A 54,433-nucleotide genomic window follows, 5' to 3' on the forward strand; every position below is an offset into this window, starting at 1 on the left:
AACCGACAGCACCGGTACCATCATCCTGTCGACCGAACCGCAGTGGCGCGGGCTGGAAGAAACCGCAGCCTTGCTGCGTCAGCCGCCAGAAGGGGCAATTCAACGGGCGATTCGGGCCACGACCGACTGGACCGCGCTGCCCCCCGACGCCTATCTGCAGGGCGAGGCCGTGATGCGGATGGAAACGCGCATCCCGTTCCGAGGCTGGCAGATGACCTCGTTCACGACCTATTCGTCGATCCGCGAAAGGGTGAACAGCGTTATTGCGCTCGAGATCATGGGTTTTGCGATTCTGCTGGCGCTGGCCTTCTACGCGCTCAGCCGCCGGGCAACGCTGAGGATGGCGCTGTTCCAGCGCGAATCGGCAGAGCTTCGCGCATTGAACGCAAGGCTACAGCGGGAAATCGCTGAGCGGGAACGGGTTGAAAAGACGCTGGATTTGGCCGAGCAGACCCTTGCCCAAAGCTCGAAACTGGCCGCGTTGGGCGAGATGTCAGCCGCTGTCAGCCACGAGCTAAATCAACCGCTGGCTGCAATGAAAACCTATTTGGCCGGGGCCCGCCTTTTGCTGCGCCGAAACCGCCCCGAAGAGGCGCTGGCCAGCTTTGGCCGGATCGATGGATTGATCGAGCGGATGGGGGCGATCACGCGGCAGCTGAAATCCTATGCGCGCAAGGGGGCGGATGCGTTTTCGCCTGTAAACCTTGGGGAAGCGCTGGCCTCGTCCCTGTCCATGATGGAACCGCAATTGCGGCAGCGGCATGTGAAGATCACTCAGATCCTGCCCGAAGAGCCGGTGATGGTGATGGGGGACCGGATGCGGATCGAGCAGGTGATGGTCAACCTCTTGCGAAATGCGCTGGACGCCACCAAATCAGTGACAGAGCCGGATGTGGAGATCATTCTGGCCGCAGGCGACATGGCGGTACTGACCGTGCGCGATAACGGGTATGGTATTGAAGATATCGAAAACCTGTTCGAACCCTTTTATACCACCAAACAGCCCGGCGATGGCGTTGGACTGGGGCTTGCCATCTCGTCCGGGATCGTGAACGACCATGGCGGACGGCTGACCGCGCGCAACGGCCAACACGGCGGCGCGGTGTTCGAGATGCAACTGCCGATACTGGGAAGCGACGGCCTTCAGGCCGCGGAATAACGAGGAATGATTATGGCACAGGCCATGAAGATAGCCATTGTGGATGACGAGCAGGACATGCGCCAGTCGATCAGCCAATGGCTGGCATTGTCCGGGTATGACACCGAAACCTTTTCCAGCGCCGAGGATGCGTTGAAAGTGCTGGGGCCGGACTATCCGGGCATCGTGATCTCGGACATCAAGATGCCGGGGATGGATGGTATCCAGCTGCTGAAAAAGCTGATGGGGGCCGACAGCACTCTGCCGGTTATCATGATCACCGGTCATGGCGACGTGCCCATGGCGGTTGAGGCGATGCGGGTCGGCGCGTTCGATTTCCTTGAAAAACCGTTCAACCCGGACCGCATGTCGGAACTGGCCAAACGCGCCAGCAATGCGCGGCGGCTGACCCTGGATAACCGGGCGTTGCGGCGGGAACTGTCCGGCGGCACGCAGATCATGAACAAGCTGATCGGGGCCAGCCCGGTGATGGAACGGCTGCGCGAGGATATTTTGGACCTCGGGCAGGCCGATGGCCACGTGCTGATCGACGGCGAGACCGGCACCGGCAAGACGCTTGTGGCACACGCGCTGCATGCGGTTGGCAGCCGGGCGGGCAAGAAATTCGTTCTGGTGTCCTGCGCGGCGCTGGAAGAAGAGGCTCTGTCCAAGCGTCTGTTCGGCCCGATGATGCCCGAAGACACGCAACTACCCGCCGTCGAAGAGGCGCGGGGTGGCACACTGGTTCTGGAAGATGTCGAGGCGTTGAGTGACACGTTGCAGGCGCGCCTGCTAAGCGTGATGAACGAACAGGGTACGCCGGCTGAAACCCGCATCGTTGCGATTTCCAACTTGCAGGAAGCGGGCAAGACCAGCGAGGACGTTCTGCGCCCCGACCTGTTCTACCGCCTGGCCGCTTTGCGCATCACCATGCCGCCCCTGCGTCAGCGGGGCGAAGACATTCTGAGCCTGTTCACCCGCCTGAGCGAGCAATTCGCCGAGGAATACGGCTGCGACGCCCCGCAGGTCAGCGCGCAGGAAGCGGCTCAACTGCTGCAGGCCCCGTGGCCGGGCAATGTGCGGCAACTGATCAATATTGCCGAACGCGCGGTGCTGCAGTCGCGGCGCGGGTCGGGCACGATTGCGTCACTGCTGATGTCGGATCACGAGGAAATGCAGCCGGTGATGACGACCGAAGGGAAACCTCTGAAAGAGTATGTCGAAGCGTTCGAACGGATGCTGATCGACAACACGATGCGCCGCCACAAAGGCTCGATCGCGTCGGTAATGGATGAATTGTGCCTGCCGCGCCGGACGCTGAACGAGAAAATGGCCAAGTACGGCTTGCAGCGGTCGGATTACCTGTAGCGGAGGGGGGCCAGCCCCCCTCTTGGCCCTGCAGGCCAATTCACCCCACGAGATATTTTTGGCCAGATGAAGCGATCCCGCGCCTTGTTCCCGGCGCGTGATGCAGTTTGCCCATTGTCTTTTCCACAGGACTGCTTTTATTGTATGCGGACGGGCCGGGCTTTTTGCGCCCACAAGTCCCGATTTTGAGTTTCGCTGTTTCGCTGCTGATGGTGATAAATCCCGCGTGGCAAAACAGGCCGATTGTGCCTCGACAGAGGCAGTTGAATGCCTGAGCCCGGAAAACGGGCGAAAGGAATAAATGGGCAGGCAGCGGCACACCGCGCCTGTCGGAGAAGAACCGCGATGACGCGCGCGCAACGATTGAACATACGGGCAGGGGGCCACAGCGCCAGACCCTGCCGCGCGCCGTTTGAAATCGCCCGTACAAGACACCTCTCCAAAAGCGCCTGTCCGCCTGGACGGGTCAGGACAACGCGTTTGGCGCGGTGCACCAAGGACACATGGCTAAGAAAATGCTTATCGATGCCACCCACGCGGAGGAAACCCGCGTCGTGGTGGTCGACGGAAACAAGGTTGAGGAGTTCGACTTTGAATCCGAAAACAAACGCCAGCTTGCCGGCAATATCTATCTAGCAAAAGTAACCCGGGTCGAACCGTCGCTGCAGGCGGCCTTTGTCGATTACGGCGGGAACCGTCATGGTTTCCTGGCGTTTTCGGAAATTCATCCGGATTACTACCAGATCCCCGTCGCCGACCGTGAGGCGCTGATGGAGGAAGAACGCGCCTATGCCGAAGCCATGAGAGCGCGGGATGAGGCCGAGGAATCCAAACCCAAGAAACGCCGCTCGCGGTCGCGGACCAAGGCGGCGGACGTGAAATCTGACGATGCCGTCGAGTCGATCGAGGTATCCTCGGAACCGACGGGGATGGAGACCATCGATCTGGAGGATGGCGAAGAAACCAACGATCTGGACGTGCCCGAGGGGACATCTCCGGTAGAGCTGGTCGCGGATACGCCGGTTGAAGAACCGGTGGACGAAGCCGTTGAGGACGATGCGCAGGAGGCAACCGCTTCGGACGCGCCGGATGAGGCCGAGGTTGCGGTGGAAGATCAGGCGGATGCTGCCGACGCTCAGGAACAGGGCGACGCGGAACCGCAGGATGCGCCGGAGGCCGAGGCAGAGGACAGTGCCCAAGCCGAAGCGACCGCGGATGACGCGCCGACAGAAACCGCTGACGCAGATGCACCGACAGAAGCCGCTGACGCAGACGAGAACGACGCTGAAGCCGAAAAAGCGGATGCCGAGGAGGCTGGCGAAAGCGACGCACGCTCGGACGCCACCGCAAAGGACGACTCGATTGAGTCGGTCGCGGATGAGGACGACAGCGAGGATATTCGCCCGCCGCGCAAACCGCGCCCGCGTCGGTACAAGATTCAGGAAGTCATCAAGGTCCGTCAGGTACTGCTGGTGCAGGTTGTCAAAGAAGAACGCGGCAACAAGGGTGCAGCGTTGACGACCTATCTGTCGCTGGCGGGCCGGTACTGCGTGTTGATGCCGAACACCGCGCGGGGCGGCGGGATCAGCCGCAAGATCACCAACGCGCCGGACCGCAAGAAACTGAAAGAGATCGCGTCTGAGATTGATGTCCCAACCGGCGCCGGTCTGATCATTCGGACTGCGGGTGCCAAGCGCACGAAATCGGAAATCAAGCGCGATTACGAATATCTGCAGCGCCTGTGGGAGCAGATTCGTGAACTGACGCTGCAATCCATCGCGCCCGCGAAAATCTATGAAGAAGGCGATCTGGTCAAACGCTCGATCCGCGACCTGTATAACCGCGATATCGATGAGGTTCTGGTCGAAGGCGAGTGCGGCTACCGAATCGCCAAGGACTTCATGAAGATGATCATGCCGTCCCACGCCAAGAACGTGAAACGGTATGAGGACGCGCTGCCTCTGTTCGCGCGCTATCAGGTGGAAAGCTACCTGGGCGGCATGTTCAACCCGACCGTTCAGCTGAAATCCGGCGGCTACATCGTGATTGGTGTGACCGAGGCGCTGGTGGCGATCGATGTGAACTCGGGCCGGGCGACCAAAGAAGGCTCGATCGAGGAAACGGCGCTGAAAACCAACCTTGAAGCCGCGGAAGAGGTTGCGCGCCAGTTGCGCCTGCGCGATCTGGCCGGGCTGATCGTGATCGATTTCATCGACATGGACGAGCGCAAGAATAATGCAGCCGTCGAGAAGCGCCTGAAAGAAAAGCTGAAAACCGACCGGGCGCGCATTCAGGTGGGCCGGATTTCAGGCTTTGGCCTGCTCGAGATGAGCCGCCAGCGCCTGCGCCCGGGCATGCTTGAGGCGACGACGCAGCCATGTCCGTCCTGCCACGGCACCGGGCTGATCCGTTCGGATGACAACATGGCCCTTTCGATCCTGCGTCAGATCGAGGAAGAAGGCACCCGCCGCCGCTCGCGCGAGGTACTGGTGCGCTGCCCGGTCAGCATCGCCAATTTCCTGATGAACCAGAAGCGCGAACATATCGCTCAGATCGAAGCGCGCTATGGTCTGTCTGTGCGGGTCGAGGGCGATCTTCATCTGGTCAGCCCCGATTTCTCGATGGAGAAGTTCAAAACCGCCAGCCGGATCGTGCCCGAAGCCACCGCGCCGGTCGTCTCTGTGGATGCATCGCTGATGGATCTGGTTGACGCCACCGATGAGGAAGAGGTCGAGGACGAAACGGTTCAGGCCGAAGAAGAGGCCAAGCCCAAACGCAAGCGTCGCCGCCGTCGCCGGAAGAAAGGTGGCGGTTCCGCCGAGGCCAATGACGCCGATGCCAAAGAGACCGAAGCACCATCGGAGGACGGCGAAACTGCGGCGGAAGAACCTGCGCAGGACGCGGCCTCTGTGGTGAGTGATGAAGGCGAAGTGGCCGAAGAAAAGCCCGCCAAGCCCAAGAAGAAACGCGCCCCGCGTCGCAGGAAAAAGGACGCAGAGCCTGTTGCTGAGGAAGCCCAGACTGAACAGGCCGAGGTCGCCGACGCCAGTGACGCGCCCGAGGTTGACCAACCTGCGGAAGCGGTGGAAGCGGCACCGGTTGTAGAAGAGGTCGCTGTGGAAACAGCTGAGCCGACAGTGGAAGCGGATGAACCTACCGCCGAAACCGAAGACACTCAGGAACCGGAAGTTGTGGCTGAAATCGTTGCCACTCAGGACGTGGTAGAAGTTTCGACCGAAGAACCCGTTCAGGAAACGCCTGCTGAGCCGGTTCTGGAATCCGTCACGCCTGAACCCGAGCAACCCAGCGAACCGCCCAAGCCGAAGCGGCGCGGGTGGTGGTCACTTGGTAATTAAAGAACAGAAAGGCGGGTCCGGTGCCCGCCTTTTGCTTTGCCCGGATCAGCCGGATTTCTGGATCAGATAGATTTGGTGACCGTCGGTTTCTTCCTGCGAAAGAAGGCGATGACCGCTTTCGGCACAGAAATGCGGGACATCGATGACAGCGGCCGGATCGTCTGCCAGCAGACGCAGCACCGCGCCTGCGGGCAAAGATTTCAGGCGTTTTCGCGCTTTCAGAACGGGCAGGGGGCACAACAGGCCCAGTGCGTCCAGTGTTTCGGTCGGATTTGACATAAGGCTCAGATATTTCCACTTTGACGTGGTGTCCAGCGTGCAACCACGAGGATGTGACCGAATGGCCCGGTGACGCCGGGCCTTTCATACCATATGTGCTGATCTATGTTCGGAATTGATATCATCGACGCAGGCCTGTTGCCTGCAATGCTCATCGCCATGATGGGCGGGCTGATCAGTTTCCTGTCGCCCTGCGTCCTGCCCATCGTGCCGCCTTATCTGGCCTATATGAGCGGCGTGACGATCAATGAGATGCAGGACGAAGCACAGGCCCGGCGCAAGGCGACCTTGTCGGCGTTGTTCTTCGTTCTGGGCCTTTCGACCGTGTTCCTGCTGCTGGGCTTTACGGCCTCGGCCTTTGGGGCGTTTGTGCTGAAAAATCAGATACTTTTCGCCAAAATCTCAGGCGCTGTGGTTATCGTTTTCGGCCTGCATTTTCTGGGCGTGTTCCGCATTCCGCTGCTGGACCGCGAAGCACGGGTTGAGACGGGCGATTCCGGTGGATCGGTGTTTGGTGCCTATATTCTTGGCCTTGCCTTCGCCTTTGGTTGGACGCCCTGCATTGGCCCTCAGTTGGGTGCGATCTTGTCCTTGGCGGCGTCCGAGGCGTCGGTGGCGCGTGGAACCTTCCTGCTGGGGATTTATGCCGCGGGTCTGGGAATTCCGTTCCTGCTGGCGGCGATGTTCCTGAACCGCTCGATGGCCGTGATGAACCGGATCAAGCCGCATATGGGCACGATCGAGAAAGTGATGGGCGGGCTGCTGCTGTTTGTCGGCATCATGCTGATTACCGGCCTGTTCACCGAATTCAGCTGGTGGCTGCTGGAAACTTTCCCCGCGCTGGCGGTTCTGGGCTGATCCGTCTTACCTTGACCTCAATGCTGCGTTAACCTGCGCGGCAGAAGGTAAGGCAATGAGCAGTCAAACAATTCAGCCTCAGGTGCGCAGACGCCGGGTGTTTTATGTACCCGGCTATGACCCGTTCCCTCCCCGGCGATATCGTGAGTTGTACCGCACGGAATCGCAGGCTCAGGCCGATATTTCCGGCTACCAGATCACCGTTTCCGCCAAACCGGGCGAGGAGGGGCCATTTGGCTGGCATGTGGTGTCGCATCAGGACGGCACCGAGGTTGAAACAGATGTCGAGGTGCTTGTCTGGTCCGATATCGTGCGCGACAGCATGTCGGGGTCGATCCCGGCGACGTATATGGAACTGGCGCGTACGGCTTGGATTTACATGTCAACCGGTGCGCTGTGGCGGCTGATGCGGCTGCGCAAGGGGCCGGTGATTGCGGCGCTCTACCCGGTTGGGATGCTTGTGCTGCAGCTTCTGGCGTCTATCGGGGTCGCGATTGGAATAACCGCCTTGCTGCAACCGTTTGTCGGTTGGCTGGGCCTCGTTCCGGCGCTGGCAGCGGCTTATGGCTTGCTGCATTGGTTTCGGAAGATCGATAACCGCCTGTTCGCCTATTACCTGATGCACGATTACGCCTATTCCGCGCGATTTCGGGGGGAAATTTCCGCCGAATTGCAGGCCCGTCTGGACAGGTTCCGTGACCTCATCACTCAGGCGCTTAACGAGGATGTGGATGAGGTGCTGATCGTCGGCCATAGCTCTGGCGCGCATCTTGGGGTCTCGGTGCTGGCCGATGTCATGCGGGCTCGCGGGGCAAGGAATGGCGGCCCGTCTCTGTCGTTTCTGTCTCTGGGCCAGGTGGTGCCTATGGTGTCGTTCCTGCCGAAAGCCTATCGCCTGCGCGACGATCTGCGGTTTCTGTCCACGCAACCGGATTTGACATGGGTCGATGTTTCGGCGCCGGGTGACGGCTGTGCCTTTGCATTATGCGATCCGGTGGCGGTCAGCGGCGTTGCCGGGCCGGACAAACGGTGGCCGTTGGTCCTGTCGGCGGCCTTTACCCAAACCCTTTCGCCAGACCGGTGGCAGGCCCTGAGGTGGCGCTTTTTTCGGCTACATTTTCAATATCTCTGCGCCTTCGATCAGCCGGGCCGGTACGATTACTTCCGCATCACCGCCGGCCCCCGGACATTGCGCAGCCGCTTTGCGGGTAGCGCCCCGTCCCGGTCTCGCATTGAAAAGCCCGTTTCCCGATACACCTCGGTTTGCGCATGACGCCGCCCAAACCCGATCCGCGCCCCGACAAGGTCTCGCTGTGGCGATACATGAAACTGTTCCGGCAGGATCTGCTGTCGGCCCAACCGCAGCGCCTGTACCGCGCGTGGATGGCCGAGTTTCGAACGCCGTTCTTCCGATCTTTCCTGATCAACCAGCCCGACTTGATAGACACGGTGCTGAAACAACGCCCGGACAACTTTCCAAAATCCAGCCGTATCAGCGAGGGTCTGCGCCCATTGCTGGGCGAGTCGGTCTTTCTGACCAATGGCGAGACGTGGAAACGCCAGCGGCGGATCATCGACCCCGCGTTTGAGGGCGGACGGCTGAAGGATACCTTTCCGGCGATGCTGGCGGCCTCTCTGGCTTGCGCGGATCGATTGAGACCGCACGCCGGAACTGAGGTCGAGTGTGAGGAGGTGACCTCTCACGCCGCCGCTGACGTGATTTTCCGCACGTTGTTTTCCGTTCCCATCGAACACGAAATCGCCGCTCAGGTGTTTCAGAAATTCAAGGCCTATCAGCGCGAGCAACCGCTTTTGAACCTCGCAGCTTTTGTGCCATTGCCGCGTTGGTTGCCCCGGTTTCATTCGCGTGCCACCCGACGGAACGCCCGCGATATTCGGGACCTGATTGGCCGCCTGACCAGTGAACGCGCCGCCGCCATCGCAGCGGGCAAAGCGCCGGACGATCTGGCGACCAAAATCATGACCACGCCCGATCCGGTCTCGGGTCAGTGTTTCGAGACGCACGAGATGGTCGATCAGGTCGCGATTTTCTTCCTCGCGGGTCACGAAACCAGTGCTTCCGCTCTGGCCTGGACCCTGTACCTGATGGCGCTTTACCCAGATTGGCAGGAACGGGTCGCGGAAGAGGCGCGGGCGCTGGACGATCCGTCCTTCGCGGTGGTGTCAAAGCTCCGTATCAGCCGCGATGTGTTCCGCGAGGCGCTGCGGCTCTACCCTCCGGTCCCGATGATGGTGCGCGAGGCCACTTGCCCGGAACGGTTTCGCAACCGGGACGTGCCGACACGATCCCAGATCGTGATCAGCCCTTGGCATCTGCACCGGCAAGAGCGGCTGTGGAACAACCCCGACGCTTTCGACCCGTCCAGATGGTCAACGGAAAATGGCAAGACCTGTCAGCGACAGGCGTATATTCCGTTCTCAGCCGGTCCCCGCGTTTGCACAGGTGCCGGGTTCGCCATGGTCGAAGGGCCCCTGATCCTGTCGATGCTGCTGCGCCATTTCAAATTCGAAACAATCAAGGGCAAAACCCCGGTTCCGGTCGCGCATCTGACGGTTCGATCGAAGGATGGGATTTGGTTGCGACTGGTTGAGCGCTAACAAACTACCATCCCCGACCCACCTGCGGTATGCGGGGAATGAAACCGGAATCAATATTGAATGGGAACGTATTATGTCCAAAGCAGAACAGCGCGCGCAGATGTCCAACGGTGCAGGGTTCATTGCAGCACTGGATCAAAGCGGCGGATCGACCCCCAAGGCGCTGGCGCTTTATGGTGTTGAAGCCTCGGACTACAGCTCGGACGCCGAGATGTTCGACGAAATCCAGAAGATGCGCGCGCGGATCATTCTGGCGGATGATTTCACCAAGAACAAAGTGATCGGCGCAATCCTGTTCGAACGCACGCTGGGCGAAGAGATCGAGGGCCGCAAGGTCGCCGACTACCTGTGGTCGGTCAAAGGCATCGTGCCGTTTCTGAAAATCGACAAAGGTCTGGAAGAGCAGGCCAATGGCGTTCAGATGATGAAGCCCATCCCGGGGCTGGCGGATACGCTGGCCAAGGCCGACGGCGTGTTCGGCACCAAAGAGCGCTCGGTGATCCACGAGGCCAATGCCGACGGCATCGCCGCCGTGGTCGCCCAGCAATTCGACGTCGCGCGCGAGGTTGTCGCCGCGGGCATGATCCCGATTGTTGAACCGGAAGTGAACATTCACTCGGAAACCAAGGTCGAGGCTGAGGATATTCTGAAAGCCGAACTGCTGAAAAACCTTAATCAGTTGGACGAGGGGCAGGATGTCATGCTGAAACTGACCCTGCCCACGCAGGCGAACCTGTATGACGAAGTGGCAGATCACCCGCGCGTTGTACGCGTTGTTGCGCTGTCGGGCGGCTATTCGACCGAAGAGGCCTGCGACCTGCTGGACCAGAACGGCAAAATGATCGCGTCATTCTCGCGCGCCTTGACCGAAGGTCTTGCAAAGCAGCAGTCCGAGGCTGAATTCAACGCAGCGCTCGGCGGCAATATCGACAAGATTTTCCGCGCGTCGGTGTGATCCTGGGTGCCCTGCGGGGCACCGTTTTATTCTGGTTTGACGAACTCGCGGCGCAACCGCGCCGCTTTTTCCCGCATCACGCAGCCCTCGGCATGGTCGTTGACCAATCCCATCGCCTGCATGAATGCGAACACTGTGGTGGGGCCGACGAATTTCCAGCCCCGCTTTTTCAGGTCCTTGGACATCGCAATTGATTCTGGTGACGTGGACGCGGTCTGCGGCTCGGGCGGGCTGTCGGCCTCATGCCGCCAGACATAGGCCGCCAAAGAGCCTTCGTCGGCAATCAACTCCTGCGCCCGGCGGGCGTTGTTGATAACCGCTTCGATCTTGCCGCGATGGCGGATGATGCCCTTGTCCTGAAGCAGGCGTTCAGTGTCTGCGTCTGTAAAGGCAGCCACCTTGTTGAAATCAAACCCGGAAAACGCTTTGCGAAAATTCTCGCGCTTGGCAAGGATCGTGCGCCAACTCAGACCGGACTGAAAGCTTTCGAGGCACAGTTTTTCGAACAGACGCTGATCGTCCGCTACAGGATAGCCCCATTCCGTATCGTGATAATCGAAAAACTCGGGCGCGGACTGGCACCAGGCGCAGCGCGGTTTGCTATCGGGGCCGGAAACGGTTTTGGTCATTGGACCCTCACTGCAACAGAAAACTCAGGCGGTCATCGGCGCGGGCGGGTTCCATTTCCAGGATTTCCGCTGTCACCACGTCGGCCACCACGAACGGGTCCTGGTTGACGAATTCGACCAATGCCTCCGGGTCGTGAGACGAGGCCAGAATTCCGCCGCCCACACCAGCCTTCAACGTGCCTGCGAGCAGGAAAAGACCTTTGTCAAACCCCGTCTGAAGCCATTTGCGATGCGCCTCGACATGGTCCGAGACCTTGTCTTTGTTGGACGAAAAGCGAAGCAGGATGATGTGCATGGATCGGACCTCCGTCAGGCGTCGCGCGTTCCGCGATACCAGTCCAGAATATAGACGCGAATGGCCGAGGCAAGACCGGTTTCTGGGTCGCGCGCCACGTCAATCTCAGCCGCCAGAACGTTGATTGGAATATCCTTTTCGCGCGCAATGTCGCGAAAGGCCTGCCAGAATTCATCCTCAAGCGAGACCGAGGTGCGATGACCTTTGAGGGTCAGGGATCGTTTGACAGGGCGACCGCTCATTCGTCGATCTCATGGCCGTCCAGATCGCGGCGCTGTTTGTCCTGCCGAAGCTTTACGACCTGCTTTTCAGCCTTGCTCTGTCCGAACTTGGCCGCGTTCTGGTCGGCGCGGGCCTTTTTCTCGGCCCGCGCTTTTTCTTTTCGATACCGGTTCAGATTGACCGGTTTGCTCATTTTGCTTTCGGCCCGATCATCTGCTCGGGGCGCACAACGGCGTCAAAGGTGTCTTCGTCGACAAAGCCCAGCGCAATGGCCTCTTCCTTGAGGGTCGTGCCGTTCTTATGCGCGGTTTTGGCCACTGTGGTCGCGTTGTCGTAGCCGATGGTCGGGGCCAGCGCCGTGACCAGCATCAGCGATTCCTTCATCAGCTTGTCGATGCGCGGCTCGTTGGCCTGAATGCCCAGCAGCATCCGCTCGGTAAAGCTGTCGGTTGCGTCGCCCAAAAGCTGGATGGATTGCAACAGGTTATAGGACATCATCGGGTTGTAGACGTTCAACTGGAAGTGCCCCTGCGATCCGGCAAACTTGATGGCCGCGTCGTTGCCCATCACATGGGCCGCAACCTGCGTCAGCGCCTCGGCCTGGGTCGGATTGACCTTGCCGGGCATGATCGACGATCCGGGCTCATTCTCGGGCAGAATCAGTTCCCCCAGACCCGAGCGCGGGCCAGAGCCCAACAGGCGGATGTCGTTGGCGATTTTGTAGCAAGACCCTGCAATCGTCGCCAAAGCGCCCGACAGGAACACCATGGCGTCGTGGGCTGCCAGAGCCTCGAACTTGTTGGGGGCGGTGACGAAGGGCAGGCCGGTGATTTCGGCCATGTTCGCCGCAACCGCTTCATCCCAACCATGATGCGTGTTCAGTCCGGTGCCGACGGCGGTGCCGCCCTGCGCCAGTTCGTAAATCCCCGGCATCGCGGCTTCGACGCGGGCAATGCCCTGACGGATCTGATGCGCATAGGCGCCAAATTCCTGCTCCAGCGTCAGAGGGGTCGCGTCCTGCGTGTGCGTGCGGCCGATCTTGATGATGCCGGCAAACTCGGTGGCTTTCTTTTCCAGCGCCGCTGCCAGTTTCGTCAGGCCCGGCAACAGAACATCGCGCACGCTGGTTGCGGTGGCAATGTGCATGGCGGTGGGGAAGGTGTCATTAGACGACTGCCCCATATTGCAATGATCGTTCGGATGCACCGGGTCTTTCGAGCCGATCACGCCGCCAAGAATCTCGATCGCGCGGTTGGCGATGACCTCGTTCGAGTTCATGTTCGACTGCGTGCCCGAACCGGTCTGCCACACGACCAGCGGGAAATTGTCGTCGAACTTGCCTTCGATCACCTCACCAGCGGCCTGAATGACGGCATCCGCGATCTTAGCGTCCAGCTTGCCGATGGCTTTGTTCTCCATCGCGCAGGCTTTCTTGATCACGCCCAGCGCACGCACGATGGCCACGGGCTGTTTTTCCCAGCCGATGGGGAAATTCATGATCGAACGCTGCGTTTGCGCGCCCCAATATTTGTCGGCGGGAACCTCCAGCGGGCCAAAGCTGTCGGTTTCGGTGCGGGTCTGAGACATCGGGTTCTCCGTCTGGTATGCAGTCGTATGCCGTTTACCCGCAGCAAGGCTGTGGCGCAATCGGCCAGTTGCGCGCACCATAAACTCACGGCTGGCAAAGGTATAGGCGCTTGGGCGCGTCAAATTTGTTGCTATCGCCGGGATTGCGCCATTGTGCGCGACGCAGGCTTGGCTACAATGGTTCTGGCATCAGGTTGGAGGACAGAGTGCGGATACCGGTTCAGACATTCAGCCTTAGATTCGTTGCCTTTTTTGCGGGTGTTCTGCTTTGGACCGCCGTCGCGACCATGCAGGTTCGCGCGTCGGAAATCACCCCGTTCGTCGGAGATTATACCGGTTCGGCGACTCTGGTGGATGAGGACGGTACGGAAACGCCCCGGGATATGAGCGTGTCGATCCACGAAACCCAAAACGGGTTCAATGTCAGTTGGACGACGACCACCTACCGGGGAGACGGGCGCGTCAAACAACAGAAATTCTCGGTCGATTTCCAGCCTTCAGGGCGCCCCGATGTCTTTTCGGCCGCGATGAAGCGCAATGTATTCGGGCATGAGGTTCCCCTGGACCCGATGAAGGGGGAACCCTTTGTCTGGGGCCGTATCGAAGGTCCAACACTGACGGTGTTTTCACTGTTTATCGCGGAAAACGGCGGGTACGAGTTGCAGCAATATGACCGAACGCTGGCTGACGGCGGGCTTAACCTGTCCTTCTCACGGTTTAGAAACGGCGAGAAATCCCGGTCGATCAATACCTTTCTTGAGAAACAGTAAACGCCGCGCAGAACGGGTTGTGATGTCTCACTTTCGGAAACTGTCCAGCGACACGACATCTGCGTCGTGGTGCGCTTCCTCTTCCACGACCTCGATCGGTTCTTCAACGATGGGATCTTCGTCCATCTCATCCTCGGGGCTTTCGAAGCGCAAACCGAACTCCACCGATGGGTCCACAAAGGTTTTGATGGCCGCATAGGGGATATAAAGCGGCTCGGGCGCGTCGCCGAAGTTCAGAGTGATCGCAAAACCAGTCTCACCAACCTCGAGGTTTTCAAACCAGTGCTGCATGACGATCGTCATCTCTTCCGGGTAGCGTTCGCGCAGCCAGTCGGCGATTTCGACACCGTGTTCGCGGGTATCAAAGGTGATGAAAAAATGATGGGCGCCGGGCAAACCGGTTTCGGAAACGCCTTTCAGAACAGTCTTGATCAAACCGCGCATCGCGGTGTGCATCAGATTTCCATAATCGATGTCCTGCGACATGTGTCATCCTCAAAAGTGGTGAGTTTAGCATAGGGCTTTTGTTCGGAAACGAAAGGGCACCTGTGATCGGATTGATCAGAAAAAGTGCACGACCATTCCCGCGCCAGCCATCAGAAACAACGTGGTTGCCATCCCTGATTTTAGTCGGAATATCAATACCCCAGCGACAATCGTCAGGATCAGACCGATATAGTCGAGCGTGCCGGTATCCGGCAGGGGCACAGTGACCGGACCCCATGATTTTTGCGGCACCGAGTCGAAAAGAACATTCAGGGCGAACCACACGGAGAGGTTGAGAATCACGCCGACCACTGCGGCGGTGATCCCGTGCAGGGCCGCCGACAGGCGCGGGCGGGCTGCCAACTGGTCCAGAAACGGGGACGCCAGAAAAATCCACAGAAAACACGGCACGAACGTGGCCCACAGTGCAACCGCACCGGCCGCCAGCGCAAGCGGGGGGCCACCGCTCATCTGCCCCGTCAGCATCGCGACAAACTGCGTGACCAGAATAAGGGGGCCGGGCGTGGTTTCCGCCAGCCCAAGCGCGTCGATCATCTGATCGGTGCTGATCCAGTTGTACTGGTCCACAACCGTCTGCGTCATATAGGCCAGTACCGCATAGGCACCGCCAAAGGTGACAACGGCAAGGCGCGCAAAGAACCAGCCCAGATCAGAGAGCAGTTGCTGACCGGTTAAGCTGAGGACAAACAGCGGCCCCAGCCAAAGCGGCAGCCAGATCGCAACGGTGCGCAGCGGGCGCGTGAGACTTGGGCTGGAGGGCGGCTCGGCCACCGGGGCAGAGCCCTTGAAGGTTGCGTATCCCCACAGGGCGGCGGCCAGAATGATCAGGGGGAAGGGCAGGTTCAGCAGGAAAATCGCCAGAAAACCCAACCCGGCGATTATGCGATGTTCCGGGTCCGTCAGCGCCTTGCGCGACAGGTTGCGCAAGGCCTGCAGGACGATGACAATCACCGTTGCCTTGACGCCCAGAAAGGCCGCCTGCACCAGCGGCAGTTCTCCGAAAGCGGCATAGAGCGCGACGAGCAGGGCGATGACGACAGCGCCGGGCAGGACGAACAGGCTGCCTGCAATCAAGCCGCCGGGCACACCGCGCAGACGCCAGCCAGCATAGGTGGCCAGTTGCATCGCCTCGGGGCCCGGCAGCAGCATGCACAGCGACAGGGCGCGCAGATAGGTTTGCTCATCCAGCCAGGGGCGGCGTTCGACCAGTTCCTGATGCATCAACGAGATCTGGGCAGCGGGTCCGCCGAACGAGAGCAGCCCGATGCGGCCAAATACGCGGACCAACTCTTTCAACGTCGGCGTCATGGCCGGTGGCCTGTCGGCCAGTCGTGGCTTTCATCAAACCCATCGCGGGCCCAGCGGTACAAGGCATCGTACAGATGCATCCCGGCCTCGAGGTTTTCATGATCGTCGCGATATTGACGCGACAACCCGACAGAGACCGCCAGCAACCCGGCCGCCTCGGGCGCAAGATCATGGCGGTTCGTATCCGCCGCCCGGACCACTTTGGCCAATCGGTCCAGCGGCTCGGACCGCAGATGAAACTCATCCAGCATGGTGTCGAAAGTGCAGGTCGCGCCCCGGTGGCTCCAGAAGGTGTTTTCGATGTCAAAAGGCGTCGCGCCGAATTTTTCCGCGACGTTTTCGACCTCGGCAGGGGCGACGAACAGAAACCGGGCGTTGGGGTCCACAAAGCGCCGGATCAGCCAGGGGCAGGCGATCCGGTCGATCTTGGGACGATGGCGCGTGACCCACAGTGTCCCGCCATCAACAGGATCGGGCAGGGCCGAGGCCGGGACCCGCAAAGCACCGGGGTGATCCCGCCAGGCGAACACGCCGCCCTCAAGATACTCCGCCCGGTGTCCTTCGCTGCGCAGCCAGGACACCAGCCCCTGACTTAGTTTCTTGCCCTTTTGGCAGACGATCACACAAGGGCGGCCGGATACACGTTGAATAAGCCCCGGAATGTCTGCGGCAGGGTGACGAACCGAACCGGGGATCAGAAACGGGTCAGCCTCAAAATCAGGGTCCAGACATACATCGACAAGTGTCGGCGACTGGGGCGTTCCGACCAAACGCATCAGTTGCTTTGGGGAAATAGAGTTAGGCGATGCCATGGCATGTCTCCTTATAGTCTCGGATACATGCGAAACTTGGGCTGTCGCCTCACGGGGCGTTCGCAATTTTACCCCATGCTTCTTGCTAACGCGCGAGGGCCGCAGGGGTCAAGATTTCATGGCGTCAAACCCAATCCAGCCTTTGCCCGGTCATGCAGACCGGCAGAGTATCGGATGGAAACTGGCCCAATTCTTCAAAAAACGAGATGAAGTCGAAGTGGTTATAAGCCTCGACCATTTTGTTGTTCTTGAAACGCGCCATGACCTGACCCGTGACTTCGATCGGGGCCCCGTTATCGGCCCGGAAGGTTTTGACATTCAGAATCGCCGACACCCAATCCCCGTTTTCGATGATCTTGGGCATGTCCACCGTGATGTCGCCCAGAACGTGCCGAAATGCCGTGACCAGATCGCGAAAATCGTCAGTCCCGACCTGCATCTCGGGGATCAGCCCTTCGGCCATGGTTTCCGGCGCAAAGTAATCTTCGATCGCGTCGGTGTTCCCTTTTTCCCAAATCTCGGAATACCACTCTCTGAGTATCTCTGAATTCGTCATTCCGGCCTCCTGTCTGTCCGGAGTGACGATGGGGGAAATGGGTGAACAAACTCTGAACGCGACCTGAGTTTCGCGGATATTTGTCAGACATAATGTGGAAAATGCAGGTTTCTGTTGCCAGGTACCTGCGAACCCCGCCTTACGCGGCTAGGCGCAAGGGCTTAGATTTCGGTCTTGTTACTGCTTACGCAGCAACTGCAACCGGAGCACGATTGTCGTTTGCAATTGTACTGTTTTCGCCGGTAACGGTGGCAGACAGCCGAGACAAAGCTAACCCCTTTAGACGTTCGTCGATCCTGTTTCGGCCCCAAAATCCCCAAACGAAGGATGGTTGGTGGAGCCGCCGGGTACCGCCCCCGGGTCCGATCCGCTTATTACGAGCGCGTTTATGTCCATAGTCCCGAAGGACATCCCATATATAGGTGAGGTGATGGACGGATGCAAACTCAGTTTGTCATCCGACCAATCTAACGTTCCCAATCGGTTAAGTTGCCTTGTTAAAGTTGGCGGCAATGAGCCAGACCGCCAGAACCAGTTCGATTCCCCCGAAGATCAGCGCCTTGGTCAAAGGCGGGTTGTCCAGCGCAACCGATACGAACCGGCCCAGCGCGGCCCCGGCATAAACGACGCCCAGCATCACATAGGCCATCGGATTGTTCAGCCAGATCACGGCGATTCCGGTAACGACAAACAAGCCGCCGACCGAGGCGCGCATCTCGGACAGTCCCATTGTGCTGTCGGTCGGGGCCAGATCAAGGGCCGAGGCGGTGTGGGCCGGGGCCAGAAACCCAAACGCGCCGAATCCGATGGTCAGCAGGGCCGCGATAACATTCAATGTAGTGACCATGTCGGCCCCCCCCGGTTCAGGCCGCGTAGGCGGCGTCAAAGAAATCGCGTTCCAGTTCGACGGCGCGATGGAACAGCCGTGTAACCTCGGCCTGTTCGGATGCATCCAGTGCAGGCCAGATCTGATCCAACTGAGTGCGCAGATACGCCACCACGCCCTCAAACCCTTCGCCGGCATGTAGTGTGATCCACTCGGCAAACCAGAAGGGTAAATCGTCTTTCGGCGGGTTCACCGGCGTGGCCCATGTCAGATAGATCCATTCGGCCACCACCAGCACAGCCAGCATATTCTGGTACCGGCCCGAGGCTGCGGCCTCGGCCATCAGGTCCTGAAACTCCCGCGTAGCCGGGGCGGGCGCCGAGATCGGTTCGGTACCCAGAGCCTCCATCGCGCGCAGGAAATAGGTGTTTTCGGGGCCGGTTATGACCGCAAGGAACTGCGCAGCAGGGACGCTGTCGGCAAGTGAAGGCGCATGGGCGATGGCACTGGCCAGCAGGCGGACAAAGCGGTCGACAAACTGATAGTCCTGCTGCAGATACCAACGCATCTTGTGCAGGGGCAGGGTGCCATCGGCCAGTTCGCGGGTAAAGGCGTGGCGGGTTGCGGCCTGCCAGTCCTCTGGTTTGCCATCGCGCAGCAACTCGGTTGGTCGGGGGCTGTCCTGCATCGGGGTCTCCTTGGTTTTCTTGAGGCACAGAAAACCTGTTTCGGATCAAAGCGCAAGCGCTGACCACAGGCCAAGAGCGCCGACCAGAATTAGGCTGAGCGCCCAGACCAGCTCCAGATTGAACCAACTGCGGGACAGGAACTGCAACCCCAACCAGCGATAGACGGCATAGGCAAGAATGCCGCCGCCCAAAATCATTGCAGCCGTATGTATGGCCGCGACGGCAAGCACCAGCAGGCCGTTGGTTGTTATGATCTGGGACACAGCGCGGTGCCCGGCGTCGAGCTCATCTAGGCCGCACAGGCCCAGATAGATCGGAACCAGCATCAGCGCGGCACCATGCGCAAGCGCCACCAGAAAGGACCAGAGCGCCAGTTTGGTCGGAGGAATACGGGACAACATGCGCGGATGGCGGCGGGTCACGGCGATGTAAAGGCCCATCGCGATGACGATCAACGCAGCCCCGATGCGGATCTCTCTTTGGTAATCGACAAGAACGGCCATCAAGGCAAAGGGCAGCAACACCCCCAGCATGGCCAGGAAATGCCCGCCCGCCAACGCGGCCAACGCGCGCCATAGGGCGGATTGGCGCTGCTCCATCAGCGCCGACGACACCGCAAGCGGCCAGCCCATTCCCGGATTCAGCCCGTGATAGGCACCGCTGAGCACAACGGCCAGCCAAAGGCCGGCCGTCGATGTCATCAGAACCTCCAAATCAGACCGAGGGGTAGCAGAAACTGTCGGTCGAGCAGTCTCCGCCCTCAAGCCGGATCTGGTGGCTGCGATAGCCGTCGGGGAAGTCGACCCAGAAGTTCGGGTCCAGCGTCAGACCGCCGGTCTCTCCGACATCGGCCTTGACCATGGCGGCACCGCGTTCACTGGGATAGAACTGATCATCCCACGTGGAATAGAGCGAGTTGGTCCAGTAGACGCGTTTGCCGTCGCGGCTGATTTCGACCATCTGCGGGCCGTAGCCAAAGTCTTTGCCATTGGGATGCTTGGTCTTTTTGACAATCCCGCCGATTTCGACCTTGCCCGCCAACGTTGGGTTCATCGGGTCGGACACATCGTATTGATGCATCTCACCGGTGCCCCAGCACGCGACATACAGGTATTTGTCATCCAGACTCAGGTCGATATCAGTGACCAATGGCGGCACCGCCGAGAAGCCTTTCAGCAAATCAGGCAGGTCGTCCGGGTCAGCCGGTTGCGGGTCGATGGTGATGGTCTTTTTGGCCTCAAAAGTGCCGTCATCGTTGCGCCACCACGTGAAGATCGCGCCTTGCAGGTTCGTGGTGTCCACGACAACGCCGCAGAACCCGTATTGCTTGACCGGATCATGCGCAGGGCGGATTTCCAGCGCCATCTGATGGTTCTCGCCCAGATCGATGGTCTGGATGTTGGTGCGGTTGCGCAGGTTCCAGAAATGGATCGAGTGCCCATATTTGTTCGACAGCAGATCCTCGGCCACGATCCCGTTTTCGAACTGGGGCGGCAGACCCCATTCGGAACTGACCATGTAGTCACGCGGCAGGTTCCACCAGAAATCATAGTGTTTGTCCTGCACACCACGCTCGATCTCGTACCGCCCGATGATGTCGAAGGTTTCGCAGTCCATGATGAAGATGCCCGGAGGTCCGTCTGTTCCGTCCTTGCCACCGCCACCCAGCGTGCTGACATAGATACCTTCCGGCCCGCAATGGATGGTGTGCGGGCGGGAATATCCTGTCTTGGCAAAGACTTCCTCGGGTTCGATGATCTTGTGAATCTTCGCCTTCAGCGGGTCTTTCACGTCAATCACATAAATACGGCTGGAGCGGATGCCCGGAACGATTAGATACCGGCGTTCCAGAAAGGCGTGACCGGTCAGAGGCGACAGCGCCGACGAACAAGCATTCCAGCCAAAATGGTGAAACTCATCCCCCTTGTTCGGCATGATCACCTGATGCACGATCTTGCCGAAATCGCCCGAGGTCGGATCGACATTCACCACCGCCAGCCCGTCAGGTTGCGAGAAATCGGGGCTGAGCATCAGCGTGAAAGCGAGCGTCTCAGTCGGGCCCTCCATCGCCAGCTTGGCGGATGGGTAAAAGGTTGGGTCCGGTCTTTGGTTCATAACGTCCTCCCGTTAGCAATTGAGATTCAATCTTTTTTGAGAGTTCCGGTCTTCACGCCGGCTGACATTTTACCTGCTCGTTCTTCCTTTATGTCTGCGATAGTGGCCGGATCAGAGATCAGGCTTGTTTGCGTTTTCGGTCGGCCACGTCCCGGGCCAGTTGTCGCGTGTAACCTTCAAGCGCAACAAGCGTTGAATCGACGGTTTCGGTGTCTTTCGCTTCCAGCGCATCGGCTATTTTGGTGTGAAGGGCGATGATCTCTTCGCGCGAACGGGCGGTGAAGGTGATCATGTTCATCAGCGGCTGCATCGCCTCGACGGCGCCGGCAAGCTGATAGGACAGAACCGGGTTTCCGGCGCCATCGACCAGCGCGCGGTGAAAAGCCACGTCCGAGGCGCAGAACGCCTCATCCGTCAGGCCGGATCTGGATTGGCGATCGATCTCGGCCCGCATGGTGGCCAGTTGATCCTTTGTCCGCCGCTGTGCCGAAAGGGGCGCGCAGGCGCGTTCCAGCGCATACCGCGCCTCGCACGCGGTGTCGAAGCTGACGGCGTTCATCGACAGCAACAGGGTCGAGGTTGTGATCTGCTGCGAATGGGCATCCTCAAAGCTGAGCCGGTTCACAAACGCGCCACCCGCGGCACCGCGTTGGGTTCGGATCAGCGATTGTGCCGCCAGCCGTTTCAGCGCCTCGCGCACCGTTGGGCGTGACACCTGGAACTGATCGGACAGCTCCGCTTCGGACGGCAGGCGCTCGTCAACGATCAACTCACCGGATACGATCGCGTTCCTGATGGCCTGTGCGATCTGGGCGGACAAGTCAGACGGATTTTCGGGGTCGATTTTCATAATCTGGTGCCAATGGGACGATTTTATTTGTCTGACATTTAAAAGTCTGACATTTGAAAAAGCAAGGGGTGAGTCGGGAGGATCACATGAGTCGCGCAATGGTTCGCAGCGGTTTATGGCTTGGGTTCTATGCCCTCATTCTGTGGGCCTGGTGGGTCATGTTCTCGATGAGCCGGGACATGGACCTTGACTGGATCGGACGTCCCGGCCCAATGGGGCAGGCGATGCGGGTCATGGACCCCCGCATGGACATGTATATGCCCATGGCCGAGTTCGGCCCGCTGTTCTGGATGTGGGCGATCATGATGGCGGCGATGATGCTGCCGACATTGGTGCCGACGCTCCGCAGCTATGATGACCTGATCCGCAGTGCCAACGGAACAAGGGCCGGGTGGCTGGGCGTTCTGGCCGGGTATTTTCTGGTCTGGGTCGGGTTCGCCGCCCTAATCACCGGCACCCAGCTTGCGCTTTTGTTCGGAGGCGTCGTGGACATGCTGGGCATCGCCAAATCGCCATTGTTTGCGGGCGTGTTGCTGATCGCCGTTGGCGCGTTCCAGTTCACCCGCGCGAAAGAGGTCTGCAATGGCGTATGCCACGCCCCGATGACCTATTTCCTTGGCCATTGGAAAACCGGCTTCACCGGCGGATTGCGCATGGGGCTTGGCCTCGGTGCGTTTTGTGTCGGCTGCTGTTGGGGCTTCATGGCGCTGGGATTTGTAGGCGGCGTCATGAGCCTGATGTGGATGGGGCTGGCGACCCTGTTCATGGTTTTGGAAAAACTCCCCCAGATCGGCCATGCCGTGACCCGACCCATGGGGTTTCTACTGATCGCGGGCGGCTTGGCCCTGATCGCTCATCACTTTGCATACGGAGGATAAACCTATGGCCAAGAACAGAAAACCAGACGCCGACAGGTTGCCGATCAGTCAACGTATCGACAGCCGTATGCCCAACCCCAAACGACGCGAGATGAGCCCGACGGAATGGGCCATCAAGGGTGAGTTGATCCTGAACTGCTCGTGCGACGTGTTCTGCCCCTGTGTTGTGTCGCTGGGCGCGCACCCGCCGACCGAGGGTCATTGCCATGCGTGGATGGGGGTAATCATCGACGAAGGTCACTATGAAGGCGAGGACCTGTCGGGCCTGAACGTGGGCCTGCTGGTCGATATTCCGGGCCGTATGGGCGAGGGGCAGTGGAGGGTCGCCGCCTATGTCGATGAGCGCGCCAGCGGCAAGGCGTATAACGGCCTGCTCCAGATTTTCAGCGGTCAGGCGGGCGGCACCACCGGCCTGTTCACCATGCTGGTCAGCGAAATCATTGGTGCCGAACGCGCACCGGTTCAGATCGAGCGCGACGGCACCAAGCGGCGTATCGTGATTGGCCGCAAGATTCAGGGCGAGATCGAGATGCTGGCGGGCAAAGACCCCGAGCATCCCGTCATGGTGTCCAACTCGAAATACTGGATGGGGCCGGACATTATCGTGGCTCGTGGCACCAAATCGAAAGTGCGCGATTACGGGCGTGTGTGGGATTTCGGCGGCAAATCTGCTGAAATCTGCCCCATAGACTGGCACGGACCGAAGTGATGATCACCGGAGCCTATGCCCGCGAGATGTCGGGTTATAACCGCTGGCAGAACAATCAGTTGGCCGGTTTTCTCAAGGAGCTGACACCGGAAGAACTGACCCTTGACAGGGGCGCGTTTTTCAAATCGATCCTTGGAACCGCGAACCATCTGCTTTGGGGCGATTGGATCTGGATGTCCCGGTTTGACAAGGGACCCGGTCCGATTGTCGACATCCATACAGCGGGCGGCGGGATTCACGAAAGCGTCTCTCTGTGTGCCGATCTGGAAGAGTGGTTGCCGCTTCGCGAAACCGTGGACGCCCGTATCGAGGATTGGGCGAACAGCCTGAGCGACGATATCCTCTCGGGCCCCTTCACGTGGTATTCGGCGGCGAAAGAGGCCGAAATTACACTGCCTTACGCGCAATGCGTGGTCCATATGTTCAATCACCAGACACATCACCGGGGACAGTTGCACAAGATGCTGACCGAGACCGGTTCGGCAGCCCCCGTCAGCGATCTGGTCTTCATGCCGCAGGAGGATTGAATGCCGCAGATTTCTCTGTCCCGCCGACTGCGTCGTACTCCGTTTTCCGAAGGGGTCGAAGCAGCGGGCGCCAAGGCCTACACCGTTTACAACCGAATGCTGCTGCCGACGCTTTTTGAAAGTGTCGAAGCCGATTACCGACACCTGAAGACCCACGTACAGGTGTGGGACGTCGCCTGCGAGCGGCAGGTGGAGTTGCGAGGGCCCGATGCGACGCGTCTGATGCAGATGCTGACGCCCCGCGATCTGAGGGGGATGTTGCCGGGCCAGTGTTTCTATGTGCCGATTGTCGATGAAACCGGCGGAATGCTGAATGACCCTGTAGCTGTGAAACTGTCCGACGATCGCTGGTGGGTTTCGATTGCCGACAGCGATTTGTTGCTTTGGGTCAAAGGCTTGGCCAACGGGTATCGCCTTGATGTTCTGGTGGATGAGCCGGATGTTTCGCCTCTGGCGGTGCAGGGGCCAAAGGCAAATGACCTGATGGCGCGCGTCTTCGGAGACCGGGTGCGCGATGTCCGCTTTTTCAAGTTCGATATGTTCCAGTTCGAAGGCCGCGATCTGGCGGTGGCACGCTCGGGCTACTCGAAACAGGGCGGTTTTGAGATCTACGTGGAAGGCGGCGATATCGGAATGCCCCTGTGGAACGCGCTGTTTGCGACGGGTGAAGACCTTGAGGTGCGGGCAGGATGTCCGAACCTGATCGAACGGATCGAAGGCGGTCTGTTGTCCTATGGCAATGACATGACAGACGACAACACGCCGCATGAATGTGGTCTGGGCAAGTTCTGCAATACGCATACCGCCATCGGCTGCATTGGCAGAGATGCCTTGCTGCGGGTCGCAAAAGAGGGCCCGGTTCAGCAGATCAGGCCGATTGCAATTGATGGTGATGCCGTGCCGCCCTGCGACAGGCCATGGCCGGTTTATGCGGATGGAAAACGCGTGGGGCAGGTGACGTCAGCGGCCTGGTCGCCGGATTTCGAAACCAACGTCTCGATTGGAATGCTGCGGCTGAGTCATTGGGACCCGGGTACGAGTATCGAGGTTGAAACGCCCGACGGGATGCGTCGGGCAAAAGTACAAGCGAGTTTCTGGGTGTGAGCGCGAATGGGGGCTCTGCCCCCGTTGCTGCGCAACTCCCCCGGGATATTTTTGGCCAGATGAAATGCGGATCTGGTCATGAAAGAACGAAAGGAAAGTTCATATGTTTAATGCATTGGTGATGGATAAGGATGAAGAAAGCGGATTGGCGAGCGCGTCGGTCAAGCAGCTTTCACAGGATGACCTTCCGCATGGGGAAGTCACCGTGGCGGTCGAATATTCGACCGTGAATTACAAGGACGGGCTGTGCATGTCGCCCAAAGGCGGCGGGTTGGTCCGGTCTTACCCGCATGTGCCCGGCATCGATTATGCGGGAACGGTCGAAGCCTCGACCGATGACCGGTACAAGCCCGGAGATCGGGTTGTCCTGACCGGCTGGCGCGTGGGCGAAGCGCATTGGGGCGGGTATTCGCAAAAGGCCAACGCGCTTGCGGACTGGCTGGTGCCCTTGCCCGAGGGGCTGGATGCACGGCAGGCCATGGCTGTCGGGACTGCGGGATTCACAGCAATGCTCGCCGTCATGTCGCTGGAAGATCGCGGCCTGACACCGGACCAGGGGCCGGTTCTGGTGACAGGGGCTGCTGGCGGGGTCGGGTCCGTTGCAACGGCGATCCTGGGCCATCTGGGCTATGAGGTCGCGGCCGTGACAGGTCGGCCTGAAACCGGGGAATATCTGAAATCCTTGGGGGCGACGACGATTGTCCCGCGGGATGAGTTGAACGAGACCTCGAAGCGCCCGTTGGAAAGCGAAAGCTGGGCCGGGTGTGTCGATGCCGTCGGCGGCGCGATGCTGGCGCGGGTTCTGGGGCAGATGAAATATGGCTGCTCAGTTGCCGCGGTCGGTCTGGCGGGCGGCGCGGCGTTGCCCGCAACCGTGATTCCGTTCCTATTGCGCGGCGTGAACCTGTTGGGAATCGACAGTGTCATGCAGCCTTATGACAACCGTGTCCGCGCCTGGCAGCGGGTAGCCACGGACCTGCCGATGGACAAGCTCGAAGCGATGATTCATCCCGCCAACCTGTCCGATCTGCCACAATTGGGCGCGGATATTTTGAAAGGTCAGGTCAAGGGGCGCGTTGTCGTCGATGTGAACGCCTGACGCGCGGCAAAAATCAAAAAGCCGACCGGTGTCACAAACCGGTCGGCTTTCGCATTTTACCTGTGGCGCAAAAAATGCCTGAAACAACTCTGGTCATTGCCACAATTCCTCATCATGATTGCTATACATCCCTTTTGTGATGGCTTAAGACCCATCCAAACAGCATTTGAAGACGGGGAGTGAGCAGCATGTCTGATGACTTCGAATTGGATACCAATGACCTTAAACGCCGCATGGAAGGCGCCATGGCAAACCTCAGGACTGAATTTGCTTCGTTGCGCACCGGGCGGGCCTCGGCTTCGATGCTCGAGCCAGTGATGGTCGATGCGTACGGGTCGATGACGCCGATTAATCAGGTGGGCACAGTCAATGTGCCCGAGCCTCGGATGGTCACAGTGAACGTCTGGGATAAGTCATTGGTCGGTAAGGTGGAAAAGGCGATCCGCGAAAGCGGGCTGGGGATTAACCCGCAACTGAACGGCACCATTATCATGCTGCCGATCCCCGAATTGAACGAAGAACGCCGCCGCGAGCTTGGCAAGGTTGCCGGGCAATATGCGGAAAGCGCCCGCGTGTCGATCCGCAACGTCCGGCGGGACGGGATGGATCAGATCAAGAAGGCCAAGGCCGATGGCATGTCCGAGGATGATCAGAAGTTCTGGGAAAGTGAAGTTCAGGATTTGACCGACGAATTGATCAAGGCCGTAGACGCCGCGCTTGAGACCAAGCAGGCCGAGATTATGCAGGTCTGAGCAGGTAGAATGCCCAAAGATCCCCACATCGAGCTACCCGTTGGCCCGCGCCACGTGGCCATCATCATGGACGGCAATGGCCGCTGGGCCCAGGCCCGGGGCCGCCCCCGGCTGTTCGGCCACCACGCCGGCGCCCGCCGCGTGCGCGAAGTTGTCGAGGCCTGTCCGGGGCTGGGGATCAAATACCTGACGATCTTTGCCTTCTCGACTGAGAACTGGAAGCGCACTCAGGTCGAAGTCGCCGGGCTGATGAACCTGTTCCGCCGCTACATCATCAAGGAAACCCGGACACTGGCCGACAACGGCATTCGCGTCCGGTTCATCGGGGATCGCGTCCGGCTGGATTCGAAGCTGACCGAGCTGATGGACACGCTGGAAGAAGAGACCAAGGATAACGACCTTGTTCACCTGACAGTTGCCCTGAACTATGGCGGCCGGGACGAGGTTGCCCGCGCGACCAAAAGACTGGCCCGGGACGTGGCCGAAGGGCGATTGCGGCCTGAAGAAGTGGATGAAGAAACACTTCCTAAGTATCTGGATACACGCGTATTGCCCGATCCAGACCTGGTCATCCGCACCAGCGGCGAGGCGCGTATCTCCAATTTCCTTCTCTGGCAGTCGGCGTATTCGGAATACGAATTCATCGACACGCTGTGGCCGGATTTCACCGCCTCCGAGCTAGAGAAGCTGTGCCGCAATTTCGGCTCGCGCGAAAGGCGGTTCGGGGCGGTCCCGGCATGAGTGATGGCCGATGGTCTGATCTGACAGCGCGGGTTCTTTCTGCAGCAGTTCTGGTGGTCATTGGCGCGGTCGAGGTCTGGCTGGGCGGTCTCTGGTTCGAAACGTTCATTGCGGCGGCCAGTGGTCTGATGACGTGGGAACTGGTCCGGATGATCGACCCGCAGCGTTCGGGCGTTGCAATACAGTTGGGCGTTCTGACGGCAATTGCGGTGATCCTGAGCTATCATTTGCCACCCGGTTTCAACCTGCTCATTCTGCTGGTCCCGGCTTTGGGCGGGGCCGGGCAGGTCGGCCGGTCTCGGGTACTTTACGCCGTGTTTGCATTGTGGATCGCGGCGGCGGGGCTTGGGTTCATCTCGATCCGCGAGAATATGGGGTTCAGCTTCATGGTCTGGCTGATTGCCGTTGTGGTGGCAACGGATGTGGCCGGATACTTTGTGGGCAAAACCTTTGGCGGCCCTAAGTTCTGGCCTAAGGTAAGCCCGAAAAAGACCTGGTCCGGCACCGCCGGCGGATGGGCGGCTGCTGCGGTTGTTGGAACGGGCTTTGCTATCTATGGCGGCTTTGGCTTTGCTTTCGTGCTTGTGTCTGTCCTTGCGTCGATGGCCAGTCAGGCAGGCGACATCGTTGAAAGCGCTGTGAAACGGAAATTCGGGGTCAAGGACAGTTCGAACCTGATACCCGGTCATGGCGGGTTTCTGGACCGGTTCGACGGAATGATGGGGGCGGCCCTGTTTGTCCTGATTGCTGGTCTGATCTACGCGCCCGAGGCTATGTAATGCGCAAAGTTTCGATTTTCGGAGCGACCGGATCGATTGGTCAGAACACAATCGATCTGATTGCCCGCGCCCCCTCGGCCTATGATGTCGTGGCGCTGACCGGCGGGGCGAATATCGAACGGCTGGCAGCCGATGCAAGGCGTTTGGGGGCGGATCTGGCGGTTACGGCGCATGAAAATCGCCTGCCAGACCTACAGGACGCGCTGAAGGGCAGCGGGATCGAAGTGGCCGCCGGACAACGCGCTATTGTCGAGGCTGCGGCGCGGCCTGCGGACTGGGTGATGTCGGCCATTGTCGGCGCGGCGGGCCTTGCTCCGGGGATCGAGGCGTTGAAGCAGGGCGCAACGCTGGCGCTGGCGAACAAGGAGACTCTGGTCTGTGCCGGGGCGCTGGTTCTGGAAACCGCAAGGGCGCACGGCGCGCGTCTTTTACCGGTCGACAGTGAGCATTCTGCCGTGTTTCAGGCGCTTGTGGGCGAGGATATGAGGGCAGTTGAACGCGTGATCATCACCGCCAGCGGCGGTGCCTTCCGCGATTGGCCTCTGGCCGATTTGGCGAAGGCAACGGTCGAGCAAGCTTCGAGCCATCCCAACTGGAACATGGGACAGCGCATCACCATAGACAGCGCGTCGATGTTCAACAAGGCGCTGGAAGTGATTGAGACCCGGGAATATTTCGAGATCGAACCGGATCGGATCGAGGTTTTGGTCCACCCCGAATCCATCGTACATGCGATGGTGGGGTTCAGGGACGGTGCGGTGATGTCCCACATGGGCGCGCCTGATATGCGCCACGCCATCGGCTATGCGCTGCACTGGCCCGAACGACGCGATCTGCCGGTGGACCGGCTGGATCTGGCGAAGCTGGGGCAGTTGCGCTTTCACACCCCGGACGAGGCGCGGTATCCCGCACTGAAACTGGCGCGTGAGGTCATGGCACGCGGCAGGCTGGCCGGGGCGGTGTTCAACGCGGCCAAGGAACGGGCGCTGGACCATTTCATCGCGCGCCGGATCGGTTTCCTGAGCATGGCCGACGCGGTGGCCGAGGTTCTGGACCGGTTTGATGCCAAAGATGGCCTTATTGATGCCCCTTTGACACTTGATAACGTGCAGCAAACGGACCATCTGGCGCGTCAATGGGTCGATGAAGCCGTGATCGTAAGAGCAGGATAGAATATTGGACGCACTCTCACTGATCCCCCAGTTCGGCAATTTGCTGTACACGATTGTGGCCTTTGTGGTCGCTCTGTCCGCCATTGTGGCGGTGCACGAATATGGCCATTACATCGTCGGACGCTGGTCCGGCATCCATGCCGAGGTGTTCTCGATCGGGTTCGGCCCTGTTTTGTGGAGCCGGATCGACAAGCGCGGAACCAGATGGCAGGTCGCGCTGTTGCCCTTTGGCGGATATGTGAAATTCCTTGGCGATGCGAACGCCGCTTCGGGCAAGGATTCCGAGGCGATGGAGGACATCGCCGAACAAAGCCCCGAACAGCTGCGCCGCACGATGCACGGTGCCCCGCTATGGGCGCGCACGGCAACTGTTGCCGCCGGGCCGGTGTTCAATTTTATCATGTCGATTCTGGTCTTTGGCCTGATCTTCTGGTCACAGGGCGTTTCCCGGGAACCGTTGACGATTGGAACGCTGCAGCCACTACCGGGCACGGTTCAGGGCCTGCAGGTCGGCGATGAAATCATCGCGATTGCCGGCATCCCGACGCCTGAGTTTGACGAAGAAAGCACGTGGAGCGAGTTTACCGAGGCTCTGCCTGTCAAACCCGTTCTGGACTATACCGTGATCCGCGACGGGCAGACCATGGATGTGCAGGCACCGTGGCTGTTCCCGCCCTTGATCCGGCAGGTCGCGCCGCGCAGCGCCGCGATGGACATTCAGCTCGAGCAGGGGGATGTGATCACTGCCGTCAACGGCGAACCCATCTTTGCGTTCGAGCAACTCAAGGAGTTTGTCGAAGGCTCTGACGGGCGCGTTCTGTTGCTGAATGTCTGGCGTGACGGGGCCGATCTTGAGTTTGCGCTGGCCCCGCGACGCACGGATGAACCGAAACCGGATGGCGGGTTCGTCACTCATTGGCGGATTGGCATCGTCGGGGGCATGATGCTTGAGCCCGCGACCGTACCGGCGGGGCTGATGGATTCCCTGTCCGGCGGGGTGCGCCAGACCATACGCATCATCGAAGGGTCGCTTTCGGGCATGTGGCACATGGTGACGGGCGCGATCAGCACCTGCAATATCTCGGGCCCGATTGGGATTGCCGAGACCTCGGGCGCGATGGCAAGCCAGGGGGCGCAGAACTTCATCTTCTTCATCGCCGTTCTGTCGACAGCCGTCGGGTTGCTGAACCTGTTTCCGATCCCGGTATTGGACGGCGGCCATCTGGTGTTCTACGCCTACGAGGCCGTCACGGGCAAACCGCCCAGTGAAAGGGCGCTGCGGGTCTTTATGGGCGTGGGATTGACGCTTATTCTGGCCCTGATGCTGTTCTCGGTCAGCAATGATTTGTTCTGCTGAATATGACGCCCGCCGCACATTGACGCCGCAATGTCGCCGCAATCTTGGGGTATGGTTATTCCGCTACAAGTGAGGCGGTCATGTCAAAAGCACTGCGGAAATCTTATCAGAGTGTCAGCTTCCTGTTCATCCTGAACTGGGACTCGCTTTTGTATTTCGGTGCGACCGCTCTGGCCTTGGCTGGCGGCGCTTACCTCGCGGGTCTGTGATTCTAACTCTCTTCCGGTAAAAGCAGACGGCGCACCCTATCGCAGGGTGCGTTTTTTGGCCTTTTGACAAGTGGATTTATTCCCGCTACTCAGCTTTAAAGTCTTAAAATTCTGGGTAGAGCATAAAATGACTGACAGGCAAGGCGCGGGCACATCCTGCGGGGGGCAAAAGCCGGCAAACAAGATTTTGTGGCAGCCACTAACCTTCCTTTTCCTTTTTGTAGCAGTGAGTTTGCTGGCTTTGCCCCATGCGGCGCAAGCGCAGAGTTTCACGATCAATTCCTTCGACGTCGAGGGTAACCGGCGCATCGAAAGCGGCACGATCATCGCCCGTACGGGAATCGAACCGGGCCAGACGGTTACTGCCGGGCAATTGAACGATGCCTATCAGCGTTTGCTTGACAGTGGTGTTTTTGAAACAGTCGAGTTGACGCCACGCGGCACCACTCTGGTGATTGAGGTGCAGGAATACCCGACGATCAACCAGATCAGCATCGAAGGGAACGCCCGCATCAAGGACGATGTTCTTCTTGGTGTTATCTCGTCGGAACCGCGCCGCGTGTTTACGCCGCAGGTTGCTGAAGCAGATGCCGACCTGATCGCCGAGGTTTATTCCGCGCAGGGCCGTGTGGCCGCGACAGTCATCCCGCGCATCATCCGCCGCAGCGACAACCGGGTGGATCTGGTTTTTGAGGTGGCCGAGGGCACGACCATCGAGGTCGAACGGGTCAGCTTCGTGGGCAACCGCGCCTTTTCCGACCGCCGCCTGCGCCGTGTGCTGGAAACCAAGCAAGCGACGTTCCTGCGGACGTTCTTCCGAAGCGACACCTTTATCGGGGATCGCATCGAATTCGACAAACAGGTCATTCGCGATTTCTACCTGTCGCGCGGATATATCGATTTCCGTGTGAACAGCGCCAATGTGGAATTCACCCGCGAACGCGACGCGTTCTTTCTGGTGATGAACATCACCGAGGGTCAGAAATTCTCGTTCGGCCAGATCACCACTGTCAGTGAAATCCCGGGTGTCGATCCGGCCATTTACCAGGACTCGCTGAAGATCAAGCCGGGCGTGACCTATACGCCGACTTTGGTGGAAAACTCCATTGCAAGGATGGAACGTCTTGGACTGAAAGAGGGTGTCGATTTCTTGCGTGTTGAGCCGCGTGTCACCCGCAACGAACGTGACCTGTCATTAGACGTACAGTTCGTCCTGTCGCGCGGCCCGCGCATCTTTGTTGAGCGGATCGATATCGAAGGGAACACAACAACGCTGGACCGGGTTATCCGCCGTCAATTCGACACCGTCGAAGGCGACCCGTTCAACCCGCGCGAGATTCGCAACGCTGCCGAACGTATCAATGCGCTTGGCTTCTTTGCCAACGCCGACGTCGAACCGCGCGAGGGATCGTCGCCCAGCCAGGTTATCGTGGATGTGGACGTTGAAGAGCAGCCCACAGGATCGCTGAGCCTTGGTGGTAGCTACTCGGTCACGGATGGTTTCGGTATCGCCATCGGTCTTCAGGAACGGAACTTTTTGGGCCGGGGGCAGACCATCGGTCTGAACCTGTCAACCGCTCAGGACTCTGAACAATACACGCTGAACTTCACCGAACCTTACCTGCTGGGGCGGAAACTGCAGTTTGATCTGGGTCTGGGTTTGTCCTCGACCAACTCGAGCTTTGCCAGCTATGACACTGAAAGCCTGTTTTTCCGGCCTCAGCTGAGCTACGCCATCGGTGAGTTGTCGACACTCCGCCTGCGCTACGGCTGGGACCGCAGCGAGATGACCCAACAGGATAATGAGGTCAACGGTGCCGTCATTTCGTCCGAGATCGCGCAGGGCAAGCGGGTCAACAGTACGCTGGGTGTCTCTTATGTCTATGACAGCCGCCTTGGCGGTCTGAACCCGAACGCGGGCGTTCTGTTCGAAATTGGCGTCGATGCAGCCGGTCTGGGCGGTGACAACAAATTCTTCAAGTCCACCGCACGGGGCATTGCCCAGACGCGCGTTTGGAACGAAGAGGTCATATTGAGGGCGACGCTGGAACTTGGCGCGCTGCACTGGCGCGGAAACGATTTCAGCCGCACCATTGACCGTTTTGTTCTGGGTCCCAACACCTTCCGCGGGTTTGAGCCGGCGGGTATCGGCCCGCGCGATCTGTCCAACGGGCAGGACGACGCCATCGGCGGCAACTACTATTGGGTCGCCCGGTTCGAAACCGACTTCCCGCTGGGCCTGCCGGAAGAGCTGGGTCTGCGCGGCGGCGTGTTCTATGACGTGGGCAACCTGTACAATATTGACGATGTTGACACGACAGGGGCAACCATCGTCGGTGCCGATGGCTCTATCCGTCATGTGATCGGGATCTCGGTCCTGTGGGAAACGCCCTTCGGCCCGCTGCGGTTCAACTTCTCCCAACCGCTGAAGAAAGAGAGCTTTGACAAGGAACAGAACTTTGACCTGACCGTTCAGGCCCGGTTCTGATCTGCGATGCTGACGAAGTTGCTGACACAAAAACAGGGCCCGCTTTGGGCCCTGTGCGCATTTCTGGCCCTTTTGTTTGCAGCGCCGGTCGCGGCGCAGCAGCTGGGAGTGTCCCCGCATGGCGTTCTGACAATTTCCAGTGACCGGCTGTTCACCGACTCGGCCTTTGGACAGCGCGTGTTGCGGGATATCGAACAGGAAGGCGCGCTGCTGGCCGAAGAAAACGAACGGATCGTCGCGGAGCTTAGCCGGGAAGAAAAAGACCTGACCGAAAAACGCGCCGAGCTGCAGCCCGAAGACTTTCGCCCGCTGGCCGAGGCGTTCGACCGCAAGGTCCAGACCCACAGGGAAAGCCAGCGCGCGAAACTGGACGCTCTGACCCGGCGCAGTGAAGAGGATCGCCAGACCTTCTTCGCCCTCGCTCGCCCGGTTCTGATCGATCTGCTGCGCGAAACGGGCGCGTCCATGATTCTGGAGCGGTCGAATGTCTTTCTAAGCTCGGATACGTCCGACATGACCGATGCAGCGATTGCACGGATCAACGCCACCATCGGTGACGGAAGCGAATTACAGGGCGGTCAGAGCGAATAGGTTTGCTTGCCCTTGCGTTCCGGTATTGCTAACCACGCGGGAAGTGAGACATCCAAAACGGGACAACTGCATTATGACCACGGAACCCAAAAGCGCCGACATTCAGCTGATCCAGCGGATATTGCCGCATCGCTATCCGTTTCTGCTGGTCGATAAGGTTGTGGACATCAACGATTACCACTCGGCCCGGGGCATCAAGAACGTCACGATGAACGAGCCGCATTTCCAGGGGCATTTCCCGGGAACGCCGATCATGCCCGGCGTGACGATTGTCGAGGCGATGGCCCAGACTGCAGGCGTGATGCTGGGCGTCGGCATGGATGTGATCGATACCGAACTGCTGATCTATTTCATGAGCATCGACAAATGCAAGTTCCGCCGCAAGGTCGTGCCTGGCGATGTGCTGGAAATGCATGTCGAAACCCTGCGCGGCAAGAAGGGCGGCAAGCTGTTCAAGTTCAGCGGGCGCGCAACTGTCGACGGGGATGTCGCCGCCGAAGCCGAATTTTCGGCGTATGTCGACTGGGAGATGGAAAAGACGGCATGAGCGGCATTCACCCAAGCGCAATCATCGAAGACGGGGCGCGGATCGGCCAGGACTGCGTGATTGGCCCGTTCTGCTACGTGGGCGCTCAGGTCACATTAGGCGACCGGGTTGAACTGAAATCGCATGTTGTCGTGACCGGCGAAACCTCAATTGGGGATGAAACGGTTATATTCAACTTCTCGGTGATCGGTGAAATTCCGCAGGATCTGAAATTCGGCGGCGAGGATACCCGGCTTGAAATCGGCAAACGCAACCGGATTCGCGAGCATGTGACTGTCAACACTGGCACCGATGGCGGTGGCGGCGTGACCCGGATCGGGGATGACTGCCTGCTGATGGCCGGGGTTCACGTGGCTCACGACGTGCAGATCGGAAACCGGGTGATCATGGTGAACCATGCCGGGGCCGCTGGGCATTGCATTATCGAGGATGACGTGATCATCGGCGGTATTTCCGGACTGCATCAATGGGTGCGCGTCGGGCGCGGGGCCATCATCGGCGCGCTGACCATGGTGCCCAATGACGTCATTCCCTACGGGCTTGTGCAGGCTCCGCGGGGCGAGTTGGACGGGCTCAATCTTGTCGGCTTGAAGCGCAAAGGCGTTTCACGCGAGGATATCTCGGCCCTGCGCGCGGCGTTCCGCGAATTGTCCAAGGGTGAGGGTACCTTTATGGACCGCGCCCACAGGGTAGGGGACGAGACCGAAAGCGAATATGTTCAGCGGATCGTCGATTTCGTGACCGGGCACAGTGACCGTTCCTTCCTGACACCGGGGAAGTAAGGCGATGCTTGCGCTGATTGCGGGAACCGGAGCTTTGCCGAACGAAGTGGTTGCCGAACTGGCCGAGCGCCCCGTGATCTGCGCGATGGAGGGGTTTCTGCCCGACAGCCTGACCCCAGATATCGTGTTCCCGCTAGAGCATCTGGGTAGTTTCATCGCGGACCTGCGCGCCAGGGGCGTGGCCGAAATTTGCATGGCAGGTGCCGTGCAGCGCCCGAATATTGATCCGTCGCGGATTGATGCAGCCACGATGCCTCTGGTCCCGATCCTGCAGCAGGCGATGATGGCGGGCGATGATGGCGCGTTGCGCGCCGCCATCGGGATATTCGAAGAGGCCGGTCTGCACGTGCGCGCCGCACACGACATCGCGCCGGGTCTTCTGCAGCCTTTGGGGTGCCTGACCGAAGCGCAGCCGTCCGAGGCTGATCTGGCCGACGCCGACCGGGCCGCCGGGATATTGCGCGCCATGGGGGCCGCCGATATCGGCCAAGCCTGCGCCGTCGCCAAGGGGCAGGCTCTGGCGGTCGAGGGTATTTTCGGCACCGCCTGGATGCTGCAATCACTGACGCAACGCCCGGACGCGGGCGGCGGAGTTTTGTTCAAGGGCCCCAAACCCGATCAGGACCGGCGCGCAGACCTTCCCGCGATTGGACCGGACACCGTGACCGGTGCCGTGGCCGCAGGGCTGTCCGGCATTGTCATCGAAAAGGGAGGCGTAATCGTCCTGCAGCGGGACCGGGTGATCGCCGAGTGCAATCGTCTGGGCCTGTTTCTTTTCGTGCGCGAGCGGGCCGTCTGATGCGCGTGTTTCTGGTCGCCGGTGAACCCTCGGGCGACCGGCTGGGCGGCGCACTGATGGAGGGGCTGAAAACGCTTGTCCCGGATGTGCAGTTTGATGGCGTCGGCGGGCCGCTGATGCGGGCACAGGGGCTGAACAGCCGTTTTCCCATGTCCGAACTCAGCGTGATGGGTCTGGTCGAGGTTCTGCCCAAGTTCTTCCACCTCAAACGCCGGATCGCCGAGACTGCGCAGGCCGTTCTGGACACCAAACCGGATGTGCTGATCACCATCGACAGCCCCGATTTCAGCCTGCGCGTGGCAAAGATCGTCAAAGCGTCAAGCGATACCCGCACCGTCCATTATGTCGCCCCCAGCGTCTGGGCGTGGCGGCCGGGACGGGCGGACAAGATGGCCAAGGTCATTGACCATGTACTGGCGCTGCTACCGTTCGAGCCGCCCTATATGGAACGCGCCGGGATGGAATGTGATTTCGTCGGCCATCCGGTTGTGAACGAACCCGTGGCATCACAACAGGACATTGCACGGTTCCGCGCGGATCATGATCTTGGCGATGCTCCCATTGTCCTCGCACTGCCCGGCTCTCGCAAGGGGGAGGTCGAACGGCTGGCGCCGATCTTCGGCTCGGCGCTGCAACAGTTTCTGCAGGACCGTCCCGAGGCGCGCATCGTTGTTCCGGCGGTCGCGCATATGGTTGAGACGGTCTCCAGACACGTTCGGGATTGGCCGGGGACGCCGCTGGTCGTCGACCCGAGGGATATGCCCTCGGATCAGGCGCAGGCGCAGAAGCGAGCCGCGTTTGCAGCCGCCGATCTTGCTCTGGCGGCGTCGGGCACGGTCTCGTTGGAATTGGCCGCGCAGGCGACGCCGATGGTGATCGCCTATAACCTGAACTGGCTGACCACGCTGATCGCCAAGCGGATGGTTAGTCTGGACACGGTGACGCTGGTCAATCTGGTGTCCGAAACCCGCGCCGTTCCCGAATGCCTGTTGGATGATTGCCAGCCGGATAAAATAGCCGAGGCGCTGAGGCAGGTTGCAAACGCCCCCGACGCGCAACGTCAAGCGATGGACCTGACCATGGATCGGCTGGGTCGTGGGGGCGAGGCTCCGGGTCTGCGCGCCGCGCGCGCCGTGCTGGATCGGATGAACGCCTGATGCTGGATTATGCGGTCTTTGCACTGTCGGCCTTTACGGCGCAGGTTCTGACCAACCTCGATAATGTCGCGGCCTTGCTGGCGCTGATGATGGTTTCGGGGCCAAAACGGTCGGTTCTGGGATTTCTTGCCGCGCAGATACTTGTCATCACCGCCGCTTATCTGGTGGCAATCGGCGTCGATGACGTCATACCCCATTGGGCCGGTTATCTGGGCCTTATCCCCCTGACTTTGGGAGTGCTGGGCGTTCTGCGTCAGTTCCGCGGCACGTCGCCAACGCAGGACCCCAAGATCGAAACCGGTGCCTCGACCCTAGTGATTTCGATGCTGTTTGTCAGCCTGTCGATGGATACGTTCGCCGTGCTCGCGCCTCTGCTGGCCGATTCCGCCCCCGGTTTCCGAATTGCGGGCCTTATCGGCGCGGGCAGTGCGGCGCTGGGTCTGGCCTCGGTCGCGCTGCTGGGGGCCAGGGTACCGTTCATGACAGGACATCTTGCGCACAGGCTGGAAAAGCTGGTGCCCTTTGTCATGATCTTCGCCGGGCTTTACATCCTCAGCAACTCTTGGACGGACGCGATCTAGTAACCGCGCCAGATCCATCCGCCGCCGAAGATGCGGCTGCCGGTGCTTTCATAGAACACACAAGCCTGACCGGGAGAGATGCCTTCTTCGGGTGTCAGAAGTTCAACCTCGGCAGTCGTGTCCGACAAAGGGCGCACAATCGCCTCGCGCGGGGGGCGTGTCGAGCGGACCTTGACCGACAGATGCCATTCATCGCGCGAGGTAAAGGGCTCATCGCCCAGCCAGTTGATCTCGCGCACCGGGACAGTGCGGGTGGCCAGCATCTCTTTCGGGCCGACGACGACCTGTTTCTTGTCCACGTCCAGCTTGACCACGTAAAGCGGCTCACTCAGGCCGCCGATGCCCAAACCGCGCCGCTGACCGATGGTATAGTGAATCACCCCGTCGTGCTGCGCCAGAACGCGGCCATCGGCGTGGACAATCTCACCCGGTTCGGCTGCTCCGGGGCGCAGCTTTTCGATCACGCTGGCGTAGTTGCCATTGGGCACGAAGCAGATGTCCTGACTGTCGGGCTTGTCGGCCACGGCCAGCCCGTATTGCGCCGCCATCTCGCGCGTGGCGTCTTTCGAGGGCAGGTGGCCCAGCGGGAAGCGCAAAAAGTCCAGCTGCTCTGGCGTGGTCGAGAACAGGAAGTAGGATTGATCGCGATTGGCATCCTCGGCGCTGTGCAGTTCCGGGCCTTTAGGGCCTATCTTGCGCTGGATATAGTGGCCGGTCGCCATGCAGTCGGCCTCAAGGTCCTTGGCGGTTTCCAGCAGATCCTTGAATTTCACCCGCTCATTGCAGCGAATGCAGGGCACAGGGGTTGCGCCCGCCAGGTAGCTGTCGGCAAACTCGTCGATCACGGCGTCCTTGAAGATATTCTCATAGTCCAGAACGTAGTGCGGAAAGCCACGCTCCTCGGCCACGCGACGTGCATCATGGATGTCGATCCCCGCGCAGCACGCGCCTTTCTTGGCCAGCGCCGCGCCATGATCATAAAGCTGCAGCGTCACGCCGACCACGTCATAGCCCTGATCGGCCAGATGCGCCGCCACAACGGAACTGTCCACGCCGCCGGACATGGCAACAACCACCCGCGTTTCCGAGGGCGGTTTGGCAAAGCCAAGCGAATTGATTTGGGTCTCGGCAGCGAGGGCCATGGCGATTCCAGTCCGGGTTAAGAAAGACCGGCAGAATATAGGAAAATTCTAGACACTCTCAAGGGGCGGTTTCACGCGCCATTAAGTAGGCTGGCTGCAACTTTGTCGCATCAGGAAAGGGCTGAGAGATGTATTTGCACAAAGTTGAAGGGCCACGGTCCGTAACCCTGCCGGATGGAACGGTTTTGACACGCGCCGATTTACCGCCCGGGGACACGCGCCGCTGGGTCGCCTCGCGCAAGGCAATTGTCGTGCGCGGGGTTCTGTACGGGCTGATCACCCTGTCAGACGCAAAAAAGCGCTATGGCATCAGCGATGAAGAGTTCAATACATGGGTTTCAGCCGTCGCAGAACACGGTGTGGATGCCTTGAAGGTGACGGCCCTAAAAAAATATAGACAACCTAAAGGCGATACCGAATAAATGATTCAACGGTAACGTCAGATTAACCATTATTGGTCAGGGTTAACTTCAATAGGAATTGTTGACCCGAATTGGAGCAGTAAATGAGAATACTTCTTGTCGAGGATGATCCAACCACGTCCAAAAGCATCGAATTGATGCTGACACATGCAAACCTGAATGTGTACGCAACGGACTTGGGCGAGGAAGGCATCGATCTGGCGAAGCTCTATGACTACGATCTTATTTTGCTGGACCTCAACCTGCCGGACATGAACGGACATGAAGTGTTGCGCCAATTGCGGATCGCGCGGGTGGAAACCCCGATTCTGATCCTGTCCGGTGCCGACGACACTGAAAGCAAGATCAAGGGGTTCGGCTTTGGGGCGGATAATTACCTGACCAAGCCCTTTCACCGCGAAGAACTGGTGGCGCGTATTCACGCCATTATCCGCCGCTCCAAAGGGCATTCGCAATCCATCATTCATACCGGGCGTGTCGCCGTGAACCTGGATGCCAAAACGGTCGAAGTGGACGGGAAAACGGTTCATCTGACCGGCAAGGAATACCAGATGCTCGAGTTGCTGAGTTTGCGCAAGGGCACCACGCTGACCAAAGAGATGTTCCTGAATCACCTGTATGGCGGCATGGATGAACCCGAATTGAAGATTATCGACGTTTTCATCTGCAAGCTGCGTAAGAAACTCAGCAATGCAACGGGTGGTGAAAACTATATCGAAACCGTTTGGGGCAGGGGATACGTTCTGCGCGACCCGCAGTCCAACAGCATGGACGAGACGCGAATGGCCGTCGGCGCTTGATTTGACCGGACATGTGCCGCCGCCGGTCCAGGGCGGCACCTCCACTCACGGCTCAGCACGTCTGGACCTGGCCATGGCCTCGCCCTATCACTGAGGTCCAAGACTAAGTGACGGGGCGAGGGCATGAGCGATTCAGTTTCAGCGCAGGATTTGACAGAGCAGCAGGCACGCGAAGAGCTTGCGCGTCTGGCCGAGCAGCTTTCGCGGGCAAACACGCTGTATCACGCGGAAGACGCGCCCGAGATTTCGGACGCGGAATACGATGCGCTCAAACGCCGAAATGCCGAGATCGAAGCACAGTTCCCGCATCTCAAACGGCAAGACAGCCCCTCGGATCAGGTGGGCGCACGGGCAGCTGACGGGTTCTCGAAGGTCACGCATGCGGTGCGGATGATGTCGCTGGGCAATGCCTTCGATGATCAGGATGTGGCGGATTTCGACCGCTCGATCCGAAAGTACCTTGGGCTGGACGCCGACGCCCTTTTGGCGTTCACGGCAGAACCGAAGATTGACGGGCTGTCGCTCTCGCTGCGGTACGAACACGGCGAACTGGTTCAGGCCGCGACGCGCGGCGATGGAGAAGTTGGCGAAAACGTCACGGCCAATGCCCGCACGGTCGCGGACATTCCCCAAAAGATCGGCGGCGCGCCGGATATCATGGAGGTCCGGGGCGAGGTTTACATGTCCCACCAGGATTTCGAAAACCTGAACGTGCGCCAGTCCGAGGCCGGAGGGAAACTTTTTGCCAACCCGAGAAATGCGGCGGCGGGTTCTCTGCGTCAGCTGGATGCCTCGATCACCCAATCGCGCCCGCTGCGCTTCTTTGCTTATGCCTGGGGGGAACTGTCTGCACCCCTTGCTGACACGCAAATGGGTGCGATTCAACGGCTCAAAGTGTTCGGGTTTTCGACCAACCCGCTTACAAAAGTCTGTGCGACAACCGACGAGATGCTGACCCATTACCGCAGCATCGAAGAACAACGCGCGACCCTCGGCTATGATATCGATGGCGTCGTCTACAAGGTGGACGATTTGGCGTTGCAGGCGCGGCTGGGATTCCGCTCGACAACGCCCAGATGGGCCATTGCACACAAGTTCCCGGCCGAACTAGCCTGGACCCGGCTTGAGGCGATCGACATTCAGGTCGGCCGCACCGGCGCGCTCAGCCCAGTTGCGCGGTTGCATCCGGTGACGGTGGGCGGCGTCGTGGTCTCGAACGCCACACTGCATAACGAGGATTACATCGCCGGGCGCGACGCCAAGGGCGGAACGATCCGCGATGGAAAGGACATTCGCGAAGGCGACTGGGTGCAGGTCTATCGCGCAGGCGACGTGATCCCGAAAATCGCCGATGTCGATCTGTCGAAACGGCCCGAAGGGGCCGCGCCATACAAGTTTCCGACGACATGCCCGCAATGCCAAAGCGACGCCATCCGAGAAGAAGGCGATGCGGTCAGGCGCTGTACTGGCGGCCTTATTTGCCCGGCGCAGGCGGTTGAAAAATTGAAACATTTCGTCTCTCGCAAAGCGTTCGACATCGAAGGTCTGGGCGCAAAACAGATCGAGATGTTCTATGACGACCCCGACCTGCCGATCCGAACACCGGTCGATATCTTCACGTTGCAAAGCAGGGATGCGGGCAATCTGAACAAGCTGGCCAACCGTAAAGGGTGGGGCGCGCAGAGCGCTGGCAACCTGTGGGCGGCAATCGACGAAAAGCGTAGCATTCCCTTTGGGCGCCTGCTGTTCGCCCTCGGTATTCGTCACACCGGCGAAGCCGCGTCGAACCTGATCGCGAACCACTACGGGCGCTGGGAAGAGTTTGAGCATGCGGTCACCTCAGCCTCGGGTTTTGAGGGGCCGGAGTGGGAAGATTTGCTTGGCATCGACGGGATCGGAGAGATTATGGCGCGCGCGTTGGTGTCGGCCTTTGCCCAGCTGGCAGAACGCGCCAGCATCGACGCTCTGGTCGCGCAACTGCAGGTGCAGGAGGCGAAACGGCCGGATACAACCGGCAGCCCAGTGGCGGGCAAAACCGTTGTCTTCACCGGCACGCTGGAAAAGATGACCCGCGCTGAAGCCAAGGCGCGGGCCGAAGCGTTGGGCGCAAAGGTGTCCGGCTCGGTCAGCAAAAAGACCGACCTGCTGGTCGCCGGTCCGGGCGCGGGGTCAAAGGCGAAAAAAGCCGCCGAGCTTGGCATCGAAACACTGGATGAGGATGGCTGGCTGCAGCTGATCGACGGCGCATGAGTGGACGGCCGGAACAGCTTTTCCCCTTGTTCGCAGGGCTTGAAACGTTGGAGGGCGTCGGTCCGAAAACGGCTCAGGTGATGATGCAAGCGGGGGTCGAAAGCCCCCGCGACGTGCTGTTCGGCCTGCCTTATGCCGTCGTCGACCGGCGTAGGCGCGAAACGATCCAGGGGGCCGATCTGCCGAAAACGCTGACGATCGAAGTGACCGTTGGCACGCACCGACCGCCGCGAAACAAGGGTGGTGCCTATCGGGTTCACGTCGAAGACACTCAGGCCGATTTCCAACTGGTCTTTTTCCACGCGCGGGGGGATTACCTAAAAAAGGTGCTGCCGCAGGGGTCGCGCCGTGTGATCTCGGGCAAGTTGGAACTGTTCGATGGCATGGCGCAGATGGTGCATCCCGACCACATGCTGCCGGTGGAACAGGCGGGCGGGATCCCCGAATTCGAACCGGTCTATCATCTGACGCAAGGCCTGACGCAAAAGACCGCCTTCAAAGCGGCGCGCAGTGCGCTGGCCCGCGCGCCGGAGTTGGCGGAATGGATCGACCCGGCTCAGCTTTCGCAAAAGAACTGGCCGGATTGGGCCGGGGCCATTCGGGCGGCGCACAACCCGCAGGGCGCTGACGATGTCGCACCGTTTGCACCGGCGCTGGAACGGCTGGCCTATGATGAGCTGCTTGCGCATCAACTGACGCTGGCCCTGGCGCGTCAGAGGGAACGGAAGGCCCGCGGTGTTGTCAGCGTTGGGACCGGTGCGCTGCAGTCCAAGGTTCTGGCCAGCCTGCCGTACCGGCCCACAGGCGCGCAAAGCCGGGCGATCGAGGAAATATCGGCGGATATGGCCTCAGAATCGCGCATGAACCGCCTGCTTCAGGGCGATGTGGGCGCGGGAAAGACGCTTGTGGCGTTCATGGCCTTGCTGGTGGCAGTCGAAGCCGGGGGGCAGGGCGTCATGATGGCCCCGACCGAAATTCTGGCCCGGCAGCATCTGGAAGGGTTGCGGCCACTGGCTGAAGAGGCCGGTGTGGTTCTGGAAATCCTGACCGGGCGGGATAAGGGCGTGGAACGAAAGGCAAAACTGGCAGCGCTGAAAAGTGGCGACATCCAGATTTTGGTCGGCACCCATGCAGTGTTCCAAAGCGATGTCGAATTCCACGCGCTTCGGTTGGCCATTGTGGACGAACAGCATCGCTTTGGCGTGCGCCAGCGGATGGAGCTTTCGGACAAGGGGCAGGGTGCGGATGTGCTGGTGATGACCGCCACGCCGATCCCCCGCAGTCTGGCGCTGGCGCAATACGGGGATATGGACGTCTCGGTGCTGGACGAAAAGCCGCCCGGACGGAAGCCCATCAAAACGGCCATCGTCAGCACGCAGCGTATGGATGAGGTCGTGGCCCATCTGCAGCGCGCCATTGATGAGGGGCGGCAATGCTATTGGGTGTGCCCCCTGGTCGACGAATCCGAAGTGTCCGACCTGACCGCAGCCGAAGAACGGTTCAAACGGCTGCGCGCCATTCTGGGCGACGGCAATGTCGGGCTGGTGCATGGCCAGATGCCGCCCGCCGACAAAGACGCGGCGATGGAGGCTTTTCAGAACGGACAGACCAAGGTGCTGGTGGCCACCACGGTGATCGAGGTTGGCGTCAACGTGCCCAATGCCTCGATCATGGTGATTGAGCGGGCTGAAATCTTTGGTCTTGCCCAATTGCACCAGTTGCGCGGGCGCGTGGGGCGGGGGGACGCCGAGTCGACCTGTTTGCTGATGTATCAGCCACCGCTCAGCGAGGGCGGGCGCAAACGCCTGGAGGTCTTGCGCGAAACCGAAGACGGGTTCCGCATTTCCGAGACCGATTTGCAGATGCGCGGCGCGGGCGATCTGATCGGGACCGCGCAATCCGGGTTGCCGAAATTCCGCATCGCCGACCTTGAACGGCAAACGGGCCTGATGGCCGTGGCGCAGACCGACGCGCGGGCCTTGCTGAACGCAGACCCCAAACTTGAATCCGAACGGGGGCGGGCCGCCCGTGTTCTGCTTTGGCTGATGAAGCAGGATCAGGCGATCCGTTTGATTTCAGTGGGTTAGCGCAGAAGTCATCATTTAGTTCACAAATGTTCTCAAAAAGTTCTTTACCGACTCGGTGAAATATGAGAACAAAAGGTCAACAAAGGATTAAATCGCTGACCGGAGGTGACACATGCTGACCCAGATCAAGACCGCGTTCAACCGTTCGCAATCGACCATCCTGCAGGATGCAGCCGGTGTGGTGTCGCTGGTCGTGATCCTGATGGTCGCGCTTCACATGCCTGTCGGGTTCTAAGCCTTTCTGCCTGCGCTCTCGTGCCGATCAAACCGCGCGTGTCTTCCCATTTCAGTCAAGGGTGACCTGCCTGTCCCACACCCCTTGAGGGGCCATGCCTCGGCCCCGCGCGGTCTTCCGGACCCCACACGAGAAACGCATTACCTGCCGCCGCCCTTTCCGCCCGGAAGGTGCGGCGGTTTTTTCTCAAAGCTGCCCGGTTTTGATTATTTCAAGCATCGCCGACAGGACCGAGTTTGCCGCGACCGAGGCCAGTATCATGCCCATCACTCGGCTGATAATGGCCGCGCCGGAATGACCGATCAGACGTATGATTGGCTCGGCCAGTAGCATCAGGACAAAGGCGATCGCCAGAACCGACAGCATCACCAGGGCGGTAATCCCCTGATCCGCGACGCTGTACCGGTTGTTGTCCGTCAGGATCACAACCGCCAGCATCGCACCGGGCGAGGCCAGCGACGGCACCGCCAAAGGGAAAATCGCCGGGTTCTGCTTGTGCATCTTGTCTTCCGCGTCCTCTTCGGCCTGACGCTGCTCGACCTCTTGCTTGCTTTCGCCAAAGATCATCGTCAGCGCGAACAGGAACAGGATGATCCCACCGGCCACCTGGAACGAGTTTAGCCCGATATCCAGCGCCTCGATCAGCAATTGGCCGAAGACAAGGAAGAACAGCAAAACGCCGGCACTGACAAGGGCAGCCAGCAGGGCGGTGCGACGGCGGGCTGATGCCTCGATCCCGGCGGTAACGGCGATGAAGACGGGGATGGTGCCAATGGGATCGATGACGACCCAAAGCGTTACAAAATGTTCCAGTAAATCGTTCAAACCCGAACTTCCCCCAATATTGGGCGAAGGTTAGACGGGTTTGCCCTAAAACGCCACGTTCAGGCGCAATTGGCCTGCTCGGCCTGCTCCATCGCCTCGGCCGTCGCATCCAGCGCCAGCATGATCGAGGCGTGGCGGTTCTTGTACTCGCGCGCGGGCATCAGCACTTCGAGCCCATCGAACGGCGCGTCCGGGGCAGGGCCGCCCTGTTTCAACATCGCGGCCAGTTGATCCCGCGCTGTTTCAACCTGCGCCCGTGTAGCGCCGATCACAGCGTCGCCGACAACCGAAGCCGAGGCCTGACCCAGCGCGCAGGCCTTTACGTCCTGCCCAAATCCGGTAACACGGCCATCCTGCACGTTCACGTCAACCGTTACGGTCGATCCGCAAAGGGGTGACCGTTTCTTGACTGTTGCATCCGGGTTTTCAAGCCGATCCAGATGCGGAATATCCGCCGCCAGCGCCAAAATCCGTCCGGAATACAGCTTGATCAGGTCGTTCTCGCCGCTCATGGCTTTCCCTCGTTGCGTGTTCCCCATACATAGTGACCAGCCCACGGGATGCAAAAGGTTTTTGTCATGTCTGACACCGTTACGTTCGACCCAGCTACGCTGAAATATAATGAGACCGGGTTGATCCCCGCCATCGCGCAGGACGAAGCGACCGGCGAAGTGCTGATGATGGCCTGGATGAATGCGCAAGCAGTCGAGCGCACGCTGGAGACCGGGCGCGTGACCTACTGGTCGCGGTCGCGCCAGGCGTTCTGGATCAAGGGCGAAACCTCGGGCCATGTGCAGGAGTTGCTCGATTTCCGCGTCGATTGCGACCGGGATTGCCTGCTGGTTCTGGTGCGCCAGACCGGCCCGGCCTGTCACACGAACCGTCGCACCTGTTTCTACACTGCGGTGCGGGATGGGGCTGAGGTCAAGTTGATGAAACCGATGGACTGAATGGCGCAAGCGCCATGCCTTCGGCGAGAGTATTTTTGAAAAGATGAAGACGGGTCAGAGGCCGACCATGGCGCGGATGTCCTGCGGCGTCGCCCCTTCGGCGCGGTATTTTGAAATGGCGCGGGCATCGTCCCTTTTTGCAAGGCGTTTGCCAGCCTCGTCGCGGACCAGTTCGTGGTGGAAAAACTCGGGCGTCGGAAGGCTGAGTATTGCCTGTAGCAGCACGTGGATGCGCGTCGCTTCGAACAGGTCCTGACCGCGCACGACGCGGGTGATGCCTTGTGCGGCATCGTCGATCACCACGGACAGGTGGTAAGAGGTGCCCATCCCCCGGCGGGACAGCACGACGTCGCCGATGGTGGTTTCCAGTTCTTCGGGCGAGAATGTGATCCTGCCTGTTTCACCGTTTGCGCCTGCGCCGAGTTCGTGAAATCCGCTGGCGACGTGCGACACCAAACGCGCGGCTTTGGCAATGTCCAGCCTCAGCGGCTGGTCCGTGGGCCGTTGCGAACGATGATCGCCCGTTTCCTGAGACCGAACCCTGCAGGTGCCGGGGTAGATGATGCCATCCGGTCCGTGCATCGGCGCACCCTCTTGCGGGGCGGCAGCGGCGGCGGCGATGTCTTTTCGGTTGCAAAAACAGGGGTATAGAAGCCCAAGCTCCCAAAGTTGGTCCAGCGCCTGTTCGTAGTCCTGTAACCGCTCTGATTGGCGCAGCACAGGCTTGGGCCACCACAGGCCCAACCAGTCGAGATCGTCATAAATCTGATCTTCCCACTGCTGGCGCGCGCGGGATCGGTCGATATCTTCGATCCTCAGCAGGAACTCTCCGCCCTCGGCCACGGCCATATCGCTGGCCAGCAGTGCAGAATAGGCGTGGCCCAGATGCAGCGGGCCAGTTGGCGACGGCGCGAACCGGGTGATAAAAGTCACGTCTTTTCTAGCACATACACATCAGAGTTCATGTTCATCCCGGGCAGGTGCGGCCCATATTCGCGGAACAGCAGCCGGGAGGCTCCCATATCCAGCCAGTCGTTCAGACGTGAGGTATAGGAACGGTCGGCAAGCGTATGATCATTAAAGGAAAGCGCCAGAAAGCCGCCCTTGGGTAGCGCGTGCATCAGCAGATCAAAGGTTTCAGGCGGGGCGGCCCCCGAGCCAACGACGCCAATCGCGGTGATCGCGTCATATGCTCCCTGTTTCAACGGCTCGGGATCGGTGATCTCAAAGCCGGTCAATGTGCGGTAGACGCCTTTGGCGGCGGCGGCTTCCAGCATGTTGGGGGTGGGGTCCATGCCGTCGATAACCTCGAACCCGGCTGCGCGCAGGGCCAGACCAGACAGGCCCGTCCCGCAGCCATAGTCAAGGATCGGCGTTTGTGCCTTGGGCATCTTGGACCACAGTGCCTGCGCCACGCGGCCCGGCGTCACGTAGCCTTGCTCGGCCACCTCATTTTCATAAGACGCGGCCCATTTCTGGTAGTGGTCGCGCGTGTCCTCGGGGCTTTCAAGGTCGTAGGTTTTCTTGAAAAAATCGTCGCTCATGCCGGTATGTTACGCCGCCGCGGCGCAACACGTCCAGTCAGCACTTCGCGAGCCAATCGGTCCATTCTGCCTTTGCCCTGTCCGTATAGGCCTTGTACCGGTCCTTGCGGCCCCGGCGACCGCCTTTCAACCCGTCCACAGGGCGGAACAGGCCGAAGTTGACATTCATCGGCTGAAAGGTCTTGGCCTCGGCCCCGCCGGTGATGTGATGGATCAACGCGCCCATGGCGCTGTCCTGCGGGACCTCTGGCAAGCTGCGTCCCAGGATCTCGGCAGCGGCCAGACGGCCCGCCAAAAGCCCCATCGCGGCACTTTCAACATAGCCCTCAACGCCGGTGATCTGCCCGGCAAAGCGAATATTCGGCTTCGATTTCAGCCGCATCTGCGCATCCAGCAGAGTGGGCGAGTTGATGAACGTGTTACGGTGAATACCCCCAAGGCGCGCGAAGCTGGCGTCTTCCAGTCCGGGGATCATACGAAACACCTCGGTCTGGGCCCCGTATTTCATCTTGGTCTGGAAGCCGACGATGTTGAACAGGGTGCCCAATGCATTGTCGCGCCGCAACTGAACCACCGCATGAGGTTTGACATCCGGCTGGTGCGGATTGGTCAGCCCCACCGGTTTCATCGGCCCGTGCCGCAGGGTTTCCCGCCCGCGTTCCGACATCACTTCGATCGGCAGGCAGCCGTCGAAATACCCCGCTGTCTCGCCTTCGTGAAACTCGGTCTTGTCTGCGACTAGCAGGGCGTCGATGAATGCCTCGTACTGATCGCGGTCCATGGGACAGTTCAGATAGGCGGTGCGTTCTTCCTCGGTCTCGCCCTTGTCATACCGTGACTGCATCCACGCTTTGCTCATGTCGATGCTGTCGGCATACACGATTGGGGCGATGGCGTCGAAAAAAGCCAGCGCATCCGTCCCGGTTTCCGCCCGGATCGCTTCGCCCAACGCCGGAGAGGTCAGGGGGCCGGTGGAGAAAACCCAATTGCCCTGATCGGGCAGGGATGTGACCTCTTCCCCCGTGACCGAGACGCGGGGATGGGCATGCAGCCTGGCTGTCACGTCCTCGGCAAACGGATCGCGGTCAACGGCCAATGCGCCACCAGCGGGCAGGCGATGCGCGTCGGCGGTGGTCATGATCAACCCACCCGCTGCGCGCATTTCCCAATGCAGCAGGCCAACGGCGTTCTGTTCGTCATCGTCCGAGCGGAACGAGTTCGAGCACACCATCTCGGCCAGATTGCCGGTCTGATGCGCAAAGGTGCCCACTTTGGGACGCATTTCGTGGATCACCACATCCACGCCCATTTCAGCGGCCTGCCATGCGGCCTCGGACCCGGCCATGCCGCCGCCCACGATGTGCAATTCCTGTGTCATAGGGTGCCACATAGGACACAGCTCAGGTCAACGCAACTGGACTGCTCTGCATAAATCATCGCTTATTTCAGGGAAGGTTCTTGGGGTCGCCGCTGCGGGAATGATAACGCCGGTGAGAGAGACCAGCTGGAGGGACCTTCCGCCCACGACGACCCATAAGAGTGTTCGAAGCCCAAGCTTCGACCTAGATTTGCCACAGTGCCGCCTATTTGAAAAGTGAAAAAATGACGACAGTGGCAAAAAACGTACAAAACAATTGCGTTATTGGGACCAATTGGGCGGACGTTTTTCGATAAAGGCGGAAATGCCTTCTTCGGTATCGCGGTACAACATATTCTGTGCCATTACCTCGCCCGTAAAGCCATAGGCCTGCTCGATGGGCATTTCCAGCTGCTGATAAAATGCCTGTTTCCCGATTTTCACTGCAACGGCAAGCTTTTCCGCGATCTGCGTGGCAAGCGTATTGGTGTCATGTTCCAACAGCATCTCGGGGACCACGCGGTTGATAAGGCCAAGTTCCGCCGCACGTTCGGCTGGGATGAAGTCGCCCGTTGTCAGCATCTCAAACGCCTGCTTGCGGGGGATGTTGCGGCTGAGCGCCACCATGGGCGTCGAGCAGAACAGGCCGATATTCACCCCGTTCACGCCAAAGCGCGTACCTTCTGCGGCCACAGCCAGATCGCAGGTGGCCACCAGTTGGCACCCCGCCGCGGTGGCGATTCCGTGGACCTGGGCGATCACCGGTTGCGGCAGGGACCGGATCGACATCATCACCTTGGTGCAGCGTGCAAAAAGGTCCTGAAAATAGGCCTTTCCGCCGTCTTCGGATTGCCGTCCAGCGGTCATCTGCTTCAGATCGTGTCCCGCACAAAAAGCCTTGCCAGCCCCTGACAGGACAACAGCGCGGATCGAGCCGTCTTCGCGCAGCGCATCAAGTTCATCCTGCAGGGCGGCCAGCATCTCGTCGCTGAGGGCGTTCAGCCGGTCCGGCGCATTCATCCGCAAATGCGCAACCGCACCGGTGTCGTTACGTTCCAAAATTGCCATCTTGCCCTCCTGCTGGCGTTTGGGCCAACTCTAGGGCGGGAATTGAAGGAGGGGAAGCATGGCTTTGGCGATGAACAAGGACGAACTGTCACAATACCTGATCGAGGTATTTCCGCAGGTTCACAAGGACTTCGTCATTGAAGATTTGACCGAAGACACCATCACCATGCGCCTTGTGGTCGAAGACCGTCATTTGCGACCCGGCGGCACTGTGTCCGGCCCCTCGATATTTGGTCTGGCGGATGTCTGTGTCTATGCGATGGTTCTGGCGCGAAAAGGCCGGCAGTCACTGGCGGTCACGACCAGCAGCTCTTTGGACTTTCTGCGCAAACCCAAAGGCGGCGCTGACATGATCGCCACATGCAAGTTGCTGAAACTTGGCCGGACACTGGCCGTCGGGGATGTTCTGATGTTTTCGGAAGGGGCAGACGAGCCGGTCGCGCGGGCCAGCATGACCTATTCGATTCCACCCGCCGGGTCCGCAGCCGCCCGATTCGGATAAAAAAGGCCGGGGACAAGCCCCGGCCAGGAAGAGGTCCCAAAATTGGGACTGGGGATCGTTAGACCATCCAAAAGTAACGCTTCACTTCGCGCCGGGCCTGATGCGGGGTAATCCCGACATCTTCCAGCAGCCTGTCGTCAAGGTGACTCAGGTTAATGCGGCTTCGCCGACGGCGTTCCCATTGCGTGACGACCGCCGCAAACCGCACGGCCAGCGCAGCGATCAGCGGCAGCCGTGGACTGTCGTTCAGCAGCATGAGGGCGGGGTTGTGCATTGTGCGTGTCATCTGGGTATTCCTTTCAAATTGTATTGACACAAAGTATAAATGTTCGGTACATGTGTTTGATACATTCGAAATTGTGTCAGAATCAAAGGAAGAATTGTAATGGATACAATTTGGCCGGAAGCACTGCCAAAATCCAAGGGACCGAAGTACACTCTGGTCGCTGACACGATACGAAAAGCCATAGATAACAAACTGCTGGAGGTGGGCACAAAGCTGCCTCCGGTACGGGAACTTGCGTATAGGTTACAAATCACGCCGGGCACCGTCGCCCGCGCTTACACGATTCTGACGGATGAGGGTTTGCTGAACGCCGAGGTCGGGCGTGGTACATTTGTCGCCCCGCCAAAATCGCCAATTCTGGACGATGTCTGGGCAAGGCAGCTGCATCTGCGCGATGACAAATACGACGCCAGTGTCAGCCTGTTCAGCCCGCGGCTTGCGGATGTGGGGCAGGTGGCCCTGATCCGCGAGTGCCTGAAGAAAGTCTCTCAGTCCGATCCGGGGCTTTTTCTGAATTACCCAACGCGCGACGCCTATAAACCCATGCGGCAATCTGTAGTTGACTGGCTGTCCGACCTGCCACTGGGGCCCTTGTCCCACGACGATATCGTTCTGACTCATGGCGGGCAGAACGGGCTGTGCCTGGTCTTCCAGACGATCCTGCGCGGCGCGAAACCAATCGTTCTGGTCGAAGATCTGTCTTATGCAGGATTCCGCCGGGCGGGCGAGTTGATGCGCGCTGAAGTTGTCGGCGTGAAGATGGACAAATGGGGCATCGATCCCAAGGCCATGGAACATGTCCTGCGCCAGACACCGGCACAGGCCGTATGCGTCTCGCCCGAGGTTCAGAACCCGACCGGTTCGCATTCGCCGCTCGAACGCCGGAAAGAGGTTGTCGAGATCGCGCGCCGCTTTGATGTGCAGATCATTGAGGACGACTGTTACCGAATGGGCGATGCCCGTGAGCCCAGCTATCGCGCATTAGCACCCGAGCGGGGTTGGCACGTGTCGTCGATCTCGAAAACCCTGACGCCTGCGTTGCGTGTGGGCTTTGCGATTGCGCCCCGTGAACGCAGCGTGGACCTGCGGCGGTCCGCCGAATACGGGTATTTCGGTCTGGCGCAGCCCTTGGCCGAGCTAACCCGCTTGATGCTGTCCGACCCCCGCACCCAGCAGATTGCCAAAGACGTGCGAAAGAAGATGGGCGAATACGTCCGGGTTGCCGTTAACGCCTTGGGCGGGTTCGATCTGAACTGGGCCCCGGATGTGCCGTTTGTCTGGCTGAACCTGCCATCCGGCTGGCGCGCCGCCGCTTTCAGCCGCGCGGCGGAACGGGAAGGGATACAACTCAGGTCCGCCGACGAGTTTGCCCTGCGCGACGGTCGCGCCCCAAATGCCATCCGTATCGCGATGAACGGCCATGTCTCGCTTGAACGGTTCGAAGATGCGATGCAGCGGTTGCGCGCGCTGCTGGACAACCCGCCGGAACAGATCAGCGTTTAGACCTTAGCCCAGGGACGGCGGATTGCCAAAGAAACCGGCAAGATGAGCGATCTTGCCCGACTTACCCAGCCGAATGAAATCGTGACCGGATACCATTTCAATCCCGATCGCATCGACCATGTGCCAAGTGAAGTGAACGACATCATGATGCACACTGGGCTGGCTGGTGAGTTCGACACGCCCACCGGAAGAGTCCAAAACCTCGCCGATATGAACCGACAAATTCTCCAGTCCCTTCACGTCAGCCGTCGGATCGACATACCTCCCATCTTCTTCAAAGCAACGTTTCAAAAGCCCAAGCCTTTTGTCGCCGTCCGTTTCCTGCCACGCCGCGCCGTAATCCGCGATGGTCTGTTTCAAATCCTGCACAGAAACGCTCCTTCTTCAGAAATCCTGCGGCGACTATACCAGCGGTGGCTTCGGATTGGGCAATTGCAGGTGCAAATTCATGGGGTAAAATAATACCTATTTTATAAACATTTGTAATTGCTACATTAAAACATATCTGCGTGTATTGACGCGAAAACCCAGCCCCTCTAAATACGCTCCATCGAATTCGGGCCGCTCCGCCTTTGGGGCGGTCTTTCACATCAATCAGGACTATCCTGCCATGAAAACCTTTTCTGCAACACCTGCAGACATCGACAAAAAGTGGATCCTGATCGACGCCGAGGGCGTTGTTCTGGGCCGTCTTGCCTCGATCGTCGCCATGCGCCTGCGTGGCAAGCACAAAGCGTCGTTCACCCCGAACATGGACATGGGCGACAATGTCATCGTGATCAACGCTGACAAAATCCAGATGACCGGCAAGAAGCGTGAAGAGAACTTCTACTGGCACACCGGCCACCCGGGCGGCATCAAATCGCGCACCAAGCAGCAGATCCTCGAGGGCGCACACCCCGAGCGCGTCGTGACCCAGGCCGTCAAGCGCATGCTGCCGGGCAACCGTCTGGCGCGTCAGCAAATGACCAACCTGCGCGTTTACGCCGGTGCCGAGCATCCCCACGAGGCGCAAGCGCCCGAAGTTCTGGACGTCAAGTCCATGAACAAGAAAAACACCCGGAGCTAATGACCGATGGCTGATCAGATCAATACTCTCGAAGAGCTGAGCGCCGTCGCAGGCGTTGAAACCGTGGCCGAAGAAGTCATCGTGCGTGAACCCGTACGTGACGAGCTGGGCCGTTCCTATGCCACCGGCAAACGTAAAGACGCTGTTGCCCGCGTGTGGATCAAGCCGGGTTCCGGCAAGGTCACCGTGAACGGCAAAGATCAGGACGTGTACTTCGCACGCCCCGTTCTGCAGCTGATCCTGCGCCAGCCGTTCCAGGTTGCTGGTGTTGAAGGCGAATTCGACGTTGTCGCAACCGTCAAAGGCGGTGGCCTGACCGGTCAGGCTGGTGCGGTCAAGCACGGCATTTCGAAAGCGCTGCAACTGTACGATCCCAACCTGC

The 54,433-nt window shown here is 59.8% G+C and carries 59 protein-coding genes, 1 other RNA gene and 1 pseudogene (2 of these 61 only partly in view); 36 read left to right on the forward strand and 25 right to left on the reverse strand.

What is annotated here, in order from left to right:
* The 3 genes from ACR0EZ_RS03115 to ACR0EZ_RS03125 all read left to right on the forward strand — a co-directional run.
* Positions 1–1,159: the 3' portion of a sensor histidine kinase gene (locus ACR0EZ_RS03115; protein ID WP_480610696.1), read on the forward strand. 620 nt of this gene lie to the left of the window's left edge; 1,159 of the gene's 1,779 nt are visible here — the last part of the coding sequence; the start codon falls outside the window, past its left edge; it ends in the stop codon at positions 1,157–1,159.
* A gap of 12 nt (positions 1,160–1,171) precedes the next feature.
* A complete protein-coding gene (locus ACR0EZ_RS03120; protein ID WP_480610699.1) occupies positions 1,172–2,506 on the forward strand; it encodes a sigma-54-dependent transcriptional regulator in 1,335 nt (444 codons plus the stop codon).
* A 503-nt stretch (positions 2,507–3,009) separates the two neighbouring features.
* Positions 3,010–5,862: an Rne/Rng family ribonuclease gene (locus ACR0EZ_RS03125; RefSeq protein ID WP_480610702.1), complete on the forward strand. Its 2,853-nt coding sequence runs from the start codon at positions 3,010–3,012 to the stop codon at positions 5,860–5,862.
* Between the two features lie 45 nt (positions 5,863–5,907).
* Here ACR0EZ_RS03125 and ACR0EZ_RS03130 read toward each other — a convergent pair whose 3' ends face one another.
* A complete protein-coding gene (locus ACR0EZ_RS03130) occupies positions 5,908–6,141 on the reverse strand; it encodes a sulfurtransferase TusA family protein (RefSeq protein ID WP_480610705.1) in 234 nt (77 codons plus the stop codon).
* Between the two features lie 105 nt (positions 6,142–6,246).
* Between ACR0EZ_RS03130 and ACR0EZ_RS03135 the strand changes: the two genes are divergently transcribed.
* The 4 genes from ACR0EZ_RS03135 to ACR0EZ_RS03150 all read left to right on the forward strand — a co-directional run bounded on the left by ACR0EZ_RS03135 (position 6,247) and on the right by ACR0EZ_RS03150 (position 10,573).
* Positions 6,247–6,999 carry a cytochrome c biogenesis CcdA family protein gene (locus ACR0EZ_RS03135; protein ID WP_480610707.1) on the forward strand — a complete coding sequence of 251 codons (753 nt, stop codon included), beginning with the start codon at positions 6,247–6,249 and terminating at the stop codon, positions 6,997–6,999.
* Between the two features lie 55 nt (positions 7,000–7,054).
* Positions 7,055–8,272, forward strand: coding sequence for a hypothetical protein (locus ACR0EZ_RS03140; protein WP_480610710.1), 1,218 nt, complete (start codon positions 7,055–7,057; stop codon positions 8,270–8,272).
* Positions 8,269–9,618, forward strand: coding sequence for a cytochrome P450 (locus ACR0EZ_RS03145; RefSeq protein ID WP_480610713.1), 1,350 nt, complete (start codon positions 8,269–8,271; stop codon positions 9,616–9,618). Before ACR0EZ_RS03140 ends, ACR0EZ_RS03145 begins: the two co-directional genes overlap by 4 nt.
* A 73-nt stretch (positions 9,619–9,691) precedes the next feature.
* Positions 9,692–10,573 carry a fructose bisphosphate aldolase gene (locus ACR0EZ_RS03150; RefSeq protein ID WP_480610716.1) on the forward strand — a complete coding sequence of 294 codons (882 nt, stop codon included), beginning with the start codon at positions 9,692–9,694 and terminating at the stop codon, positions 10,571–10,573.
* Positions 10,574–10,599: 26 nt separating this feature from the next.
* On the opposite strand, the gene ACR0EZ_RS03155 is transcribed toward ACR0EZ_RS03150, so the two are convergent.
* Genes ACR0EZ_RS03155 through fumC form a run of 5 tightly spaced genes read right to left on the reverse strand, consistent with a single transcriptional unit; the run spans position 10,600 to position 13,306 of the window.
* Positions 10,600–11,202, reverse strand: coding sequence for a DNA-3-methyladenine glycosylase I (locus ACR0EZ_RS03155; protein WP_480610719.1), 603 nt, complete (start codon positions 11,200–11,202; stop codon positions 10,600–10,602).
* A 7-nt stretch (positions 11,203–11,209) separates the two neighbouring features.
* On the reverse strand, positions 11,210–11,497 hold the full coding sequence (locus ACR0EZ_RS03160) for a YciI family protein (RefSeq protein ID WP_480610722.1): 288 nt from the start codon (positions 11,495–11,497) through the stop codon (positions 11,210–11,212).
* Between the two features lie 14 nt (positions 11,498–11,511).
* Entirely contained in the window at positions 11,512–11,739 is a 228-nt protein-coding gene (locus tag ACR0EZ_RS03165; protein ID WP_480610725.1) for a ribbon-helix-helix domain-containing protein, read from the reverse strand.
* Positions 11,736–11,912 (reverse strand): DUF4169 family protein, encoded by a 177-nt coding sequence (locus tag ACR0EZ_RS03170; RefSeq protein ID WP_480610727.1) that lies wholly within the window; start codon positions 11,910–11,912, stop codon positions 11,736–11,738. The genes ACR0EZ_RS03165 and ACR0EZ_RS03170 overlap by 4 nt, the downstream gene beginning before the upstream one ends.
* Positions 11,909–13,306: a class II fumarate hydratase gene (fumC, locus tag ACR0EZ_RS03175; RefSeq protein WP_480610730.1), complete on the reverse strand. Its 1,398-nt coding sequence runs from the start codon at positions 13,304–13,306 to the stop codon at positions 11,909–11,911. The genes ACR0EZ_RS03170 and fumC overlap by 4 nt, the downstream gene beginning before the upstream one ends.
* Positions 13,307–13,593: 287 nt before the next feature.
* On the opposite strand from fumC, the gene ACR0EZ_RS03180 reads away from it, so the two are divergent.
* Entirely contained in the window at positions 13,594–14,076 is a 483-nt protein-coding gene (locus ACR0EZ_RS03180) for a hypothetical protein (RefSeq protein WP_480610733.1), read from the forward strand.
* 27 nt (positions 14,077–14,103) lie between these two features.
* Here ACR0EZ_RS03180 and ACR0EZ_RS03185 read toward each other — a convergent pair whose 3' ends face one another.
* From ACR0EZ_RS03185 to ACR0EZ_RS03230, 10 genes are all read right to left on the reverse strand, one after another.
* The gene (locus ACR0EZ_RS03185; RefSeq protein ID WP_480610736.1) at positions 14,104–14,562 is read right to left on the reverse strand and encodes an SspB family protein; all 459 of its coding nucleotides are present in this window, start codon (positions 14,560–14,562) and stop codon (positions 14,104–14,106) included.
* A gap of 75 nt (positions 14,563–14,637) precedes the next feature.
* The gene (chrA, locus tag ACR0EZ_RS03190; protein ID WP_480610738.1) at positions 14,638–15,891 is read right to left on the reverse strand and encodes a chromate efflux transporter; all 1,254 of its coding nucleotides are present in this window, start codon (positions 15,889–15,891) and stop codon (positions 14,638–14,640) included.
* Positions 15,888–16,703, reverse strand: coding sequence for a chromate resistance protein ChrB domain-containing protein (locus ACR0EZ_RS03195; protein ID WP_480610740.1), 816 nt, complete (start codon positions 16,701–16,703; stop codon positions 15,888–15,890). The genes chrA and ACR0EZ_RS03195 overlap by 4 nt, the downstream gene beginning before the upstream one ends.
* Before the next feature lie 124 nt (positions 16,704–16,827).
* Positions 16,828–17,259, reverse strand: a complete 432-nt coding sequence (locus tag ACR0EZ_RS03200) for an ester cyclase (RefSeq protein ID WP_480610743.1) — start codon at positions 17,257–17,259, stop codon at positions 16,828–16,830.
* 100 nt (positions 17,260–17,359) lie between these two features.
* Positions 17,360–17,707, reverse strand: a transfer-messenger RNA (tmRNA) gene (gene ssrA / locus ACR0EZ_RS03205).
* A gap of 36 nt (positions 17,708–17,743) precedes the next feature.
* A complete protein-coding gene (locus ACR0EZ_RS03210; protein WP_480610746.1) occupies positions 17,744–18,106 on the reverse strand; it encodes a DUF4345 family protein in 363 nt (120 codons plus the stop codon).
* A gap of 16 nt (positions 18,107–18,122) precedes the next feature.
* Positions 18,123–18,773 carry a TenA family protein gene (locus ACR0EZ_RS03215; RefSeq protein WP_480610749.1) on the reverse strand — a complete coding sequence of 217 codons (651 nt, stop codon included), beginning with the start codon at positions 18,771–18,773 and terminating at the stop codon, positions 18,123–18,125.
* A 45-nt stretch (positions 18,774–18,818) separates the two neighbouring features.
* A complete protein-coding gene (locus ACR0EZ_RS03220) occupies positions 18,819–19,475 on the reverse strand; it encodes a hypothetical protein (RefSeq protein WP_480610752.1) in 657 nt (218 codons plus the stop codon).
* A gap of 13 nt (positions 19,476–19,488) precedes the next feature.
* Complete coding sequence (locus tag ACR0EZ_RS03225) at positions 19,489–20,889, reverse strand: selenium-binding protein SBP56-related protein (RefSeq protein WP_480610755.1); 1,401 nt, start codon at positions 20,887–20,889, stop codon at positions 19,489–19,491.
* 118 nt (positions 20,890–21,007) lie between these two features.
* Positions 21,008–21,739 carry a FadR/GntR family transcriptional regulator gene (locus ACR0EZ_RS03230; protein WP_480610758.1) on the reverse strand — a complete coding sequence of 244 codons (732 nt, stop codon included), beginning with the start codon at positions 21,737–21,739 and terminating at the stop codon, positions 21,008–21,010.
* An 86-nt stretch (positions 21,740–21,825) separates the two neighbouring features.
* On the opposite strand from ACR0EZ_RS03230, the gene ACR0EZ_RS03235 reads away from it, so the two are divergent.
* From ACR0EZ_RS03235 to ACR0EZ_RS03320, 18 genes are all read left to right on the forward strand, one after another.
* Positions 21,826–22,617, forward strand: coding sequence for a DUF2182 domain-containing protein (locus ACR0EZ_RS03235; RefSeq protein ID WP_480610761.1), 792 nt, complete (start codon positions 21,826–21,828; stop codon positions 22,615–22,617).
* Positions 22,618–22,621: 4 nt separating this feature from the next.
* Positions 22,622–23,326 carry a DUF1326 domain-containing protein gene (locus ACR0EZ_RS03240; RefSeq protein WP_480610764.1) on the forward strand — a complete coding sequence of 235 codons (705 nt, stop codon included), beginning with the start codon at positions 22,622–22,624 and terminating at the stop codon, positions 23,324–23,326.
* A complete protein-coding gene (locus ACR0EZ_RS03245) occupies positions 23,326–23,853 on the forward strand; it encodes a DinB family protein (protein ID WP_480611148.1) in 528 nt (175 codons plus the stop codon). Before ACR0EZ_RS03240 ends, ACR0EZ_RS03245 begins: the two co-directional genes overlap by 1 nt.
* Complete coding sequence (locus ACR0EZ_RS03250) at positions 23,854–24,957, forward strand: dimethylsulfoniopropionate demethylase (protein ID WP_480610767.1); 1,104 nt, start codon at positions 23,854–23,856, stop codon at positions 24,955–24,957.
* 103 nt (positions 24,958–25,060) lie between these two features.
* Positions 25,061–26,056, forward strand: a complete 996-nt coding sequence (gene acuI, locus ACR0EZ_RS03255; RefSeq protein WP_480610770.1) for an acryloyl-CoA reductase — start codon at positions 25,061–25,063, stop codon at positions 26,054–26,056.
* 188 nt (positions 26,057–26,244) lie between these two features.
* On the forward strand, positions 26,245–26,808 hold the full coding sequence (frr, locus tag ACR0EZ_RS03260) for a ribosome recycling factor (RefSeq protein ID WP_480610772.1): 564 nt from the start codon (positions 26,245–26,247) through the stop codon (positions 26,806–26,808).
* Positions 26,809–26,817: 9 nt separating this feature from the next.
* Entirely contained in the window at positions 26,818–27,549 is a 732-nt protein-coding gene (locus tag ACR0EZ_RS03265; RefSeq protein WP_480610775.1) for an isoprenyl transferase, read from the forward strand.
* On the forward strand, positions 27,546–28,328 hold the full coding sequence (locus tag ACR0EZ_RS03270) for a phosphatidate cytidylyltransferase (protein WP_480610778.1): 783 nt from the start codon (positions 27,546–27,548) through the stop codon (positions 28,326–28,328). The genes ACR0EZ_RS03265 and ACR0EZ_RS03270 overlap by 4 nt, the downstream gene beginning before the upstream one ends.
* Entirely contained in the window at positions 28,328–29,500 is a 1,173-nt protein-coding gene (dxr, locus tag ACR0EZ_RS03275; RefSeq protein ID WP_480610781.1) for a 1-deoxy-D-xylulose-5-phosphate reductoisomerase, read from the forward strand. The genes ACR0EZ_RS03270 and dxr overlap by 1 nt, the downstream gene beginning before the upstream one ends.
* A 4-nt stretch (positions 29,501–29,504) precedes the next feature.
* On the forward strand, positions 29,505–30,857 hold the full coding sequence (gene rseP, locus ACR0EZ_RS03280) for an RIP metalloprotease RseP (protein ID WP_480610784.1): 1,353 nt from the start codon (positions 29,505–29,507) through the stop codon (positions 30,855–30,857).
* Positions 30,858–30,937: 80 nt separating this feature from the next.
* Entirely contained in the window at positions 30,938–31,066 is a 129-nt protein-coding gene (locus ACR0EZ_RS03285; RefSeq protein ID WP_480610787.1) for a hypothetical protein, read from the forward strand.
* A gap of 127 nt (positions 31,067–31,193) precedes the next feature.
* The gene (bamA, locus tag ACR0EZ_RS03290) at positions 31,194–33,554 is read left to right on the forward strand and encodes an outer membrane protein assembly factor BamA (protein ID WP_480610790.1); all 2,361 of its coding nucleotides are present in this window, start codon (positions 31,194–31,196) and stop codon (positions 33,552–33,554) included.
* A 6-nt stretch (positions 33,555–33,560) separates the two neighbouring features.
* The gene (locus ACR0EZ_RS03295) at positions 33,561–34,145 is read left to right on the forward strand and encodes an OmpH/Skp family outer membrane protein (protein ID WP_480610793.1); all 585 of its coding nucleotides are present in this window, start codon (positions 33,561–33,563) and stop codon (positions 34,143–34,145) included.
* A 73-nt stretch (positions 34,146–34,218) separates the two neighbouring features.
* Positions 34,219–34,692, forward strand: a complete 474-nt coding sequence (fabZ, locus tag ACR0EZ_RS03300; protein ID WP_480610795.1) for a 3-hydroxyacyl-ACP dehydratase FabZ — start codon at positions 34,219–34,221, stop codon at positions 34,690–34,692.
* Entirely contained in the window at positions 34,689–35,474 is a 786-nt protein-coding gene (gene lpxA, locus ACR0EZ_RS03305; RefSeq protein ID WP_480610797.1) for an acyl-ACP--UDP-N-acetylglucosamine O-acyltransferase, read from the forward strand. Before fabZ ends, lpxA begins: the two co-directional genes overlap by 4 nt.
* Before the next feature lie 4 nt (positions 35,475–35,478).
* Positions 35,479–36,273, forward strand: a complete 795-nt coding sequence (locus tag ACR0EZ_RS03310) for an LpxI family protein (protein WP_480610800.1) — start codon at positions 35,479–35,481, stop codon at positions 36,271–36,273.
* Positions 36,273–37,430, forward strand: a complete 1,158-nt coding sequence (gene lpxB / locus ACR0EZ_RS03315; RefSeq protein WP_480610803.1) for a lipid-A-disaccharide synthase — start codon at positions 36,273–36,275, stop codon at positions 37,428–37,430. The genes ACR0EZ_RS03310 and lpxB overlap by 1 nt, the downstream gene beginning before the upstream one ends.
* Positions 37,430–38,011 carry a hypothetical protein gene (locus ACR0EZ_RS03320; RefSeq protein ID WP_480610806.1) on the forward strand — a complete coding sequence of 194 codons (582 nt, stop codon included), beginning with the start codon at positions 37,430–37,432 and terminating at the stop codon, positions 38,009–38,011. Before lpxB ends, ACR0EZ_RS03320 begins: the two co-directional genes overlap by 1 nt.
* Here ACR0EZ_RS03320 and mnmA read toward each other — a convergent pair.
* Positions 38,008–39,153 carry a tRNA 2-thiouridine(34) synthase MnmA gene (gene mnmA / locus ACR0EZ_RS03325; protein ID WP_480610809.1) on the reverse strand — a complete coding sequence of 382 codons (1,146 nt, stop codon included), beginning with the start codon at positions 39,151–39,153 and terminating at the stop codon, positions 38,008–38,010. The two genes, ACR0EZ_RS03320 and mnmA, sit on opposite strands and share 4 nt — an antisense overlap.
* Positions 39,154–39,281: 128 nt before the next feature.
* Between mnmA and sciP the strand changes: the two genes are divergently transcribed.
* From sciP to ACR0EZ_RS03350, 5 genes are all read left to right on the forward strand, one after another.
* Positions 39,282–39,575 carry a CtrA inhibitor SciP gene (gene sciP, locus ACR0EZ_RS03330; protein WP_480610812.1) on the forward strand — a complete coding sequence of 98 codons (294 nt, stop codon included), beginning with the start codon at positions 39,282–39,284 and terminating at the stop codon, positions 39,573–39,575.
* A gap of 83 nt (positions 39,576–39,658) precedes the next feature.
* On the forward strand, positions 39,659–40,375 hold the full coding sequence (gene ctrA, locus ACR0EZ_RS03335; protein ID WP_480610815.1) for a response regulator transcription factor CtrA: 717 nt from the start codon (positions 39,659–39,661) through the stop codon (positions 40,373–40,375).
* Positions 40,376–40,498: 123 nt separating this feature from the next.
* The gene (gene ligA / locus ACR0EZ_RS03340) at positions 40,499–42,625 is read left to right on the forward strand and encodes an NAD-dependent DNA ligase LigA (RefSeq protein WP_480610818.1); all 2,127 of its coding nucleotides are present in this window, start codon (positions 40,499–40,501) and stop codon (positions 42,623–42,625) included.
* On the forward strand, positions 42,622–44,712 hold the full coding sequence (gene recG, locus ACR0EZ_RS03345) for an ATP-dependent DNA helicase RecG (protein ID WP_480610821.1): 2,091 nt from the start codon (positions 42,622–42,624) through the stop codon (positions 44,710–44,712). Before ligA ends, recG begins: the two co-directional genes overlap by 4 nt.
* 112 nt (positions 44,713–44,824) lie before the next feature.
* Positions 44,825–44,947, forward strand: a complete 123-nt coding sequence (locus tag ACR0EZ_RS03350) for a hypothetical protein (protein ID WP_480610823.1) — start codon at positions 44,825–44,827, stop codon at positions 44,945–44,947.
* Positions 44,948–45,133: 186 nt separating this feature from the next.
* On the opposite strand, the gene ACR0EZ_RS03355 is transcribed toward ACR0EZ_RS03350, so the two are convergent.
* A complete protein-coding gene (locus ACR0EZ_RS03355) occupies positions 45,134–45,772 on the reverse strand; it encodes a MarC family protein (RefSeq protein ID WP_480610826.1) in 639 nt (212 codons plus the stop codon).
* Between the two features lie 59 nt (positions 45,773–45,831).
* Positions 45,832–46,284: an iron-sulfur cluster assembly scaffold protein gene (locus tag ACR0EZ_RS03360; protein WP_480610829.1), complete on the reverse strand. Its 453-nt coding sequence runs from the start codon at positions 46,282–46,284 to the stop codon at positions 45,832–45,834.
* A gap of 48 nt (positions 46,285–46,332) precedes the next feature.
* On the opposite strand from ACR0EZ_RS03360, the gene hisI reads away from it, so the two are divergent.
* Positions 46,333–46,722, forward strand: coding sequence for a phosphoribosyl-AMP cyclohydrolase (gene hisI, locus ACR0EZ_RS03365; protein ID WP_480610832.1), 390 nt, complete (start codon positions 46,333–46,335; stop codon positions 46,720–46,722).
* Between the two features lie 54 nt (positions 46,723–46,776).
* Here hisI and gluQRS read toward each other — a convergent pair whose 3' ends face one another.
* From gluQRS to ACR0EZ_RS03385, 4 genes and pseudogenes are all read right to left on the reverse strand, one after another.
* Positions 46,777–47,655, reverse strand: coding sequence for a tRNA glutamyl-Q(34) synthetase GluQRS (gene gluQRS, locus ACR0EZ_RS03370; protein WP_480610834.1), 879 nt, complete (start codon positions 47,653–47,655; stop codon positions 46,777–46,779).
* The gene (locus ACR0EZ_RS03375; protein WP_480610836.1) at positions 47,652–48,266 is read right to left on the reverse strand and encodes a class I SAM-dependent DNA methyltransferase; all 615 of its coding nucleotides are present in this window, start codon (positions 48,264–48,266) and stop codon (positions 47,652–47,654) included. The genes gluQRS and ACR0EZ_RS03375 overlap by 4 nt, the downstream gene beginning before the upstream one ends.
* Before the next feature lie 37 nt (positions 48,267–48,303).
* The gene (gene trmFO / locus ACR0EZ_RS03380; RefSeq protein WP_480610838.1) at positions 48,304–49,644 is read right to left on the reverse strand and encodes a methylenetetrahydrofolate--tRNA-(uracil(54)-C(5))-methyltransferase (FADH(2)-oxidizing) TrmFO; all 1,341 of its coding nucleotides are present in this window, start codon (positions 49,642–49,644) and stop codon (positions 48,304–48,306) included.
* Between the two features lie 261 nt (positions 49,645–49,905).
* Positions 49,906–50,700, reverse strand: a pseudogene (locus ACR0EZ_RS03385) (enoyl-CoA hydratase); the annotation flags it as partial.
* Between the two features lie 49 nt (positions 50,701–50,749).
* On the opposite strand from ACR0EZ_RS03385, the gene ACR0EZ_RS03390 reads away from it, so the two are divergent.
* Positions 50,750–51,193 carry a PaaI family thioesterase gene (locus tag ACR0EZ_RS03390; protein WP_480610840.1) on the forward strand — a complete coding sequence of 148 codons (444 nt, stop codon included), beginning with the start codon at positions 50,750–50,752 and terminating at the stop codon, positions 51,191–51,193.
* 58 nt (positions 51,194–51,251) lie between these two features.
* Here ACR0EZ_RS03390 and ACR0EZ_RS03395 read toward each other — a convergent pair whose 3' ends face one another.
* Positions 51,252–51,479, reverse strand: a complete 228-nt coding sequence (locus ACR0EZ_RS03395; protein WP_480610842.1) for a DUF1127 domain-containing protein — start codon at positions 51,477–51,479, stop codon at positions 51,252–51,254.
* A gap of 99 nt (positions 51,480–51,578) precedes the next feature.
* Here ACR0EZ_RS03395 and ACR0EZ_RS03400 point away from each other — a divergent pair, with 99 nt between their 5' ends.
* A complete protein-coding gene (locus ACR0EZ_RS03400; RefSeq protein WP_480610845.1) occupies positions 51,579–52,982 on the forward strand; it encodes an aminotransferase-like domain-containing protein in 1,404 nt (467 codons plus the stop codon).
* A 3-nt stretch (positions 52,983–52,985) separates the two neighbouring features.
* Here ACR0EZ_RS03400 and ACR0EZ_RS03405 read toward each other — a convergent pair whose 3' ends face one another.
* Complete coding sequence (locus ACR0EZ_RS03405) at positions 52,986–53,351, reverse strand: hypothetical protein (RefSeq protein ID WP_480610848.1); 366 nt, start codon at positions 53,349–53,351, stop codon at positions 52,986–52,988.
* Between the two features lie 241 nt (positions 53,352–53,592).
* Here ACR0EZ_RS03405 and rplM point away from each other — a divergent pair, with 241 nt between their 5' ends.
* Together rplM and rpsI are read left to right on the forward strand one after the other, a co-directional pair.
* Positions 53,593–54,051, forward strand: coding sequence for a 50S ribosomal protein L13 (gene rplM, locus ACR0EZ_RS03410; RefSeq protein ID WP_039536983.1), 459 nt, complete (start codon positions 53,593–53,595; stop codon positions 54,049–54,051).
* A 6-nt stretch (positions 54,052–54,057) separates the two neighbouring features.
* Positions 54,058–54,433, forward strand: the 5' portion of a protein-coding gene (rpsI, locus tag ACR0EZ_RS03415; protein WP_480595761.1) for a 30S ribosomal protein S9. The gene runs 110 nt beyond the window's last position; only the first 376 of its 486 coding nucleotides appear in the window; it begins with the start codon at positions 54,058–54,060; its stop codon lies beyond the right edge, outside the window.

It is taken from the genome of Ruegeria sp. AK4 (genome assembly GCF_056541025.1).

What these genes read in the sequence shown, in the direction of transcription:
- ACR0EZ_RS03240 (WP_480610764.1), top strand. Translation starts at nt 22,622, where the DNA reads ATGGCCAAGAACAGAAAACCAGACGCCGACAGGTTGCCGATCAGTCAA.
- recG (WP_480610821.1), top strand. Translation starts at nt 42,622, where the DNA reads ATGAGTGGACGGCCGGAACAGCTTTTCCCCTTGTTCGCAGGGCTTGAA.
- ACR0EZ_RS03125 (WP_480610702.1), top strand. Translation starts at nt 3,010, where the DNA reads ATGGCTAAGAAAATGCTTATCGATGCCACCCACGCGGAGGAAACCCGC.
- ctrA (WP_480610815.1), top strand. Translation starts at nt 39,659, where the DNA reads ATGAGAATACTTCTTGTCGAGGATGATCCAACCACGTCCAAAAGCATC.
- ACR0EZ_RS03265 (WP_480610775.1), top strand. Translation starts at nt 26,818, where the DNA reads ATGCCCAAAGATCCCCACATCGAGCTACCCGTTGGCCCGCGCCACGTG.
- sciP (WP_480610812.1), top strand. Translation starts at nt 39,282, where the DNA reads ATGTATTTGCACAAAGTTGAAGGGCCACGGTCCGTAACCCTGCCGGAT.
- ACR0EZ_RS03130 (WP_480610705.1), bottom strand. Translation starts at nt 6,141, where the DNA reads ATGTCAAATCCGACCGAAACACTGGACGCACTGGGCCTGTTGTGCCCC.
- ACR0EZ_RS03230 (WP_480610758.1), bottom strand. Translation starts at nt 21,739, where the DNA reads ATGAAAATCGACCCCGAAAATCCGTCTGACTTGTCCGCCCAGATCGCA.
- fabZ (WP_480610795.1), top strand. Translation starts at nt 34,219, where the DNA reads ATGACCACGGAACCCAAAAGCGCCGACATTCAGCTGATCCAGCGGATA.
- ACR0EZ_RS03140 (WP_480610710.1), top strand. Translation starts at nt 7,055, where the DNA reads ATGAGCAGTCAAACAATTCAGCCTCAGGTGCGCAGACGCCGGGTGTTT.
- lpxA (WP_480610797.1), top strand. Translation starts at nt 34,689, where the DNA reads ATGAGCGGCATTCACCCAAGCGCAATCATCGAAGACGGGGCGCGGATC.
- ACR0EZ_RS03245 (WP_480611148.1), top strand. Translation starts at nt 23,326, where the DNA reads ATGATCACCGGAGCCTATGCCCGCGAGATGTCGGGTTATAACCGCTGG.
- ACR0EZ_RS03160 (WP_480610722.1), bottom strand. Translation starts at nt 11,497, where the DNA reads ATGCACATCATCCTGCTTCGCTTTTCGTCCAACAAAGACAAGGTCTCG.
- rplM (WP_039536983.1), top strand. Translation starts at nt 53,593, where the DNA reads ATGAAAACCTTTTCTGCAACACCTGCAGACATCGACAAAAAGTGGATC.
- ACR0EZ_RS03120 (WP_480610699.1), top strand. Translation starts at nt 1,172, where the DNA reads ATGGCACAGGCCATGAAGATAGCCATTGTGGATGACGAGCAGGACATG.
- bamA (WP_480610790.1), top strand. Translation starts at nt 31,194, where the DNA reads ATGACTGACAGGCAAGGCGCGGGCACATCCTGCGGGGGGCAAAAGCCG.
- ACR0EZ_RS03155 (WP_480610719.1), bottom strand. Translation starts at nt 11,202, where the DNA reads ATGACCAAAACCGTTTCCGGCCCCGATAGCAAACCGCGCTGCGCCTGG.
- ACR0EZ_RS03210 (WP_480610746.1), bottom strand. Translation starts at nt 18,106, where the DNA reads ATGGTCACTACATTGAATGTTATCGCGGCCCTGCTGACCATCGGATTC.
- trmFO (WP_480610838.1), bottom strand. Translation starts at nt 49,644, where the DNA reads ATGACACAGGAATTGCACATCGTGGGCGGCGGCATGGCCGGGTCCGAG.
- ACR0EZ_RS03145 (WP_480610713.1), top strand. Translation starts at nt 8,269, where the DNA reads ATGACGCCGCCCAAACCCGATCCGCGCCCCGACAAGGTCTCGCTGTGG.
- ACR0EZ_RS03390 (WP_480610840.1), top strand. Translation starts at nt 50,750, where the DNA reads ATGGCTTTGGCGATGAACAAGGACGAACTGTCACAATACCTGATCGAG.
- frr (WP_480610772.1), top strand. Translation starts at nt 26,245, where the DNA reads ATGTCTGATGACTTCGAATTGGATACCAATGACCTTAAACGCCGCATG.
- ACR0EZ_RS03360 (WP_480610829.1), bottom strand. Translation starts at nt 46,284, where the DNA reads ATGAGCGGCGAGAACGACCTGATCAAGCTGTATTCCGGACGGATTTTG.
- ACR0EZ_RS03285 (WP_480610787.1), top strand. Translation starts at nt 30,938, where the DNA reads ATGTCAAAAGCACTGCGGAAATCTTATCAGAGTGTCAGCTTCCTGTTC.
- ACR0EZ_RS03270 (WP_480610778.1), top strand. Translation starts at nt 27,546, where the DNA reads ATGAGTGATGGCCGATGGTCTGATCTGACAGCGCGGGTTCTTTCTGCA.
- ligA (WP_480610818.1), top strand. Translation starts at nt 40,499, where the DNA reads ATGAGCGATTCAGTTTCAGCGCAGGATTTGACAGAGCAGCAGGCACGC.
- ACR0EZ_RS03180 (WP_480610733.1), top strand. Translation starts at nt 13,594, where the DNA reads ATGCAGGTTCGCGCGTCGGAAATCACCCCGTTCGTCGGAGATTATACC.
- ACR0EZ_RS03250 (WP_480610767.1), top strand. Translation starts at nt 23,854, where the DNA reads ATGCCGCAGATTTCTCTGTCCCGCCGACTGCGTCGTACTCCGTTTTCC.
- mnmA (WP_480610809.1), bottom strand. Translation starts at nt 39,153, where the DNA reads ATGGCCCTCGCTGCCGAGACCCAAATCAATTCGCTTGGCTTTGCCAAA.
- ACR0EZ_RS03185 (WP_480610736.1), bottom strand. Translation starts at nt 14,562, where the DNA reads ATGTCGCAGGACATCGATTATGGAAATCTGATGCACACCGCGATGCGC.
- ACR0EZ_RS03200 (WP_480610743.1), bottom strand. Translation starts at nt 17,259, where the DNA reads ATGACGAATTCAGAGATACTCAGAGAGTGGTATTCCGAGATTTGGGAA.
- ACR0EZ_RS03320 (WP_480610806.1), top strand. Translation starts at nt 37,430, where the DNA reads ATGCTGGATTATGCGGTCTTTGCACTGTCGGCCTTTACGGCGCAGGTT.
- ACR0EZ_RS03215 (WP_480610749.1), bottom strand. Translation starts at nt 18,773, where the DNA reads ATGCAGGACAGCCCCCGACCAACCGAGTTGCTGCGCGATGGCAAACCA.
- ACR0EZ_RS03310 (WP_480610800.1), top strand. Translation starts at nt 35,479, where the DNA reads ATGCTTGCGCTGATTGCGGGAACCGGAGCTTTGCCGAACGAAGTGGTT.
- ACR0EZ_RS03170 (WP_480610727.1), bottom strand. Translation starts at nt 11,912, where the DNA reads ATGAGCAAACCGGTCAATCTGAACCGGTATCGAAAAGAAAAAGCGCGG.
- acuI (WP_480610770.1), top strand. Translation starts at nt 25,061, where the DNA reads ATGTTTAATGCATTGGTGATGGATAAGGATGAAGAAAGCGGATTGGCG.
- ACR0EZ_RS03350 (WP_480610823.1), top strand. Translation starts at nt 44,825, where the DNA reads ATGCTGACCCAGATCAAGACCGCGTTCAACCGTTCGCAATCGACCATC.
- ACR0EZ_RS03400 (WP_480610845.1), top strand. Translation starts at nt 51,579, where the DNA reads ATGGATACAATTTGGCCGGAAGCACTGCCAAAATCCAAGGGACCGAAG.
- ACR0EZ_RS03375 (WP_480610836.1), bottom strand. Translation starts at nt 48,266, where the DNA reads ATGAGCGACGATTTTTTCAAGAAAACCTACGACCTTGAAAGCCCCGAG.
- ACR0EZ_RS03195 (WP_480610740.1), bottom strand. Translation starts at nt 16,703, where the DNA reads ATGGCATCGCCTAACTCTATTTCCCCAAAGCAACTGATGCGTTTGGTC.
- dxr (WP_480610781.1), top strand. Translation starts at nt 28,328, where the DNA reads ATGCGCAAAGTTTCGATTTTCGGAGCGACCGGATCGATTGGTCAGAAC.
- ACR0EZ_RS03235 (WP_480610761.1), top strand. Translation starts at nt 21,826, where the DNA reads ATGAGTCGCGCAATGGTTCGCAGCGGTTTATGGCTTGGGTTCTATGCC.
- chrA (WP_480610738.1), bottom strand. Translation starts at nt 15,891, where the DNA reads ATGACGCCGACGTTGAAAGAGTTGGTCCGCGTATTTGGCCGCATCGGG.
- ACR0EZ_RS03165 (WP_480610725.1), bottom strand. Translation starts at nt 11,739, where the DNA reads ATGAGCGGTCGCCCTGTCAAACGATCCCTGACCCTCAAAGGTCATCGC.
- ACR0EZ_RS03220 (WP_480610752.1), bottom strand. Translation starts at nt 19,475, where the DNA reads ATGACATCGACGGCCGGCCTTTGGCTGGCCGTTGTGCTCAGCGGTGCC.
- ACR0EZ_RS03395 (WP_480610842.1), bottom strand. Translation starts at nt 51,479, where the DNA reads ATGACACGCACAATGCACAACCCCGCCCTCATGCTGCTGAACGACAGT.
- ACR0EZ_RS03225 (WP_480610755.1), bottom strand. Translation starts at nt 20,889, where the DNA reads ATGAACCAAAGACCGGACCCAACCTTTTACCCATCCGCCAAGCTGGCG.
- fumC (WP_480610730.1), bottom strand. Translation starts at nt 13,306, where the DNA reads ATGTCTCAGACCCGCACCGAAACCGACAGCTTTGGCCCGCTGGAGGTT.
- lpxB (WP_480610803.1), top strand. Translation starts at nt 36,273, where the DNA reads ATGCGCGTGTTTCTGGTCGCCGGTGAACCCTCGGGCGACCGGCTGGGC.
- hisI (WP_480610832.1), top strand. Translation starts at nt 46,333, where the DNA reads ATGCAAAAGGTTTTTGTCATGTCTGACACCGTTACGTTCGACCCAGCT.
- ACR0EZ_RS03295 (WP_480610793.1), top strand. Translation starts at nt 33,561, where the DNA reads ATGCTGACGAAGTTGCTGACACAAAAACAGGGCCCGCTTTGGGCCCTG.
- ACR0EZ_RS03135 (WP_480610707.1), top strand. Translation starts at nt 6,247, where the DNA reads ATGTTCGGAATTGATATCATCGACGCAGGCCTGTTGCCTGCAATGCTC.
- ACR0EZ_RS03150 (WP_480610716.1), top strand. Translation starts at nt 9,692, where the DNA reads ATGTCCAAAGCAGAACAGCGCGCGCAGATGTCCAACGGTGCAGGGTTC.